The organism is Cellulophaga baltica (assembly GCF_900102165.1).
In the GTDB taxonomy this organism is placed as follows: Bacteria; Bacteroidota; Bacteroidia; order Flavobacteriales; family Flavobacteriaceae; genus Cellulophaga; species Cellulophaga baltica.
In genome coordinates, this window is the sequence record NZ_FNBD01000015.1 from 1 (window position 1) to 57,671 (window position 57,671).

The 57,671-nt window shown below is 34.5% G+C and carries 49 protein-coding genes and 2 tRNA genes (1 of these 51 running past the window's edge); 25 read left to right on the top strand and 26 right to left on the bottom strand.

Features of this window, described 5'->3' with window-relative positions; translation table 11 throughout:
* Positions 1–175: 175 nt before the first annotated feature.
* A complete protein-coding gene (locus BLQ19_RS18495; RefSeq protein WP_074539321.1) occupies positions 176–901 on the bottom strand; it encodes an NUDIX hydrolase in 726 nt (241 codons plus the stop codon).
* A gap of 210 nt (positions 902–1,111) precedes the next feature.
* Here BLQ19_RS18495 and BLQ19_RS18500 point away from each other — a divergent pair, with 210 nt between their 5' ends.
* The gene (locus BLQ19_RS18500) at positions 1,112–2,602 is read left to right on the top strand and encodes a mannitol dehydrogenase family protein (RefSeq protein WP_074539322.1); all 1,491 of its coding nucleotides are present in this window, start codon (positions 1,112–1,114) and stop codon (positions 2,600–2,602) included.
* 72 nt (positions 2,603–2,674) lie between these two features.
* Here the strand turns inward: BLQ19_RS18500 and BLQ19_RS18505 are convergent, their stop codons facing one another.
* From BLQ19_RS18505 to BLQ19_RS18530, 6 genes are all read right to left on the bottom strand, one after another.
* Entirely contained in the window at positions 2,675–3,556 is an 882-nt protein-coding gene (locus tag BLQ19_RS18505; protein ID WP_025615610.1) for a carbohydrate kinase family protein, read from the bottom strand.
* A complete protein-coding gene (locus BLQ19_RS18510; RefSeq protein WP_074539323.1) occupies positions 3,556–5,052 on the bottom strand; it encodes a mannitol dehydrogenase family protein in 1,497 nt (498 codons plus the stop codon). The genes BLQ19_RS18505 and BLQ19_RS18510 overlap by 1 nt, the downstream gene beginning before the upstream one ends.
* An 11-nt stretch (positions 5,053–5,063) precedes the next feature.
* A complete protein-coding gene (locus BLQ19_RS18515; protein WP_074539324.1) occupies positions 5,064–6,032 on the bottom strand; it encodes an ABC transporter permease in 969 nt (322 codons plus the stop codon).
* Positions 6,033–6,063: 31 nt separating this feature from the next.
* Positions 6,064–7,578, bottom strand: coding sequence for a sugar ABC transporter ATP-binding protein (locus BLQ19_RS18520; RefSeq protein WP_074539325.1), 1,515 nt, complete (start codon positions 7,576–7,578; stop codon positions 6,064–6,066).
* A gap of 18 nt (positions 7,579–7,596) precedes the next feature.
* Positions 7,597–8,661, bottom strand: a complete 1,065-nt coding sequence (locus BLQ19_RS18525; protein ID WP_074539326.1) for a substrate-binding domain-containing protein — start codon at positions 8,659–8,661, stop codon at positions 7,597–7,599.
* 159 nt (positions 8,662–8,820) lie between these two features.
* Positions 8,821–9,594 carry a hypothetical protein gene (locus BLQ19_RS18530; protein ID WP_254788433.1) on the bottom strand — a complete coding sequence of 258 codons (774 nt, stop codon included), beginning with the start codon at positions 9,592–9,594 and terminating at the stop codon, positions 8,821–8,823.
* A gap of 353 nt (positions 9,595–9,947) precedes the next feature.
* Between BLQ19_RS18530 and thrS the strand changes: the two genes are divergently transcribed.
* The 5 genes from thrS to BLQ19_RS18555 all read left to right on the top strand — a co-directional run bounded on the left by thrS (position 9,948) and on the right by BLQ19_RS18555 (position 13,773).
* Complete coding sequence (thrS, locus tag BLQ19_RS18535; protein WP_074539327.1) at positions 9,948–11,891, top strand: threonine--tRNA ligase; 1,944 nt, start codon at positions 9,948–9,950, stop codon at positions 11,889–11,891.
* 30 nt (positions 11,892–11,921) lie between these two features.
* On the top strand, positions 11,922–12,479 hold the full coding sequence (infC, locus tag BLQ19_RS18540) for a translation initiation factor IF-3 (protein WP_081688264.1): 558 nt from the start codon (positions 11,922–11,924) through the stop codon (positions 12,477–12,479).
* Between the two features lie 118 nt (positions 12,480–12,597).
* Positions 12,598–12,795 carry a 50S ribosomal protein L35 gene (rpmI, locus tag BLQ19_RS18545; protein ID WP_013551342.1) on the top strand — a complete coding sequence of 66 codons (198 nt, stop codon included), beginning with the start codon at positions 12,598–12,600 and terminating at the stop codon, positions 12,793–12,795.
* Between the two features lie 94 nt (positions 12,796–12,889).
* Complete coding sequence (gene rplT / locus BLQ19_RS18550; RefSeq protein ID WP_074539329.1) at positions 12,890–13,234, top strand: 50S ribosomal protein L20; 345 nt, start codon at positions 12,890–12,892, stop codon at positions 13,232–13,234.
* A 119-nt stretch (positions 13,235–13,353) separates the two neighbouring features.
* Positions 13,354–13,773: a DUF4870 domain-containing protein gene (locus tag BLQ19_RS18555; protein WP_024481379.1), complete on the top strand. Its 420-nt coding sequence runs from the start codon at positions 13,354–13,356 to the stop codon at positions 13,771–13,773.
* Here the strand turns inward: BLQ19_RS18555 and BLQ19_RS18560 are convergent.
* Complete coding sequence (locus tag BLQ19_RS18560; RefSeq protein ID WP_024481380.1) at positions 13,770–14,192, bottom strand: secondary thiamine-phosphate synthase enzyme YjbQ; 423 nt, start codon at positions 14,190–14,192, stop codon at positions 13,770–13,772. The two genes, BLQ19_RS18555 and BLQ19_RS18560, sit on opposite strands and share 4 nt — an antisense overlap.
* A gap of 102 nt (positions 14,193–14,294) precedes the next feature.
* On the opposite strand from BLQ19_RS18560, the gene BLQ19_RS18565 reads away from it, so the two are divergent.
* The 13 genes from BLQ19_RS18565 (at position 14,295) to BLQ19_RS18625 (ending at position 27,416) form a co-directional block, all read left to right on the top strand.
* On the top strand, positions 14,295–15,095 hold the full coding sequence (locus tag BLQ19_RS18565) for an HAD family hydrolase (RefSeq protein ID WP_074539356.1): 801 nt from the start codon (positions 14,295–14,297) through the stop codon (positions 15,093–15,095).
* An 89-nt stretch (positions 15,096–15,184) separates the two neighbouring features.
* Entirely contained in the window at positions 15,185–15,742 is a 558-nt protein-coding gene (locus BLQ19_RS18570; protein ID WP_024481382.1) for a TetR/AcrR family transcriptional regulator, read from the top strand.
* A gap of 81 nt (positions 15,743–15,823) precedes the next feature.
* Positions 15,824–16,375, top strand: a complete 552-nt coding sequence (locus BLQ19_RS18575; protein WP_074539330.1) for a carboxymuconolactone decarboxylase family protein — start codon at positions 15,824–15,826, stop codon at positions 16,373–16,375.
* 339 nt (positions 16,376–16,714) lie between these two features.
* Positions 16,715–17,383 carry a hypothetical protein gene (locus BLQ19_RS18580; RefSeq protein WP_074539331.1) on the top strand — a complete coding sequence of 223 codons (669 nt, stop codon included), beginning with the start codon at positions 16,715–16,717 and terminating at the stop codon, positions 17,381–17,383.
* Between the two features lie 12 nt (positions 17,384–17,395).
* The gene (locus BLQ19_RS18585; protein ID WP_074539332.1) at positions 17,396–18,085 is read left to right on the top strand and encodes a haloacid dehalogenase type II; all 690 of its coding nucleotides are present in this window, start codon (positions 17,396–17,398) and stop codon (positions 18,083–18,085) included.
* A gap of 82 nt (positions 18,086–18,167) precedes the next feature.
* Positions 18,168–18,902 (top strand): SDR family oxidoreductase, encoded by a 735-nt coding sequence (locus BLQ19_RS18590; protein WP_074539333.1) that lies wholly within the window; start codon positions 18,168–18,170, stop codon positions 18,900–18,902.
* Positions 18,903–18,934: 32 nt separating this feature from the next.
* On the top strand, positions 18,935–19,243 hold the full coding sequence (locus BLQ19_RS18595) for an EthD family reductase (RefSeq protein ID WP_025615622.1): 309 nt from the start codon (positions 18,935–18,937) through the stop codon (positions 19,241–19,243).
* A gap of 78 nt (positions 19,244–19,321) precedes the next feature.
* Positions 19,322–19,969 (top strand): DsbA family oxidoreductase, encoded by a 648-nt coding sequence (locus BLQ19_RS18600; protein WP_074539334.1) that lies wholly within the window; start codon positions 19,322–19,324, stop codon positions 19,967–19,969.
* A gap of 36 nt (positions 19,970–20,005) precedes the next feature.
* The gene (gene fabF, locus BLQ19_RS18605; RefSeq protein WP_074539335.1) at positions 20,006–21,247 is read left to right on the top strand and encodes a beta-ketoacyl-ACP synthase II; all 1,242 of its coding nucleotides are present in this window, start codon (positions 20,006–20,008) and stop codon (positions 21,245–21,247) included.
* A gap of 25 nt (positions 21,248–21,272) precedes the next feature.
* The gene (locus BLQ19_RS18610) at positions 21,273–22,343 is read left to right on the top strand and encodes an L-dopachrome tautomerase-related protein (RefSeq protein ID WP_074539336.1); all 1,071 of its coding nucleotides are present in this window, start codon (positions 21,273–21,275) and stop codon (positions 22,341–22,343) included.
* A 151-nt stretch (positions 22,344–22,494) separates the two neighbouring features.
* The gene (locus tag BLQ19_RS18615; protein WP_074539337.1) at positions 22,495–23,256 is read left to right on the top strand and encodes an aspartate/glutamate racemase family protein; all 762 of its coding nucleotides are present in this window, start codon (positions 22,495–22,497) and stop codon (positions 23,254–23,256) included.
* A 381-nt stretch (positions 23,257–23,637) separates the two neighbouring features.
* Entirely contained in the window at positions 23,638–26,046 is a 2,409-nt protein-coding gene (locus BLQ19_RS18620; protein WP_074539338.1) for a TonB-dependent receptor, read from the top strand.
* A gap of 20 nt (positions 26,047–26,066) precedes the next feature.
* Complete coding sequence (locus BLQ19_RS18625; RefSeq protein ID WP_074539339.1) at positions 26,067–27,416, top strand: DUF4374 domain-containing protein; 1,350 nt, start codon at positions 26,067–26,069, stop codon at positions 27,414–27,416.
* A gap of 149 nt (positions 27,417–27,565) precedes the next feature.
* On the opposite strand, the gene BLQ19_RS18630 is transcribed toward BLQ19_RS18625, so the two are convergent.
* The 8 genes from BLQ19_RS18630 to tgt form a co-directional block, all read right to left on the bottom strand.
* Positions 27,566–28,150: a CHAP domain-containing protein gene (locus BLQ19_RS18630; RefSeq protein ID WP_074539340.1), complete on the bottom strand. Its 585-nt coding sequence runs from the start codon at positions 28,148–28,150 to the stop codon at positions 27,566–27,568.
* Between the two features lie 17 nt (positions 28,151–28,167).
* Positions 28,168–29,430, bottom strand: a complete 1,263-nt coding sequence (locus BLQ19_RS18635) for an asparagine synthetase B (protein WP_074539341.1) — start codon at positions 29,428–29,430, stop codon at positions 28,168–28,170.
* Positions 29,431–29,538: 108 nt separating this feature from the next.
* Positions 29,539–31,194 (bottom strand): amidohydrolase, encoded by a 1,656-nt coding sequence (locus BLQ19_RS18640; RefSeq protein ID WP_074539342.1) that lies wholly within the window; start codon positions 31,192–31,194, stop codon positions 29,539–29,541.
* A 19-nt stretch (positions 31,195–31,213) separates the two neighbouring features.
* Positions 31,214–32,767 (bottom strand): replicative DNA helicase, encoded by a 1,554-nt coding sequence (dnaB, locus tag BLQ19_RS18645; protein WP_025615631.1) that lies wholly within the window; start codon positions 32,765–32,767, stop codon positions 31,214–31,216.
* Positions 32,768–32,934: 167 nt separating this feature from the next.
* Complete coding sequence (locus BLQ19_RS18650; protein ID WP_024481398.1) at positions 32,935–33,888, bottom strand: acetyl-CoA carboxylase carboxyltransferase subunit alpha; 954 nt, start codon at positions 33,886–33,888, stop codon at positions 32,935–32,937.
* Between the two features lie 58 nt (positions 33,889–33,946).
* On the bottom strand, positions 33,947–34,840 hold the full coding sequence (locus BLQ19_RS18655) for a DMT family transporter (protein ID WP_024481399.1): 894 nt from the start codon (positions 34,838–34,840) through the stop codon (positions 33,947–33,949).
* A 40-nt stretch (positions 34,841–34,880) separates the two neighbouring features.
* Positions 34,881–35,960 (bottom strand): LptF/LptG family permease, encoded by a 1,080-nt coding sequence (locus BLQ19_RS18660; protein ID WP_024481400.1) that lies wholly within the window; start codon positions 35,958–35,960, stop codon positions 34,881–34,883.
* Between the two features lie 2 nt (positions 35,961–35,962).
* Complete coding sequence (gene tgt, locus BLQ19_RS18665) at positions 35,963–37,093, bottom strand: tRNA guanosine(34) transglycosylase Tgt (RefSeq protein ID WP_029446835.1); 1,131 nt, start codon at positions 37,091–37,093, stop codon at positions 35,963–35,965.
* A gap of 239 nt (positions 37,094–37,332) precedes the next feature.
* Here tgt and BLQ19_RS18670 point away from each other — a divergent pair, with 239 nt between their 5' ends.
* Positions 37,333–37,917, top strand: a complete 585-nt coding sequence (locus BLQ19_RS18670; RefSeq protein WP_024481402.1) for an outer membrane beta-barrel protein — start codon at positions 37,333–37,335, stop codon at positions 37,915–37,917.
* An 82-nt stretch (positions 37,918–37,999) separates the two neighbouring features.
* Here BLQ19_RS18670 and BLQ19_RS18675 read toward each other — a convergent pair whose 3' ends face one another.
* Positions 38,000–38,941 (bottom strand): FKBP-type peptidyl-prolyl cis-trans isomerase, encoded by a 942-nt coding sequence (locus BLQ19_RS18675; RefSeq protein ID WP_024481403.1) that lies wholly within the window; start codon positions 38,939–38,941, stop codon positions 38,000–38,002.
* 78 nt (positions 38,942–39,019) lie between these two features.
* Here BLQ19_RS18675 and BLQ19_RS18680 point away from each other — a divergent pair, with 78 nt between their 5' ends.
* Positions 39,020–39,412, top strand: coding sequence for an RNA-binding S4 domain-containing protein (locus BLQ19_RS18680; RefSeq protein ID WP_024481404.1), 393 nt, complete (start codon positions 39,020–39,022; stop codon positions 39,410–39,412).
* A 40-nt stretch (positions 39,413–39,452) separates the two neighbouring features.
* The gene (locus BLQ19_RS18685; protein WP_074539343.1) at positions 39,453–39,950 is read left to right on the top strand and encodes a phosphoribosyltransferase family protein; all 498 of its coding nucleotides are present in this window, start codon (positions 39,453–39,455) and stop codon (positions 39,948–39,950) included.
* On the opposite strand, the gene BLQ19_RS18690 is transcribed toward BLQ19_RS18685, so the two are convergent.
* Entirely contained in the window at positions 39,942–40,457 is a 516-nt protein-coding gene (locus BLQ19_RS18690) for a shikimate kinase (RefSeq protein ID WP_024481406.1), read from the bottom strand. The two genes, BLQ19_RS18685 and BLQ19_RS18690, sit on opposite strands and share 9 nt — an antisense overlap.
* Positions 40,458–40,606: 149 nt before the next feature.
* On the opposite strand from BLQ19_RS18690, the gene BLQ19_RS18695 reads away from it, so the two are divergent.
* Together BLQ19_RS18695 and BLQ19_RS18700 are read left to right on the top strand one after the other, a co-directional pair.
* Positions 40,607–40,679, top strand: a tRNA-Lys gene (locus tag BLQ19_RS18695).
* 177 nt (positions 40,680–40,856) lie between these two features.
* Positions 40,857–40,929: transfer RNA gene (locus tag BLQ19_RS18700), tRNA-Lys, on the top strand.
* A gap of 170 nt (positions 40,930–41,099) precedes the next feature.
* On the opposite strand, the gene BLQ19_RS18705 is transcribed toward BLQ19_RS18700, so the two are convergent.
* The 8 genes from BLQ19_RS18705 to BLQ19_RS18740 all read right to left on the bottom strand — a co-directional run bounded on the left by BLQ19_RS18705 (position 41,100) and on the right by BLQ19_RS18740 (position 55,999).
* Complete coding sequence (locus tag BLQ19_RS18705; RefSeq protein WP_074539344.1) at positions 41,100–42,959, bottom strand: glycoside hydrolase family 13 protein; 1,860 nt, start codon at positions 42,957–42,959, stop codon at positions 41,100–41,102.
* 112 nt (positions 42,960–43,071) lie between these two features.
* Positions 43,072–44,916: a helix-turn-helix domain-containing protein gene (locus BLQ19_RS18710; protein ID WP_083332293.1), complete on the bottom strand. Its 1,845-nt coding sequence runs from the start codon at positions 44,914–44,916 to the stop codon at positions 43,072–43,074.
* Positions 44,917–45,148: 232 nt separating this feature from the next.
* The gene (locus BLQ19_RS18715; RefSeq protein ID WP_074539346.1) at positions 45,149–45,844 is read right to left on the bottom strand and encodes an Ig-like domain-containing protein; all 696 of its coding nucleotides are present in this window, start codon (positions 45,842–45,844) and stop codon (positions 45,149–45,151) included.
* Entirely contained in the window at positions 45,844–49,188 is a 3,345-nt protein-coding gene (locus BLQ19_RS18720; protein WP_074539347.1) for an alpha-amylase family glycosyl hydrolase, read from the bottom strand. Before BLQ19_RS18720 ends, BLQ19_RS18715 begins: the two co-directional genes overlap by 1 nt.
* A 51-nt stretch (positions 49,189–49,239) precedes the next feature.
* Entirely contained in the window at positions 49,240–50,604 is a 1,365-nt protein-coding gene (locus BLQ19_RS18725) for a SusE domain-containing protein (RefSeq protein WP_074539348.1), read from the bottom strand.
* A 19-nt stretch (positions 50,605–50,623) separates the two neighbouring features.
* Positions 50,624–52,162: a RagB/SusD family nutrient uptake outer membrane protein gene (locus BLQ19_RS18730; RefSeq protein ID WP_074539349.1), complete on the bottom strand. Its 1,539-nt coding sequence runs from the start codon at positions 52,160–52,162 to the stop codon at positions 50,624–50,626.
* A gap of 3 nt (positions 52,163–52,165) precedes the next feature.
* Positions 52,166–55,246 (bottom strand): SusC/RagA family TonB-linked outer membrane protein, encoded by a 3,081-nt coding sequence (locus tag BLQ19_RS18735; RefSeq protein WP_074539350.1) that lies wholly within the window; start codon positions 55,244–55,246, stop codon positions 52,166–52,168.
* A 330-nt stretch (positions 55,247–55,576) separates the two neighbouring features.
* Positions 55,577–55,999, bottom strand: a complete 423-nt coding sequence (locus tag BLQ19_RS18740; RefSeq protein WP_024481414.1) for a DUF2147 domain-containing protein — start codon at positions 55,997–55,999, stop codon at positions 55,577–55,579.
* Positions 56,000–56,472: 473 nt separating this feature from the next.
* Here BLQ19_RS18740 and BLQ19_RS18745 point away from each other — a divergent pair, with 473 nt between their 5' ends.
* Positions 56,473–57,671: the 5' portion of a SusC/RagA family TonB-linked outer membrane protein gene (locus BLQ19_RS18745; RefSeq protein WP_024481415.1), read on the top strand. Its footprint extends 1,957 nt past the window's final position; 1,199 of the gene's 3,156 nt are visible here — the first part of the coding sequence; the start codon lies at positions 56,473–56,475; its stop codon lies off the right edge, out of view.

Sequence of the window (57,671 nt, forward strand, 5' to 3'; positions counted from 1 at the left end):
GGAAAAAAAATTCAATCTTTTTTTTGACGTTTTTATAACACCCTAGAAACAAAGACTTAACAACAAATTAATTTTTGAAATTATAGCAAAGAAATTTAAAATTACCTCTAAAAGAATAACAACCTATCTACACAACGACATGTTTACTATTAAAAAGAACCAACCACAAAAGTCGCTATACACTTATTATATAATCTTTCTCTTTTACCGTATTATACACGTCTTTACTAAACACGTATAATTTAGAGGGTTTTTTAGAAACCCCTTTCCTTTTTTCATTCAAGGGTACTATATAAGGTTTGCCTAAAGACTTCTTTCTAAAATTGCGGTTATCAATCTTTATGTCTAATATAGACTCATAAGCGAATTGTAAATCATTTAATGTAAACTTCACAGGAAGGAAATTAAAGATGATAGGCTCCGTCATTATCTTTTTCTTCAAATCCTCATAAGCATCAGCCACAATTTTCTGATGATCAAAACCTAACTCTGGCAACGATTGATATTTAAACCACTTAAAGCCATCATGTTTAAGACTTACCACATCTAATGGCAACGCATAATAATACCCTATTGCCATAGACTGTGCTTGCACACCCCTACTTCGTATCCAAAGCAAATCTTTCACTGATTTAATCCTACTAGGATTCCCATACGTTCTAAACTGAATCTTGTCTGCATTTGACACCCCTGTGATTTCTTTGAAAATAAGATCTGCCGATTCTTCAAGTGTTTTACTTTTAAAAACATAGTAGCCGGTAATCACCCAATCATTAATCTCCAAAAACTCATCATCATACAAGTTTAAAGTCCTATTACGCAACAATACATGAAGTCCGTTTGCATCCAAAGCAAAAACAACACAATCTACCGTAACATTATCTCTTTTTCTAAAATCCATATTAAACCAAGCTGTGATAAACAAATATAAGAATTAAAACAGCCAATACCCGTATAAGATTAGACGAAGAAGGCTTCCTTTGATTAGCACTTTAAATTCATTGATTTGAGTTCCTTTTTTAGTAAATTTATCCTCTGATCTAAACTCTAGCAAAACAACATACCGCCATAAGAGTCTCTAGATTCACATTATAAACCATTAATAGTTTCTATGCCAAATTTGCTCTATTTAAATACTGAAAACACCAATTCCTTACCCAACAGTATTTTAAAATCTAACGTAGACCGTGATAAAATAAAAACAGGAATAGCACATATTGGTCTCTCCAATTTTCATCGTGCCCACCAAGCCTATTACATGCACGAACTTATAGAACAACATCAGGAATTAAACTTTGGAATTTGCGGTATAGACCTATTAGAATCGGATAGAAAAATATACAACATCCTTAAGGACCAAGACGGACTCTATACCTTAATTACTAAAAAGGCAAATGGCACTATAGACTACAAAATAATAAGCTCTATTATAGAATACTTTTATGGCCCTGAAAACCCACTAGCTGCCATAGAACGTTTAGCGCGACCTGATATCAAAATAATTTCTCTCACCATTGCTGAAGACGGTTACCATTTAAATGAAACAACTGGAGAATTTAATTTAACACATCCACAGGTTAAAGAAGACTCTTTAAGCAAGTTTAACCCCAAAACAGTTTTTGGGTATTTAACACAAATATTTAACCTACGTAAAGAAAGAGGCTTACCGGGCTGCACTATTTTGAGCTGTGACAACATACAAGCAAATGGAGATACGGTAAAAAAATCTTTCTTTAATTATGTAGAAAAGACTACTCCTTCTTTATTACCGTGGCTCCAAGAAAATACCAGCTTTCCGAATTCTATGGTAGACCGGATAACCACAGTTACTTCTGCAAAAGACATAGAGCTATTCAAAGACACCTATAATATTTATGATCAATGGCCGGTAGTCTCAGAACCGTTTAGCAAATGGATTATAGAGGACAACTTTATTTCCGGAAAACCGGATTGGGAAAAGGTAGATATTCAATTTGTAAAAGATATTGAACCTTTTGAAAATGCTAAACTTCGAATTCTAAATGCTGGCCACTCTATACTAGGAATTTTAGGTACTTTAAACGGATACAAATATGTACATGAAGTAGCTAACGACGAAGATTTTATTTTCTTTCTAGAGCATTACATTAAGACGGAAGTAATTCCTAGTTTGCAAAACACAGAACAGCAAAATCTAAAAGCCTATAAGAAAGAAGTCATTGATCGTTTTAAAAACCCACATATTAATGATAGCCTTTCTAGGATTTGCAAAGAGAGCTCTTCTAAAATTCCGATTTTTGTATTCCCTACATTACTAAAACAGCTCAGCAATCAAGAATCCATAGCCCACGCTACATTTGTTATGGCTGCTTGGTGTAAATATTATGATGGTGTTGATGATTACGGCAAAACTTTTGACATTACAGACAACTTAAGCAATCAACTTATTAGAACCGCTGCACTTTCACAACAAAACCCACAACTGTTTTTAGAAAACAACAGTCTATTTAAAGACTTAGTACATCACGACCGATTTAAAGAACGATTTGAATACTACCTTTCTAAACTAAGATCATTATCCATTAAAGAAGGTCTAGTCTTAATGAACACCGGAAAACTATAATAACTAAAAAAACGCACTTTAACCATGCCATGATTAAAGTGCGCCACTCAACAAAAAAACAACTCTAAAAATTTACGAGGTCATCATAACCACTACTTCTTCTTGACTTATCTCAGGATTAGCTCCTGCTTTACTTGCCACAATGGCACCTATAGCACAGGCAAAATCTACAGCATCTTGAGGATTCTTTTTCTTTAATAATTTATCTATTAACCCTGCCAAAAAAGAGTCTCCTGCCCCAACCGTATCTACTACCTCTATGTGATAGCCACTATTATGGTAAAACACCCCTTTAATATAAAGGACAGCTCCATGCTTACCCTTAGTAACACATATAGCATCTGTATTTGTGCTTTCTGCTATAAACTGAATGGTATGCTCCAAACTTACAGACTTAGAACCCAACATTTCACTTATTTCATAAATTTCGTCATCATTGAATTTTACAAAATCTGCCTGATGCATTAAATACTCAAGAATCTCTTTCGTATAATACGGCTCTCTTAAATTGACATCAAATATTTTATATGAAGCAATCTTAAGCAACTTATAGAGTGTTTCTTTAGACTTTTCATTCCTAGCCACTAAACTACCATAGATAAAAGCATCTGAATCTTTCACTGTTTTCTGAGCTGTAGAAGACAATTCTATTTGATCCCAAGCTCTAGGAAACATTATATCATAAGCTGCCGATCCTTTGGAGTTCAATACCACTTTAACGGTTCCTGTCTTTAAAGTATCATCTACTTGCAAGCCATTTCCATTAATTCCGTTTTCTTTGATATACTCATAAATTCCTCTCCCATCTGCATCCGCACCAATTCTACTGATTACAGACACGTTATTTCCTAAAGAATTTAAACGAATTCCCACATTTAATGGTGCTCCTCCAATTTTCTTATGCTCCGGAAATTCATCCCACAACACTTCACCAAAACAAGTTATATCACTCATTATATTTTATTTAAGATCTCATTATTTAAATCTGCCACACATTTCTCAACACCATGTTTCAAAATGTCATCATATGATTCGCGGTACGCATTAACAAAGACTTCTGATTTTTTCAAATCTCCAAAAACCGATTCAATACTTAGAAATTCTTTTGGCTCATTTTTAGCCTCTATTGCTTTCTGATGCAACACCTCTGCCAATGCATCTTTAATCACTAACGGATTACCGTTCTCATCGAATCCTAAGGAATAAATAGCCCAAGCCGCAATAACAAACGCTGCTAATTTAACAGATCCACTCTCCTTTAATTGCGCATTGATTGTAGGCAATATAAATATAGGAAGCTTCGCAGAAGTTTCTGAGCAAATTCTATCAATTTGATCCTTAATATATATATTCCCGAAACGCTGAATTAAAGAATGCTTATAGCTTTTTAAATCGACACCTTCTAAATTACCCAGAACTGGCGTCACTTCAATATCCATATACAATTTTAGAAACTGACTAATTGCTGGATCATGTACCGCTTCATCAATTGTAGCATATCCTTTTAATGCTCCTAATATTCCTAAAACAGAATGACCGGCATTAAGCAAACTCAACTTCATTTTTTCATAAGGAACTACATCTGCCACAAACTGAGCCCCAACATTTTCCCATGCGGGTCTTCCTGCAGCAAAATCATCCTCAATAACCCATTGCTTAAATGGTTCACAAACTACTGGCCAAGCATCATCAATACCTGAATTTTCTTTTAATGCTGATATATCTACTAAACTTGTAGCTGGTGTAATCCTATCTACCATACTATTTGGGAATGTGACATTTGCATGAATCCATTCCACCAATGAAGGCGCTGCTTTTTCGACATAACTCAATAACATGTTCTGAATCATATGCCCATTACCCTGAACATTATCACATGATTGAATAGCCACACCTTTTAAATGCTGTTCTTTACGCGCTTTTAAAGCTTGCGTCAAATAACCGAATATTGTCTTTGGCGTCGTAGGATTTTCTAAATCATGCTGAATTAAAGGATTTGCAAAATCGAATTTCTTAGTTGCTTCATTATAATTATACCCCCCTTCTGTAATGGTGAGTGTTATAATCTTAATATCCTGATGCGCCATTTTATCAATAACTGCAGCAGGATTTTCTGGTGCAAATAGATACTCTACGATAGAGCCTACGATAGTTTTTGTCAGCGTACCATCCAATTCTTTTACTATTAACGTGTAAAGACCATCTTGGTCTTTAAGCGTCTGATATATTTTTTGATCAAAATCTAATAACGCCACGCCACAGATTCCCCAATCTTTATTTCCTTCTTTGTGTAATAATTGATCTGTATAATATGCTTCGTGCGCCCTATGAAAGCCACCAATACCCACATGAACAATACCCACCTTTACATCTGACCTATCATATGCTGGAATAGCTGCGCTTCCCGAAAATTTTGATAGATTCTCACTATTTAATTTATAACTTGCCATCAATCTTATTATTATTTATTTTCAAAACGTTGCAGTAATACCGCAAATATGATAATCCCACCTTTTACTACTTGCTGCGGATAAGAAGGTACATTCAATAGATTTAATATATTCCCTATCAAACCTAGAATTAAAACTCCCATCAACGTATTTATAGCAGAACCTCTACCGCCATTTAAACTAGCACCACCAATTACAACTGCTGCAATAGCATCTAATTCCCAAGCCATACCCATATTCGGAGAACCAAGATTTGTTCTTGAAGCAACAATGATTGCCGCTATTGCCGCTAATGAGCCAGAAATTGCGTAGACTAAAAATTTGTATTTATTTACTTTAATCCCTGATAAGCGAGAAGCCTCTTCATTACTACCTATAGCAATGATTAATCTACCAAACACATTATAACGCAGCATTACAAATGCAGCAGCTACGATGATAAAAAATACGATAGCTATATTAGGCACACCGATGGTAGAATTATTTGCGAAGTTTGACATAAATTCTCCTCCTGGTGTTTTAAATGTAATAGGAGATCCTTTAGAATAAATAAAACCTAGCCCTCTTGCTACGGTCATCAAAGCCAGAGTTGCTATAAATGGTGCCATTTTTTGATAAGCCACCAAATACCCGGAGACACTACCCAGACCAAAACCAATAACCACTGTTATTAAAATTGCCACGGGCAACACCACAATATTTACTAAGATGGCAAATGTAACCGCTAACAAAGCCACTAAGGACCCTACTGACAAATCTATACCTCCTGTTAAAATAACGATAAGCATACCGATACTAATAATTCCTATACCGGAAACCTGTTTTAATAAGTTTGAAAGGTTTACCGACGTAAAGAATACATCAGATATTACCGCCGAAAAAATTAACAATACTATGAAAATGAAAATAGTATTGTACTTTATTAAAAACTTTAGCAAACCTTCTGGACTACTAAGTTGTTGTTTTAAATTTAAAGCCATTGTTTGTTTGTTTTTTGTATGTTGAGTTGAGTTACTTTAATTGTTCCCCGATGGAATAGCGAAGTATGTTTTCTTCTGAAAAATTTTCTTTTGGCAATTCTCCGTATATACTACCTTCATGCATAACCAAAATTCTATCTGAAATTCCCATAATTTCTGGCATATCAGAAGAAATGACAATGACCGCCACACCCTTTTTCGCTACTTCATTAATAAGGTTATAAATTTCTACTTTAGCACCCACATCTACCCCACGAGTAGGTTCATCTATAATAATAACCTTACTATTTACACTCAGCCATTTTGCTAAAGCAACTTTTTGCTGATTACCTCCACTCAAGTTTTTTACTTGAACTTCAGAGCTCACTGTTTTTATATTTAGTTTTTCAATAAGGTCCTGAGCATTCTTAGTTTCCTTATCTACACTAATAAAGCCTAACTTGCTAGAGATCGGTCCAAAATTGGTTACACTAATATTTCTTCTAATAGATAAAGGAAGAAAAACTCCTTCCTCTTTTCTGTTTTCTGACACAAGACCAATCTCATACCCAACAGCATCTACAGGAGATTTTGTTTTAATCTCTTCTCCATGCAAGAAAATACTGCCTGACTTCTTTTTATCTGCCCCAAAAATCAATTTAGCCGTTTCTGTTCTTCCGCTACCTCCAAGACCTGCGATACCCAAAACCTCTCCAGCTCTAACTGAAAAAGAGACGTCATGCACTAAAGTATCTTTTGCAGTAAGGTTTTTTACTTCAAATATTGGAACCTCACCTACTTTTACATCACGCACAGGATACAAATCTTTCAACTCTCTACCAATCATCAAACGTATCACCCCATCCGTATCTGTTTCTGAAACAGGCATACTTCCAGTATCTACACCATCTTTTAAAACCGTAACCGTGTCAGCTATTTTAAAAATTTCATCTAGGTGATGCGAGATATAGATAATGGATATCCCTGTTTTTTTTAATCGCAATAAATTATCAAACAATTTCTGAGCATCTGTAGGATCAAAAACCGTGGTAGGCTCATCCAATACTAAAACCTTAGTATCTTCCGAAATAGCTTTCGCTATTTCTACTACTTGTTTTTGGACTATACTCAAATCTCTAACCGTAGCTGTGGCGTCAATATTAAATCCTAAAGAATTTATGAGTTCTTGAGCATCGTGCGTAATTTTCTTCCAATTCATCCAAAACTTACTTGCACCTAATTTGTGCAAGTAAATATTTTCTGCCACAGAAAGATCGTTCACTAATGAAAGCTCTTGATACACCACATTAATACCCAAAACTTGACCGTCATGTGTATTTTTAGGATTTATCTCTTCTCCATTTAATAAAACTGTTCCCGCATCTTTTTGATGTACACCACTAAGAATCTTCATTAACGTAGATTTCCCTGCGCCATTCTCTCCAAGTAAGGCATGGATTTCTCCATGCTTCACTTTTAAATTTACATTACCTAAAACCGAAACTTGTCCGAAACTTTTAGATATCCCAGTCATTTCTAACCGGTATTCACTATCTGAGTTTTGCATATCAACTAATCTTACCGATTAAAATAAAGCTTTAGGATCGTAATATTTTGCAGCGTTTTCTTTGGTTATTAATAAAGGCGCTGTAAATGAAGTCTTCTTAAAATCTCTCTTACCGTTTATATATTGAATCGCATACTCAACCGCATTTTTACCAATTTGCACTGGACTATTCATTGCAGTACATCCGTAAAAATCTGTATCCATAATATATTTTATAGCTTCTTTCTGACCGTCTGCACCAGCAACGATTAAAATATCATCTGTTTTACCTGCTTGCGCAATTGCTTTAATAGCACCAAGAACACAAACATCAGACTCTGTAATCACTACATTAATATCTGGATGCGCGACCAAAATATCTTCCATTGCCTTTAAACCTCCTGCATATGACCAATCTGTATACATTTGAGTTTTAATATCTAAATCTATATATCCTAATGTTCTTAACTGCTCCTCTGTGATACCCTGCAACAAACCTTGCTTACGAGTTCTTCCCACAGGATTACCCGCATTACCACTTAATAAAGCAATATTCATTTTTTCTTTTCCAAACTTTTTAGCTAACCATTCTCCTGCCAATTCGCCATTTGCTAAATTGTTAGATTGAATTGTAGTTACAAAATCTGCAGAAGGATCAATAGAACTATCAATTATAAATACTGGAATACCAGCAGCCTTAGCCAACTTAGTTACCCCTACCAATGCATCAGGATCTTTCGGGTTTAATAGCAATGCATCTACACCTTTGGTAATCAAATCTTCTACTGCTGCAATTTGCTTATTAATATCATCCTGTCCATCCGCAGATAAAAACACCATTCCGTTTTTTTCTGTACTGGCTTGAATACTTTGTAATAAAGCTTGATAATATGGTGCATTTAATGAAGGAGTACAATACCCTATTTTCATACCGGTAAGATCAATAGCGCTCTCTATTTTTTCACTTGTATCTGTAGCAGCATCGGTACCTGATTTAGATTTATCTACTTGCTCCACACAACTGGCGAGATTAAAAAATAAGGTCACCACCATTAAAGGCTTTAGAAGCCACTGAATAATATTTTTTTGTTTCTTAGTTTTCATAATAAATTGTTTTAAAATTTAGTTGAGATTAATTATATTCTATTTATTAAAATAAGGTAATATCTAATTGAAGCACTGTTTTTTCTTTTTCAGGATTCCACATGGCCGTAACTTCTACAGGCATTTTATAGGTTCCGAAATTAATATTCTTTCCAAGAGTCACCCTACATTAATAACATTACCCGCTCCTTCCGTATAAAACGTTTTATCTGTAAAAAACGACCAAGCACCGCCAGCAAATAAGGATAAGCTATAATCATCTTTTTCCCACACTTTACTTTTAACTTCAAAATAATGGGTCCAAGAATTTTTCAGAGAAGCATCTTCTTGCACTTCATAATCACCAGAGCCTCCGCCTAATATCGTAGCAACGTATAACAAGGTATTATCAGAAATATTATACCCGAAGTTTAAATCTACAAAATTATATCCTTGTGTTTTATCATAACTCCAATACTCCAACTTATCTCCTCTTTCCTCAACACCTGTATAGTTATTATGCGTAACCGCTTCTATAAAGAATTTATTTGAAAAACGATATGAGGTATAAATTGAAAATTCTTTATAATTAGCACCTACATAATCTCCTGTATCTTTATTAACAACATCTACACTTGTTAAGCTGGCCCCACCCCAAACACCAAAAGTAAATTTCTGATCTCTAGTCTTATATTCCAAGCTGGTTGCAAAAACTGCACCTGGGTGTACCACAAATCCATGCCATGTATGCATATTTTTAATATGAGCATTTGCATTAAAAGCTTTATAAGTATCTATTTCCGTTTCGCCTTCTTGAGCAGAAGAAATATGCACTCCTATAAATAGTAAAATACTAAATAAAGCTATAGGTAACATTCTCAAGCTATTAGCTTTTACCAAAGAATGTTCGGAAGCCAATACCTCTTGTACGCGTGTTTTCCTTGTGTTTTTCATTATTCAGGGTGTTATTTGGGTTAAATTATTTATTAAACGTACTATTAACGTTTTTTCAAATGTAAAATAAAAATTGACATAACAATAAATTTTAACATATTAAAATAGATATATCACAATAATACCCCCGTTTAATTCGATGATTGACACAATAAAAGAGAAACGAAAATACATCTAACGTAGATAAAACGTTTTAAAATACCGAATATCTCTCACTCTTTCATTATCGAAGAATTAACTCTTATTAAGGTTGATTTTTTTAATTTTAAACCCTTAGACTAAAAAAGTCTTTGAAATATAATTGAAAGTATTTTTGATGCCCTTATCTTTGTAGCTTATAACTATGTATCAGTATGATTAAGATTACATTACCAGACGGTAGTATTAGAGAGTGCGAAAAAGGAAGCACACCAATGGATGTTGCTAAAAGTATTAGTGAAGGATTTGCGAGAAATGTTATTTCTGCAAAATTCAATGACACCGTACTTGAAGTTACCACCCCGCTTTTAGAAGATGGTTCCCTAATATTATATACTTGGAATGATGCAGCAGGAAAAAAAGCCTTTTGGCATTCTTCTTCTCACGTTGTTGCGCAAGCTATTGAAGAGTTATACCCTGGAGTTAAATTAACAATAGGGCCTGCTATTGATAACGGATTTTATTACGATGTAGATTTAGGAGAAAACAAATCTATCTCAGATAAAGACTTCCCTGCGATAGAAAAAAAGGCAATAGAAATAGCTAGAGGTAAGCATAATTTTGAGATGCATGCCGTATCTAAAGCCGATGCGTTAAAGAAATACAAAGAACAAGGCAACGAATACAAAGTTGAACTTATAGAAAATCTGGAAGATGGCACAATCACTTTCTGTGATCATGATACGTTTACAGATTTATGTAGAGGGGGTCATATCCCTAATACAGGAATAATAAAAGCGATTAAAATTTTAAGTGTCGCAGGAGCTTATTGGAGAGGTGATGAAAACAAACCACAACTTACTAGAGTTTATGGTATTTCATTCCCAAAACAAAAAGAGCTGACAGAATATTTAGAATTATTAGAGCAAGCGAAACAAAGAGACCATAGAAAATTAGGAAGAGAATTAGAGCTATTTACCTTCTCTGCTAAAGTAGGACAAGGTTTACCTTTATGGTTACCTAAAGGAGCTGCTTTGCGCGAAAGATTAGAAAACTTCCTAAAGAAGGCACAGAAAAAAGCGGGTTATGAAATGGTAGTCACACCTCATATAGGCCAAAAGGAATTATACGTTACCTCTGGTCATTATGCCAAATACGGAGAAGATAGTTTTCAGCCTATCAAAACTCCTAAAATGGATGAAGAATTCTTGTTAAAACCAATGAATTGCCCACACCACTGTGAGGTTTACAACTTTAAACCTCATTCTTATAAAGATTTACCGAAGCGTTTTGCTGAATTTGGTACTGTATATAGATATGAGCAGAGTGGAGAGCTACATGGCCTAACACGTGTTAGAGGTTTCACTCAAGATGATGCTCACATTTTCTGTACTCCAGATCAATTGGATCAAGAATTTAAAAACGTTATCGATTTATCCTTATATGTTCTAGGTTCTTTAGGCTTTGATAATTTTACGGCACAGGTTTCTGTACGTGATTTAACCAAACCAGAAAAATATATTGGTTCTGTTGAAAATTGGGAAAAAGCGGAAAATGCAATTATAAATGCTGCAAAAGAAAAAGGTCTCAAGTTTGTAATTGAAAGTGGTGAAGCTGCTTTCTATGGTCCAAAATTAGATTTTATGGTTAAAGACGCCCTTGGTAGACAATGGCAATTAGGAACTATTCAAGTAGACTACAATCTTCCTGAACGTTTTGATCTTACCTATAAAGGTAGTGACAATGAACTTCATAGACCCGTAATGATTCACCGTGCTCCTTTTGGCAGTATGGAACGTTTTATCGCCCTATTATTAGAGCATACAGGAGGTAATTTCCCACTTTGGTTAATCCCAGAACAAGCTATAATTTTACCGGTCAGCGAGAAACATGAAAAATATGCGGAAAAAGTTTTAAATTCGCTAGAAAAACACGAAATTCGCGCACTTGTTGACAAGCGTAATGAGACTGTTGGCAAGAAAATACGAGAAGCAGAGATGAATAAATTACCATTTATGCTTATCGTAGGAGAAGATGAAGAAGCTAAAGAAACCATCTCTGTGCGTAGACATGGAGGCGAAGATTTAGGATCAATTACAATTTCTGACTTTAATGAGTTGGTAACTAAAGAAATAAATAGTACCTTAAAGTCGTTTTAAAAAAATAAGTTTAATTAAAAAGATTTAGTCATAGCAATAAGAAAAAGATTTAAACCCCAACCACGGAGGGAAAACAAAAACCCTCACAAGATCAACGCACAAATACTTTCTCCTAACGTAAGGTTGGTAGGTGATAATGTAGAAGTTGGTGTTTACCCTATTAGGGAAGCACTTAACAAATCTGAGGAATTAGAATTAGATTTGGTAGAGATATCTCCAAATGCTGATCCGCCTGTTTGTAAGATAACAGATTATAAAAAATTCTTATACGAGCAAAAGAAGCGCGAAAAAGTCATGAAGGCTAAAGCGACTAAAGTTGTTGTAAAAGAAATTCGTTTTGGACCACAAACTGATGATCATGATTATGAGTTCAAAAAGAAACATGCTGAGAAATTTTTAAAAGACGGAGCTAAGTTAAAAGCATACGTGTTTTTTAAAGGACGTTCAATTGTTTATAAAGATCAAGGTGAGATACTTTTATTGAAACTAGCTTCTGAATTAGAAGATTTAGGTAAAGTAGAACAAATGCCAAGATTAGAGGGAAAGAGAATGACTATGTTCATTGCTCCTAAAACAAACAAGAAGTAGTACATAACTCTGTTCTAAAATTGTTTAGAACTTACGAGATAAGATAAAGAAATTGCCAGCTGAAAAGCCGGCATTTTCCATAATAATAAGCGAGATAAATTAATAAACTAGGAACAAGATGCCTAAACAGAAAACAAAATCCAGTGCTAAAAAGCGTTTTAAGCTTACAGGTTCTGGTAAAATCAAAAGAAAGCACGCTTTTAAGAGTCACATTTTGACGAAAAAATCTAAAAAGCGTAAGCTAGCGTTAACACATTCAGGGTTAGTTCACCAGGCTGATGTTAACAGTATTAAAGAGCAGTTACGTTTAAAGTAATTTTCTCTTTACCGGTAAATTAATTATAAACCATGGAGTTAGGCCTTAAAAGTGTCGATCATCGACCGCCTACTACAAAAAACAATTTAAAAGTATGCCAAGATCAGTAAATTCAGTTGCTTCTAGAGCCAGAAGAAAAAAGGTAATGAAGCAAGCCAAAGGTTACTTTGGAAGACGTAAAAACGTTTGGACAGTAGCTAAAAATGCGGTTGAAAAAGCAATGTTATATGCTTACAGAGACCGTAGAAACAAGAAAAGAAATTTCCGTTCATTATGGATCACTCGTATTAATGCAGGTGCTCGTTTACAAGGAATGTCTTATTCTCAGTTTATGGGGAAAGTAAAAGCTAACAACATCGAATTAAACCGTAAGGTTTTAGCCGATTTAGCAATGAATCACCCAGAAGCTTTTAAAGCTGTCGTTCAAAAAATAAAGTAACATTAACAATATATCTCGCTTATAAAAAATCCGATTCTAACGAATCGGATTTTTTTTATCCTATCGTATACCTATCTTCTATTTAAATACGTTACCTATTTTCAATAAGAATTATAAAAATGAATGAAAACAATTTAATTGAAAACCCTATAATTAAAAATACGTTAAAAGAAGACCACAGCACATTAGCACTTTTACATTATAGCCAACTCTTAAATTTCTTTGGATTCTTCGGTATCATCATACCGGTAGTCTTATGGTCTACGAAAAAGAATGAAATTAAAGGAATGGATGAACATGGCAAACACGTGATCAATTACCAATTGAGTATGTTATTATACGGGGTAATTTACGCTATGCTGTTTGTCATCTCCATACTATTAACGTTTGTATTTATAGGATTTGTTTTTATTATCATCCTTAGTATTCTTGGAATACCACTAGCACTTCTCTTAATTGTATATCCCATTATAGGAGGTATAGCAGCATCAAAAGGAGAATTTTACAACTACCCTTTAACTATAAAATTTATACGTTAGTTTCCAAAGGCTGTAATAACAATAGTTCTTCCAGAAGCACTATCTCGATGTTCACATAAATATATCCCTTGCCAGATTCCTAAATTCAACTGGCCATTGGTAATGGGGATTTGAACTGAAGCCCCCATTAAAGAAGATTTGATATGTGCAGGCATGTCATCTGAACCTTCATAATCATGTTTATAATAGGGTTGATTTTCAGGCACCATAACATTCATGTGACTTTCAAAATCTAAGCGTACGGTTGGATCTGCATTTTCATTAATTGTTAAACTGGCCGAGGTATGCTTTATAAATACCTGAAGCATACCCACTTTAATATTTTTTAGTTCTGGAAGTTCTCGCAAGACTTGTTCTGTTATTAGATGAAAGCCCCTAGAAAAACTTTTTAACCTGAATTCCGATTGATAAAACTTCATAGCCTTTAACATTTATATACTAATATTAATACAAACTTATCTATTTAAACACAAATGTTCGTTGCTTATAGAATAACTTTGCAGCTTTTAAATTTTGAAACTATGGATCTATCAAAAATAAAAATGGTTGTTACAGATATGGACGGGACTTTATTAAACTCCGATCATCAAGTAAGCGCCAAATTCTTTTCATTATTTGAATCATTAAAGAAGAAGGATATTAAATTTGTTGCCGCAAGCGGAAGACAATACCATAGCATCGTTGACAAATTAGCAGCTATTAAAAATGATATTATAGTCATTGCCGAAAATGGTGGTGTTGCCAAGCAATATGGAAAGGAACTGCTAGTCACCCCCCTACCCAATGCTACAAAAAATGAGGTTATTGCTATTTTAAATGGCGTAGAAAATGTACACCCTGTACTCTGTGGGAAAGATAACGCATACATAACGAACAAGTCTACGATGTTCGAGCAGAAATTAAAAGAATACTACACCAACTATAAGGTCTTAGATAATTTAAATGACTTTGATGGCGAAATAGTTAAGATTGCTATTTATCACTTTAAAAACTCTGAAAAATACATCTATCCAAAAGTATTTCACCTGGAAAATGAATTACAAGTAAAAATATCAGGAGCTAATTGGGTAGATATCTCCAGTAAAAATGCTAACAAAGGGTATGCATTGGAAAAAGTGATGCAGGAAAATAACATCTTACCCCATGAGTTACTGGTCTTTGGTGATTATAATAATGATTTAGAAATGCTAGCCTTAGCAGACTACAGTTTTGCGATGAAGAACGCTCACCCTAAGGTTTTAAAACTAGCCAATTACCACACCGAAAGTAACGATAACTTTGGAGTAGAAAGAATTTTAGAACAACTAATAAACTCAAAATAAGGTATTTACACATTTAAGATACAATTAAAAGTTAAAATAATTTTTTATTTCAAAGCAAGTGCTTAGTTTTGCAGTGTACTTTAGAAGTAATGGCTCGTAAAAAACAATATAACGAAGAAGAAGTAATCAATAAAGCAATGCGGCTTTTTTGGAAAAATGGTTACGAAGCTACTTCTGTACGTATGTTAGAGAAAGAAATGGGTATCAACCAATTCTCTATCTACGCAAGTTTTAAAAATAAACAAGGTGTTTTTTTAGAAAGCATTAAAAATTATAAGAAGGAAATTAATGGAATTAAGGAAATACTGAGACAGTCTAACAACGGTGTCACCGGTATTAAACAATATTTCTATAATTTTTTAGAATTTTCAAAAGAAGGAACACTAAGAAAAGGTTGTTTGGTAACCAATTCTGTGAACGAAATTAAAGACGATGCAGATCCTGAGGTTATGGTAGAGCTTAAAAAGTTCGCAAATGAAATTAGAACTTTATTTGTAAGTAATCTAAAACAAGACGACCAAAGAAAAGAAATAGAATGTAAGGCAGATTTTTTAATGAATAGTCTTTTGGGTTTATCCATAGCATCAAAAGTATTTGATAAAGATCAGCTAGAAAATATAATAGAAGTTACGTTTAAAAACCTGTAACTTTTTTTTACCATATAACTAAGCGTTTGCTTAGTTTTTATTTAAATAAAACGAATAAATAATAATATAAAAATTAAAATTATGACAACTTTAAAAGTTCACAATATTGAATCTGCACCAGAAGCTGCAAAACCATTATTAGAGAATTCTCAAAAAGCATACGGAATGATCCCTGGACTACATGGTGTTTTGGCAACTGCTCCTAACCTTTTGAAAGCATACCAAACATTACATGAATTGTTTGTAGATACCTCTTTCAATAATGAAGAGCTTACCGTAGTGTGGCAAACCATTAACGTAGAACACGCTTGTCATTACTGTGTACCAGCACATACAGGTATTGCAAAAATGATGAAAGTAGATGATGCTATTACCGAAGCATTACGTAATGAAACTCCTTTAGCAGATGCTAAATTAGAAGCACTACGTACCATGACCTTAGCCATTACTCGTAACCGCGGAAACGTTTCTCAAGAAGATTTAGATGCTTTTTATACGGCTGGTTACGGTGAGCAACAAGTATTAGAAATAATTTTAGGGTTATCTCAAAAAGTAATTAGCAATTATACAAACCATATTGCAAATACTCCAGTAGATGACGCTTTCAAGAGTTTTGCTTGGTCTAAAAAATAATAAGTTATAATGCCACATGTAGATAAATGATGCAGGAGAGTGGCATATTTAAACCTTCCGTTTTAAAATCGGGAGGTTTAATTTTTTAAATAATAGCTATAGATATAGTTCTATTTACCACAACGCATCCAGTATAGAAGATTTAGTTATTCGGATTCATAGGTAGATAGGGCATAAATTGGGTTAGAACTACTTTTCACCTAAAGGATACTCCTTAAGTTCATACCTTTAAGTGGGATAGTTTCCCTTTATCAAACAGCTGTATTTTTCAGATAAAAAGAAGAATGGAGACATATAGCTTAAAATATTAGTTTTAAATCAAAAACAACCAAAATCAGTATGGAAATACAAAGCATTAACATAAAAAAGTTAGCAAAGTATTCTGTAGAAGAAGTATTTAGAACAAATACAGATGCTCCTGGTTTCGTTTTATTAGATTTCGGTAAAAGCCTATCCTATTATAAATTAAGAGAAATTATGGTGAGTTTAAAAAAAGAATTATCTAGTTTCACTATAAGTGAATATAATAAAAAATTAAGTTACCATTGGCTTGTGCGTTTTGACCAACAGGAAGATACTCCTTTCCATATAGACAATGCAGCAGAGGAATCTTTTTTAATGCTAGGGTATGAACCCAGTGAAATAGCTAGTGAATTATATATAGCCGACTATCATAAATTTGCTACTAATAATGAATTTGCTCCTACAGATTATTTAAGAAATTTTACGCCTGTATACCAAGAAGACGAATCCTTACTACGGCCATTTAGTACTAAAATAGTATCATTCCATAATGATACTTACAAAATTGTTTTAATAAACAATAGTAAACCAAAACCTGTAGCTAACACTTTGGGCGTATTTCACAAAGCAAAAATTGTTCGTAAAGATTTAAAAAAGAGTCGAATAGTAAATTCTATGATTATTAATATGCTTCCAGCGAATAAAATTATAGATAATGAGCCCGATGAAGAAGAATTTTTAAAGACAGCCTTAATTAGTAAATAAAAACTATTTTGTATGGAAACTAAAACAAGACCTAAAGTATTATTTTTTGATGTAAATGAATCTCTATTAGACTTAAACGTTATGAAAAAAAGCGTTGGTAAGGCACTAGGAGACAGAGAAGATTTATTACCCTTGTGGTTTTCTACCATGTTACATTATTCTCTTGTAACCACCCTTAGCGAGCAATTTACAGATTTTAGTGCTATTGGAGCGGCAGCATTACAAATGGTAGCCGCTAATAATACCATTACTATTTCAGAAGAAGATGCAAAAGAAGTAATGACCGCCTTTAGCGCATTACCGCCACACCCCGAAGTAAAAGAAGCTTTAACCGTATTAAAAGATACAGGATATACACTCGTATCTTTAACTAACTCCTCTACTAAAGGGGTAGAAACTCAATTCAAAAATGCAGGATTAACACATTTTTTTGATGAACGCTTAAGTGTTGAAGCATTTGGAAAATACAAGCCTGCTAAAGATGTTTATACTTGGGCCGCAAATAAAATGGGCGTAGCACCAGAAGATTGCATAATGATTGCCGCGCATGGATGGGATATTGCAGGTGCAATTTGGGCCGGTTGGAGAGGTGCATTTATAGCCAGACCAGGCAAACAATTGTATCCTTTAGCACCACTTCCAGAAATAAATGAACCTAATTTATTATTAATTGCAGAAAAACTTATTGCGCTTAAAGCATAATTAGCACGTACTACATCGGTACTTAAATAAATAACACACATAAACTAAGCTGATGCTTAGTTTAAATTAAAACAAATAAACTATGAGTATTTCTATAGAAAATAAAATTGCTTTAGTCACAGGAGCAAACAGAGGAATAGGTAAAGCCATTGTAGAATCCTTAATAAATCATGGCGCTAAAAAAGTGTACTTGGCAGTACGTGACCTATCTTCCACTAAAGAACTGGAAGATAAATTTGGAGCAAAGGTTGTAACTATTAAAGCCGATGTTTCTAGTACGACCTCTATAAACGATTTAGCTAAACAAGCTACAGATGTTGACATTGTAGTAAATAATGCTGGCATAGGAACACCGCAAGCAACACTTGGGGAAAACGTAGAAAAAGATTTCGCGCATCAATTAGAAGTAAATGCCTTTGGATTGTTACGTATAGCAAATTCTTTTGCCGATACATTAATTAAAAATAAGGGAGCATTAGTTCAATTAAACTCCATCGCCTCTATTAAAAACTTTGCACATTTATCTACTTATTCTGCTTCCAAAGCAGCTTCCTATTCTTTAACGCAAGGTCTAAGAACAGAACTAGGAGCAAAAGGAGTTTCTGTATTAAGCGTGCATCCTGGGCCTATTGCCACAGACATGGGTAGCGCAGCTGGTTTTGATGATGGTGCAGCCACAACGGTGGTATCAGAAGGTATTATCAGCGCACTAAAAGCAGGAGACTTTCACTTATTTCCAGATGAAATGGCAAAACAAGTAGAAAGTGCCTACCAAAGCTTTTCTGATAATGTGGTATTAGCAGATTTTTCAGCATAAAACAAAAACAATAAAAAACATAAAAAAATACGATGATAAAACTAACAGTACTATATCCAAATACTCCAGAACTAAAATTTGATAAGGCATATTATATTAAGGAGCACGGACAATTATTAAAAGATTTATTAGGAGATGCTATAATTTCTTCTGATGTAAATATGGGCTTATCTGGTGCCCAACCAAATACTCCTGCACCTTATGTTGTAATTTCTAATATTATTTTTGAATCTTTGAAATCATTTCAAGAGTCTTTTGGTGCTAATGCTGAAAAGATATTAGGTGATTTACCTAATTTTTCGAACGTAAAACCAGAAGTTCAGATCAGTGAAATTGTGTAACTCTTAGGGAGTTTTATATTCAAGAGAAGAATCCTATACAAAAGGTTTCTTCTCTTTTATCTTTAAAAAAATAATAAGATGACAGAAAAAATTAAAATAGATGTAGTTTCAGATGTTGTTTGTCCCTGGTGTGCCATTGGATACAAACGTCTTGAGCAAGCCATTACAGAAATGGGCATCCAAGATAAGATTAGCCTAGAATGGCAACCTTTTGAATTAAACCCTAATATGCCTGCAGAAGGTCAAGATTTAGAAGAACATATTACAGAAAAATATGGTTCTACTCTGGAACAGCAAAAAGAATCGCAAGAGCGCATGACCGATTTTGGTGCTGAGCTCGGTTTTAAATTTGATTATTTTGAAGGTATGCGTATGGCGAATACTTTTGATGCGCATGTACTTCTAGAGTATGCTAAAGAGCACCGACTGCAAACAGAGCTAAAAATGCGATTAATGAATGACTTTTTTGGAGCACATCAAGATGTATCTAAGAGAGAGGTTTTAAAATTAGCCTTAGAAGACGTTGGTTTAAATGCTGAAGAAGCATTTGCTGCATTAGATAATCAAGAGCTGCGTAAAAATGTAAAATCTACAGAACACTACTGGCAAGAATTGGGTGTCAACTCTGTTCCTACCATAGTCTTTAATAGAAAAAGTGCGCTTACAGGTGCACAACCTGTAGCGGTATATAAACAAGTGCTAACAGAACTTCTAGAAGCTAAATAATACGTAGATAGCAAATTTTAAAACTAATAAATTATTATGAAAAGAGTCGTCATTACCGGTTTAGGAGCATTGACTCCAATAGGAAACTCCGTAGACACATTTTGGGAAAATGCTATCAACGGACAAAGTGGTGCATCAAAAATTACCAAATTTGATACCTCCTTATTTAAAACAAAATTTGCTGCTGAACTTAAAGATTTTGATCCCAAAAAATATTTAGATCGCAATCAAATAAAAAGAAGTGACCTTTTTACCCAGTACGCCCTATATAGTGTTGCGGAAGCTATGGAAGATAGTGGTCTAGATACAAGCATAATGTCTCCTTTTGATATTGGCGTAATTTGGGGTACTGGCCAAGGAGGTATGCAAACTTTCGAGGATGAAGTTAAAAATTATGTAGAAGGCAATAAAAACCCACGCTTTAGTCCGTTTTTTATTCCGAAGTTATTATCTAATATGGCTTCTGGGTTGATTGCTATGAAATACGGTTTAATGGGAATTAATTATACAGCTGTTTCTGCCTGTGCATCTTCTAGTTCTGCTATTATGGACGCTTTTAATTATATCCGTTTAAACAAAGCCAAAGTGATGGTTACCGGCGGCTCTGAATCTCCTATTACCGAAGCTTCTATTGGAGGCTTCAACGCAATGAAAGCTTTATCAACAGCTAATGACCACGCAGAAGAAGCTTCTAGACCATTTGATGTAGACCGAAGCGGTTTTGTCATGGGAGAAGGTGCTGGCGCTCTAATCTTGGAAGAATACGAGCATGCAAAAAAACGTGGAGCTACCATCTACGCAGAAATTATTGGTGCCGCAATGACGGATGATGCTTATCATATATCTGCAACCCACCCAGAAGGCTTAGGGGCTATTAAAGCCATGCAATTAGCCATGGAGGAAGCCAACATAAACCCAGAAGCTGTAAATTACTTAAATACTCATGCAACCTCCACTCCTGTTGGAGATATTAGCGAGGTTAAAGCTGTAGCGACTACCTTTAACGACCGTTTTGATCAGCTTAAAATAAGTGCTACAAAATCTATGACGGGTCATTTACTGGGTGCTGCTGGCGCAATAGAGGCCATATTAGCTATTAAAACGATACAACACAATACCATACCGCCTACTATTAATACCACCACATTAGATCCTGAAATCCCTGCAGGTATGCCAATTGTAACAAAAGAAGCTATACCCCATAATGTTACCATAGCCATGAGTAATACGTTTGGATTTGGTGGTCATAATGCGACTACAATTTTTAAGAAAATATAATTAATTACAAAATAAAATCAAGACAATGAAACCTATTCCATATCTATTTTTAGTCGCTCTACTCTTTGTTTCTTGTAAGCAAAGCACAAAGGAACCAAAGGAAATCTCCGTTACAACAAAAGCTCCTGAGGTTACAACAGTAGCGTCTTTTTCAGGGCAGCAAGTCACGGGAGTAACGGTAACCACTACCGGCCGCATTTTCGTGAATTTTCCTAGATGGAGAAAAGGGGTCACAAATTCAGTCGTAGAACTAAGTAAAGGTATTGAAACCCCGTTTCCTAATAAAGAATGGAACTCTTGGGAGGTTGGGGATAAGATAGAAGCACAAAAATTTGTTGGCGTGCAATCTGTTGTTGCCTTTGAAGATAAATTATATGTATTGGACACTAGAAGTCCGCTTTTTCAAGAAGTATTAGATGCTCCTAGAGTTTTTGTCTTTAATCTAATTACAAAGGCATTAGAACATACCTATATTTTAACTGAAAATGCATATCACGCTAATTCTTATATCAACGATTTACGCGTAGATAAAAAGAATAACAAAATCTATTTTACAGATTCCGGAAATTCTGGACTAGTTATCTTGGACTTAAAAACAGAAACCTTTCATAGAGTTTTAGACGAACATAGTTCTACAGCGGCAGAACAAGGTTATTTAACTTTTACCGATGGAAAATGGATGAATACCGTACATTCTGATGGTATTGCTTTAGATACAAAAAATGATAAATTGTATTACCATGCACTTACTGGGTATAGCTTATACAGCATACCAACAAAATTATTAGTTATTGAGGATGAACTTGATCTTGAAAAAGCGGTTACCTTAGAAGCTAAAACATCGGCTCCTGACGGGATGATTTTTGATAAAAATGGTAATCTTTATTATGCCGATTTAGAGAATAATAAAATCATGTATCGCGAACCAAATGGAAGTGTACGTATTTTGTTGGAGGGTGATAAAGTACGATGGGCTGATACCTTTAGTATTTACGACAACCATTTATACTACACGAATTCTAGAATAAATGAAGTAACAGCAGACATATCTGAAATGGAATTTACACTTCATAAAATAGCACTACCAATCAATTAAATTTAACGGACCATTTGATAGAGAATTCTATATTCACAAAAAAATCAAATGGTTCTGAATACATTAGGAAAACTGGCTAAAGAATTATCAATTCTTTAGTACTAAACCATAAAAAATTTCTAGTTCTTTACACCATTAATTCAATTGAAATATGATTCATAAAACAATAGGCATTGTTGGTGGTGTTGGAAGTTATGCTGGTATAGATTTAATTAAAAAAGTATACGACCTTACCGAGGCTAAATCAGACCAAGAACATTTACCCGTTTCCATGTTGTCTGTTCCGCATAAAATTATAGATCGCACCAAATACCTATTAGGTGAAACCGATATAAACCCAGGTATTGCCATATCAGAAATTATAGCCTCATTAATTGCTAGCGGCTCTAGTATTATTGGTATCCCTTGTAATACCGCACATGCAAGACCTATTTTAAGTTTAATTGAAAAGAGTATACCAGAATCATGCGTACTCGTTAATCTTATTGAAGAGGTAGGCTTGCATATTTCAACAAAATACCCAGAAATTACAAAAGTGGGTGTTTTAGGAACTACCGGTACTATTTTAGCAAAAGTATATCCAGACGTACTCGCAAAATATAATATTGAGGTCATTCAACCTTCGGAAGACATACAAGATTTGTTTGTACACCCTTCCATTTATGACACGAGTTACGGAATCAAGGCTTTTTCAAATCCTGTAAATGAAAAGGCTAAAGAAAACCTGAGTATGGCCGCCACCTATTTATCAAGAAAAGGAGCACAAGCTGTTATATTAGGCTGTACCGAAATACCGCTAGCCATACAATATGAAAAGATTGAAGATAGCTTAATAATTGATGCTACTACCGTCCTTGCTAGCGCCCTTATTAGGGAGTCTAAAAAAATGGAAGAAGAGAACATAAATGAATAGAACTATTTACTAGAAACCATTTTTTAATTTATCAGACCAAAAGCTATAACATTCAATTAGATGTAGTTATAATTTCCCAGTATACATACTGTAGCCACTACGCACTCAAATGCTAATTAGCAGATACTTTCCAAGTTCCGTTTTTGCTCCACTAAAAACACTATTATCATCTTCTTCCCTTTTGACAAAGAAAAATAAGAGCTAACTCTTTTCCTTTAAAAAAACACACCTACTACTTCCTTATAAACGCAAGGTTTAAAGCATTTTAAAATTTAGAAATTAATTGATCGTATATAATTCTTAAAATATGTTAAGTTTTATTTGGAATTAATCTAAATAAATAGATACTTTTGCATTCTTATTTTTAATAAGTCTAAATAAATGCGTTTACTACTTTTAGTCACTACATTCTTTATAAGTTGTTTAGGATTTTCCCAAACGGGGGAACTATCTGGAGTTATTAGATTAGAGGATAATACACCTGTAATCAATGCGCATATCAAAGTTATAGGTACAACCAACAGTGCCGTAACAGATTTTGATGGTAGCTATATCATTGAAAACCTAGAGTATGGCACGTATAACCTCCTTATATCTACTATAGAAGCACATAAAAAAACAATTTCTATTACCATAGCTCAAGAAAAAACTTCAATTACCACCACTGTCTCAAGAAAAACTAATGAACTAAGTGAAGTGGTTGTAAACGGCCAAAGCAAAGAGACAAAGTTAGAAACGGCAGGGTATGCCGTGAATATCGTCAAAACTGAAGAAGCCAGTATTCGAAACATTCAGACCAATGAATTATTAAACACAACTGTCGGGGTGAAAATTCGTCAAAATGGAGGTTTAGGCTCTGATGTAACTTACAGTCTAAATGGATTATCAGGTAGCTCTATAAGAATTTTCATAAATGGTATTCCTAGTTCCACTTACGGTTCTTCTTTTAATTTAAATAGCATCCCGCCTTCTATGATTAAAAACATTGAGGTCTATAAAGGTGTAGTGCCTGGGCATTTAGCTGATGATGCTTTAGGTGGCGCCATCAATATAGTATTGCATGATAAAATTAAAAACCACCTTAATGCATCAGTCTCCTACGGTTCTTTCAACACATTACAGACAAGCGTCAATGGAGTCTATCGTTTTGATAAAACAGGCTTTACCGTAAAAGGCTCCTTATTTCATAATTATTCTGATAATGACTATAAAGTATCTGGAAGAAGTGTTTTAGTTACAGGTCTTGGAGGTGAACAAACACCTATAACCGCTAGAAGGTTTAATGATGCCTATAGATCTACAGGTGGAATGGTACACTTTGGCTATACTAACGTATCCTGGGCCGATCAGTTTTTCATTGGATTAACAGCTTCTGATGATTATAAGGAGGTGCAACACGGTGCTTTTATGACCATCACTCCCTATAAAGATAGATTTCTAGAATCGGATGCCCTTCTGGCAAACCTAAGCTATCAAAAGAAAAACATTTTTACAAAAGGATTGGATGTAACTATAAATGGATTGTACGGAAAAAGAAACCGTGCGGTAAATGATACCGTAGCTTGGGCATATAGTTGGTACGGAGAACGAGCTATAGATTTTAGAGGGAACGAATATCAATATACTTGGGGTTCACAACAAGAGGGCGGCCCCACCCTATCGAAAATAAAAAGAAAAGTAGCGGCTATCAGAACTGGTTTATCTTATACTATTGCAGAGAACCACAAAGTTTTATTAAACCATGTGTACAATAGCATTGATAGAGAAGACAGTGATGCCTTACAATCCGTTTTAGAAAATACGTTTATAGGAACAAGAGATTTACATAAAAATATTTTCTCTTTAACCTATGAATTAAATGCCCTTGATGATCAGTTAAAAGCAAGTGTATTTGGTAAACACTACCAGCAAAAAACAATTAGTATTGATCCCGAAATTGAAGCCGATGAAGATGGTAATGACTGGGTAGTTGATGAAATTGTAACTAGCACTAACGCCTACCAAGGTTATGGTTTCGCATCGTCTTATGCTATTACTCCTAGCATAACCCTATTAGCTTCCGCAGAAAAAGCCATTCGGTTACCAGATGAAACGGAAGTATTCGGAAATGACGGTGACAATGTAGTTGCCAACCCAAATATACGACCGGAAATAAGTAACAATTATAATCTAGGTTTCCGTCTTGGAAGCTTTAAGGTAAAAAAACACGAGTTTACCATTTCAACAAATCTTTTTACAAGAAATATTAAAGATAGAATTGGTTTACCTATTGAAACTTCTCTTAATGTTGATGACGAATTAATCGTATATGTAAACCAAGGTAATGCAAAATCTAAAGGAATAGATGCTCAATTGAATTATAGCTATAATAGCAATCTAGGTTTCAATTTTAATGTTTCTAGGTTTGATTTAACTACCGAAACAGCCGCAGGAACCGAATTTGATATTCCTAACACTCCGTTTTTAAATATGAATGGGAGTTTACGCTATTCTTTCAAAAATTTTATACAAGAAAAATCAAATCTAAACCTCTTCTACACCCTATACTTTACGGATGAGTTTTCATACTTGGTATCACAAGGATCAAATACGGTGGGAGATGATTTTTTTAAAGTACCACAACAAGTGGCCCAAGACTTTGGTCTTAGCTATGCTTTTCCTAGCAGCAAATTTGTAGTGAGTTTTGATGTCAAAAATATATTTGACAAACCTGTATATGACAACTTCTCCGTTCAAAAACCAGGAAGAGCCTTTTATTTAAAAATGAATTACACAATAGATAAATTATAATCCTAAAAACAGACCCGAAAATGAAACATAATCTTTTAAATTTTAAAACTTTAGCTACAATTTTTTTAACCATTGGCTTCATGAGTTCTTGTAGTAATGATGACAACGCTATAGATCCAGAAACAGAAATAACCCCAGAGACTGGCGCTGAATCTAGATGGATTACAATTGCTGGAGCACGAATGGGTGATAATCCTGGAGACGGAAATGGAGGTACATTAATTTACTCCGTACGTAGTGAAGATGCTAAAGACCCAAATACATCCATCAATGTTTTTGATAACGGTTTTTTAGCTCCTTCCAACAGAACTGCTCGCTTACAATCATCTGAAGATGGGACCACTATATTTAACATAAGCTATGCTGGTGATACCGGTGGTAACTATACAAAATATAACGTAGAAGGTGGGCAGGTATTTACCGAAATAGGATCTCAGATAAGTATTGCTCCCTATGTTGGAACAGCGCCAAGATGGATTAAGTTATATGATGGCGATAAAACAGGAGCTGCTGTTTATGTTTCTACAGAAAATGAATTTGATGAAAATGAAAAATACACACGTACAAATGCAACTATTGGTGTAGTAACCCTAGATCTGGAAAATTCATTAATTAATGAATTTCAAGAACATAGTGTTGCTTTGAGTCCGGAAGAAGAGGCCTTAGGATACTTTATTTCAAGAATAGATATGCCTGTATTAAATGAGGCTGGAGATAAATTGTATATAGGGGCTCGCTTAAGTAAGTTAGACCCAGCTACTACTGAGAGTGATAGTGATTATGAAATTTTAGGTTCTAAAACTATTGTATTAGATTATCCTTCTTTATTAAACCCATCTGTAATTACATCTACTGTAGGATACGGAAACACCAATGGTTACCGAAGTATAAATGCCTTTCTTTATAATGGAAGTGTATACCAAGCAAACCAAAGTGATCCTCAAGGTTCTCACATTTTAAAAATTGATGCGGATAACCAATATGACGATTCTTATGTATTTAATTTAGATGATGCCTTAGGTATAGAAGGTGCTTACATTCTTGCTTGGAAACCTGCTGCCAATGGTAAAGCCGTGATTGCTTATCGTCATGATGGCTCTCAAGAAGGTGTTGCTGGTGCCCAAGGATTTTTTGCCCTAGCGGATTTAAATACCAAAACTGCCACAAAAATTGACGCTATTCCTTATGATGCTGATTTTTACTTATTTCAATACCAAGGTTTTGTAGTTGATGGTACGGATATTTATATAACACAAGCTCCAGTAGGTCAAAATGGAAACATTTACGTTGTAGATACCACAACTGGTGAAGTAACTAAAGGTGCCGAATTAGTCAATGCAGAAGGAAGTCACTTTATTGGTACTTTCTAAAGCAAGCCTAACTGCATAAAGATTAACCTTAGTTGATCTAAAACAGATACCAATAACAAGAACCCGCTATAAAAAAAGTCGTTTTTATAGCGGGTTCTTTGTGGCAAATGGTCTCAAATAGAAAAGAGTGTCTGCGGCTAAAAAGGCGTTTACTTACGCAACCAGCCCATTATACGGCTATGATCAATGAACCATTTATCTTCTTCCCAAATAAGATCATAGGTTTCTCTAGATTCTCCGAAAGGTCCAGGATTCTGCTGAATAATTTCAACCTCGCGCTCTGTAACCTTTGAAATAATAGCTACATGTCCGTATTTATTAAATAAGGTTCCGGAGTACACTACCAAATCATTTACTTTAGGTTTAGAACTACTTGGGTTTGTAAATTGATTTAGGTTACGCTTAATATTTAAGCCACCATCATCTAATGTTTTACTGAAAAAATCTTTTGCATTGCCATAACTATCAGGCATTTTATGATTCAACGCCTGGTAATAGTATCTTTTTACAAATTCTACACATTGGTATTTTAATCCTAAGTTATAGCCATCTTCGGTTACTTCACGGCCAGCTACATTTCCTACACCTCCATTATAATAAACCACTACGCCATTTAAATCGTCAATTTTTTGTCCAACTTCAAAGTTAGAGTTCAGGTTAATTTTCTTTGATACAAAAAATCCTACCGTAAATAAAATTAATATTCCCAGTATCAGTACACTTCGCTTTTTCAATGTCTTATGTGGTGTTTTTAAGTTTTTTGTTTTTTCTTCTTTGCTGCAGGAAACAATACATTATTTAATATAAGGCGATACCCTGGCGAGGACGGATGTAATTCCAATTCCGTTTTTGGGTCTCCAACTCTATGCTGATAATCTTCAGGATCATGCCCACCATAGAAGGTAAAAAAACCTTTCCCTTTGATACCATGAATGTACCGTGCTTCTCCATTTACTTTATTTTCCCCCAAAACCAACACGGTAGGTTTTATTTCTGAACGCTCAAAAGAAGTGGTTTGCCCCATAAATCCTTTTACCAAACTGGTATGGTTCTGGCAAAGCATTGTGGGTATTGGATCCCATTTGGCAGAAAAATCCATCAAAGAAAAATAATCACTCTCCTTTGTAATGGCTCTTTTAGTGGTCATATCTATAGATGAAAACTCATAGACTAACGGATTTCTTTCTAACGTAAAATTGTCAAAGGCAAATGTTTTTTCAAAATCTAATTTAGCCTGGTAGTTAGCATCTGAAGGATCACCATCAAACATAGCCTCACATATATCTACATCATCTGAAGCAGACAAAGCAATATCAAAACTATCGGTAGCAGAACACATGGCAAACATGAATCCGCCTCCAATCACATAATTTCTAATCTTTAGGGCCACAGCTCTTTTTTCTTCAGAAACTTTACGATACCCAAGTTTTGAAGCTAATGCTTCTGCATCTTTTTTGCTCTGTAGATACCAAGGTGCAGCTTTATAAGCCGCATAAAATTTCCCGTATTGCCCTGTAAAATCTTCATGGTGCAAATGCAACCAATCAAATAAAGCTAAGCCATCTTCTAGTACCTCTTCATCGTAAACCGTTTCATAGGGAATTTCAGCGTAGGTAAGTACCATAGTTACGGCATCATCCCATGGTAATGTTCCACTAGGAGTATATACCGCTATTTTTGGTGCTTTCTCTAATGTAACTGCTTCTTGATTTTTAGATGGACTGGATATATCTTCTAAAATTGCATTTGCTTCACTATCGGATATGACCTCAAAAGAAACACCACGAATTTGGCATTCTTTGCGGATAACCTCACCATCGGGTAATAAAAAAGAACCTCCTCTATAATTTAATAGCCATTGTACCTTTTGCTGCTTCGCCAGAATCCAATAGGTAATTCCGTACGCTTTCAAATGATCTTTCTGTGATTCTGCATCCATAGGAATTAGAATTGCAGAGGCAAAAATCTTGAAGGAGCATGTAAAAAAAAGAAGCGTCCAAAAGTATTTAGACATTATTTTTTGTTTTAAAATAGTGGTATAAAGATAAAGGAAAAAATTACGAAAATTGCTATTAAGCATATCGACCTAATAGCACAAAGTAGGAATAAATAATAGCATTACCTATTTTTTTATGTATGCCAATTTACCACCAACATAGGTTTGTAAAACCTCAATATTTTTAATAGTTCCTGGATTAACCTTGAGTAGATTATCACTTAACACCACAAAATCAGCTAGTTTACCCACTTCTAATGTTCCTTTCTCCTGCTCATCAAAAGAGGCAAAAGCGGCATTCTTTGTATAGGCATTCAAGGCTTGTAGTACCGTAATTTTCTCTTCAGGAATCCAACCTTCAGAATTTTCATGATCTAAAGTTCTTCTAGTGGTAGCGGCATAAATACCTAAAATAGGAGATGCAGGCGCAACAGGCCAATCACTACCAAAAGCTAAAGTTACCTTCTCCTCTAATAAAGATTTAAAAGCATAGGTTGTTTTGATACGTTCAGCACCGATTAATTCTTCTGCCCACCTACCATCATCTATAGCATGGTAAGGCTGTACGCTAACAACAATATCTAAAGATCCAAACTTAGAAATATCTTCCTTTAATAAATGCTGCGCGTGTTCTACTCTAAAACGTCTGTCTCTAGGACCATTCTCATTACTTACTGCTTCAAAAATTTCTAATAAAACATGATTGGCATCGTCTCCTATAGCATGGACCAAAACTTGTAATCCTTTTTCATCTGCTTTAGAAATCCATTTTTTCAAGTCGTTCTTATCATTTATAAAAAAGCCTCTATCACCAGCTTTGTCTGAATAATCTGCAACAAAAACTGAGGTATGAGAACCCAAAGAGCCATCCATAAAACCTTTTAATGCTCCCGTCTTTAACCACTTATCTGTATTCTTGAACGTATCATTACGTTTATCCCAATGATTTAAAGGGTTAATTGCATAGATTCTCACGGATAACTCATTAGCCTCTTTTAATTTTTTAGCAATAGGATAAGTACCAATACTATCTACATCGTGAACAGACGTTACACCATTAGACAACAAATAAGTCATCGCTGCTTTAAGTGCCTTTTCTTTTTGAGGAACCGTCATTGGGGGAATCTTAGCCAAAAGATAATTCATGGCATTATCTTTCAAAATACCGGTAGGAATTCCATGCGCATCTTTAACAATTTCGCCACCTTCTATAGCTGGAGTATGCTCATCTATGCCGGCAATTTTTAAGGCTAAAGAATTTGCCAAAACCATATGACCATCTAGTCTATATAGAACTACTGGGTTTTCTGAAGTAAATACATCAATCCATTCTTTTTTAGGCAATTCTCCTCCCCAAAGGGTATGATCCCAGTTGCCTTCTAAGACCCAAGCACCAGGCGCTAAAGTTTTGGTATAATCTGCGATACGTTTTACAAATTCTTGTTGGGTAGTTGCATCTCTAAGTTCTACACTCAATAAGGCGTTACCGCCCATCATTAAATGTACATGGGCATCAATAAAACCAGGCGTAATAAATTTACCTGCCATATCTTTTACTACTGTATGCTCTCCTTTATATTTTTGAAGGTCTGCTATAGTGCCTAAGGCTAGAATTGTGTCGGCTTTAATTGCCATTGCCTGCGCAGAAGATTGTGCACTATTACCCGTCCAAATAACAGCATTCTCTACTATTAAATCTGCTTTAGGTAGAGTACTCGTACAAGAGACACATGCCAAAAACAATCCTAATAGTGTACTAAATATCTTAAATTGTTTTGGCATATACTCCTCACTTTAAAATTTAAAATGGAACATCACTATCATCAAAATCTGGCGGTGTTTCATTCATAGAGCTACCAAAGGCTTGATCTGCATTTGGAAGGCTTTTTGTGGCAAATGGATTTTCTTCTCCATCATTCATTTTGGATTGAAACTCAAAAGGAGAATCAAAATCATCCAGGTTATCAAATTTACCTTGATTACCGATAAACTTCAAACGTATATTCTCTAAACCACCATTCCTGTGTTTAGCTACAATAAACTCCCCTTGACCTGCAGTCGGTGAACGTTCATCATCATCCCATTCATCAATCTTATAGTACTCTGGTCTATAAATAAACGATACAATATCCGCATCCTGTTCAATTGCTCCAGATTCCCTAAGGTCAGAAAGTAACGGTCGTTTAGTACCCCCTCTTGTTTCTACCGCACGCGAAAGCTGCGATAGTGCAATTACAGGTACACTTAATTCTTTTGCTAATGCTTTTAGGTTACGCGAAATAGTAGAGATCTCCTGTTCACGGTTACCACCACCCTTTTGGCTTCCCCCAGCAGTCATTAGTTGTAAGTAATCTATCATGATCATTCGGATACCATGTTGGGATGCCAAACGTCTTGCCTTTGCCCTTAAATCGAAGATAGAAAGCGACGGTGTATCATCTATAAACAAAGGTGCTTTTTCAAGCGTTTTTACTTTTACATTTAATTGCTCCCATTCATGCTTCTCTAATTTACCGGTACGTAATTTTTCTGATGACAAACCTGTCTCAGAAGAAATTAAACGAGTAATTAACTGTACAGAAGACATCTCCAGAGAGAAGAACGCTACAGGAATATTAGAATTAACAGCCATGTTTCTTGCCATAGACAAGGTCAAAGCCGTTTTACCCATACCTGGACGAGCTGCGATAATAATTAAATCACTTGGCTGCCATCCAGACGTTAACTTATCTACTTTATCAAAACCAGAAGGCACACCACTTAATCCTTCTTTATTGGCTATTTCTTCAATTCTTTTTTTCGCCTGAATAACAAGGTTCTGAGCTGTTTCTGCAGAACGTTTTAAATTCCCTTGGGTAACATCATATAATCTAGATTCTGCGGAATCTAATAAATCAAATACATCGGTACTCTCATCATATGCCTCTTTGATAATCTCATTAGAGATTTTAATAAGACTACGTTGAATATATTTTTGTAGAATAATACGGGCATGAAACTCAATATGCGCCGATGAAGCTACTTTTTGAGTTAATTTTATCAAGTAAAAATCACCACCAACAGATTCTAATTTACCATCTTTCTTCAATTGGGAAGAAACGGTTAATAAATCGACCGGTTCTGAGGTTTCAAACAACTTAAAGATAGCCTCATAAATAGATTTATGAGCTTCTTTGTAAAAAACATCTGGGTGCAGAATATCAATAACCTCATCAATACCCTTCTTATCTATCATCATTGCCCCAATCACAACTTCCTCTAAATCAACTGCTTGAGGCGGTATTTTTCCACGCTCTAAGCTAATTAAATTAGACTTATCTACTTTGTGACCTACTATCGGACTCGGTTTCTCCATAATTACGAAAGTATGTAATTAACCTTAGGTTAACTTTAAAATTGGATTTAGGATGTCAACAGTTCATTAACAATTTGCATGTTAATAAGTTACGTTTTTGTGTTGACAACAAAAAAAATCTGAAGAATTATTTCTTCAGATTTTAATATCGTAGGATAAAACAGGAATTAACCATTAAATACACCCATATTGGCGTACTTGTCCATCCTTTTATTTATTAAATCTTTTGGTGATAACTTTTTCAGATCTTCAAAATGTGTTAAAATTTTGTTTTTTACGATTTCAAAAGTTTTATCTCTATAACTGTGCGCGCCACCTACTGGTTCTCTTACGATTTCGTCGATTATTTTCAACTTCTTCATATCTGTAGCCGTTAGTTTTAACGCTTCTGCTGCAATTTCTTTGTATTCCCAGCTTCTCCATAGAATAGAGGAACAAGATTCTGGAGAGATTACAGAATACCATGTATTCTCTAACATCAATACTTTATCTCCTACACCTATACCTAAAGCACCACCTGAGGCACCTTCACCAATGATTACCACAATTATTGGCACTTTTAAACGTGTCATCTCAAGAATGTTACGCGCAATTGCTTCTCCTTGTCCACGTTCTTCTGCTTCAATACCAGGATAAGCACCTGGTGTATCTATAAAACATACTACAGGAACATTAAATTTCTCTGCAGATTTCATTAGACGTAACGCTTTACGGTAACCTTCTGGGTTAGCCATACCAAAATTACGGTATTGACGTGTTTTGGTATTATATCCTTTTTGTTGCCCAACAAACATAAAACTTTGATCGCCAATTTTACCAAGGCCACCAATCATTGCTTTATCATCTTTTACATTACGGTCTCCATGAAGTTCCAAAAAGGTCTCTCCGCAGATAGCGTTAATATAATCAAGTGTATACGGTCTGTTTGGATGTCTTGACAATTGTACACGTTGCCAAGCTGTTAGATTTTTATATATATCCTTACGGGTTTCAAGAAGTTTTTTCTCTATTTGCTTACAAGTCTCTGTAACATCTACATCACTCTCTTCACCAATAATCATGCACTTATCTAATTGTTCTTCTAGTTCTTTTATGGGAAGTTCAAAATCTAAATATTCCATGAGTATTTCCTGTTTAAATTATAATAGTTGACAAATATAAAACATTAAATAGGTATGCCTAACTCCTATTTCGTTTTTTTAATTTTCCTTTATTCTTTATTAAGCCGTTTGCTACTACTGTGCTTAAAATCAGTAATGCTCCAAAATAAAATAGCGGATTCATTTTCTCACTCTCTCCTAAAAACACAAAGGCTAGTAGAATTCCATATACAGGCTCTAAGTTTACGGTAAGCATTACGGTATAAGGCGTTAGCACTTTCATAACACGTACAGATGCTATAAATGCGTATGCGGTACATATAGAAGCTAAAATAAAAAGGTAGATCCAATCATTTTTAGAAACCTGAAAAAAGCTAGCGTCAAAATCGCCACGAACCGCTAAATAAACTGTAATAAATAGGACTCCTGCGCCAAGTTCATAAAAAGAGATAATACTGGGTCTGTGCGACTGGATGAGTTTACCATTTGCAATAGAAAAGATGGCGGCTAATAAGGCAGAGATTAAGGCTAAAATAATTCCTTCTACATATTGTGTTTCTACATTAAAAATGATATACAAGCCAATCACGACCACAATACCAAATACAATCTCATACCAGATCATCTTCCGTTTGTAAATAAAAGGCTCTATGATTGCCGTGAATAATGCCCCTGTTGATAAGGTGGCTAAGGCAATAGATACATTAGAGACTTTTATCGCCTTAAAAAATGTAAGCCAATGCAATGCTATCACTATCCCAACGACAGCCATTTTAGCCATTTGTTTTGGTGCAATTTTTAAAGAAAACTTATTTATAGCAATAAATACGGCTATAAGCACTACTGCGATTCCCATTCGATACCACACCAGCGGTAGAGCGTCTATCGTAATTAGCTTCCCGAGCACTGCGGTGAACCCCCAAATAAAAATAATAAAATGTAAATGAAGGTAATTTTTAAGCCTATCTGTCATTAGAGTACCAGCGTAATAGAAAGGTGATTATTTTACGAAACTATCTTTTGGCTTTTTGCAATAAATAGAATGCTAAAAATCCAAATAAAACATTTGGCACAATTACGGCTAACAAAGGAGAAAAGCCCGATTGTTCTGCTAAGGTACCAAATACACGATCAAAAAATATATAAACAAAGGCCACCAAAATACCAAAAGCCAAGTTTACCCCCATACCTCCTCTACGTTTCTGAGAAGATACTGCTACTGCAATAAGGGTAAGGATAAAAGCGGTTACTGGTAGTGCCCAACGTTTATATTTTACTAAAATATACGTATTAATATTAGATGCCCCTTTATTTTTTTGCACCTCTATAAATTCATTTAATTCAAATAAATTTTTAGTCTCTGCCACATATGACACGGGCGTCAGATCATTTATTTTAAATGGAAATATGGTATCCAGTCTTCTTTTAGTTTCTAATATTTCTGTATCTCCCTTTAGGGTTCTTTTTACATAAGATGTTAACCTATAGGTAGAATCTGCCGGGATCCATCTAATATTAGCTGCAGATAATTTGTATTCTAATACATTATCATCACTAAAGTGCTCCATAGAAAAATTATAGCCTATATCTCTAGCAGGATCAAACCTACTTACATAGATAAAATCATTAGCATTTAATTGATTAAAAATATTCTCTGTGACCCGGTCTTGTTTTCCTTTCTTTAAGTATTTAAACTTAAACTCATTAAAGCCTTTACTAGCATTTGGCACAATGAACATCCCCATTAACAACATGAAAATAGCCACAATTACCGCGCCTATGATATAAGGCCTCAGAAAACGTCCGTAGGATATACCAGAACTTAGCATTGCCACAATCTCTGTATTACTTGCTAATTTTGAGGTAAAGAAAATTACCGAAAGAAAGAGAAAAATAGGCAATAACATACTCCCTATATAAATAGAAAAATTACCCAAATACATTAGTATTTCGTCTACTGGCGCATCGTTATCTTGCATTTTATTAAACTGCTCAGATAAGTGCACCATTATTCCAATAGGAATAAATAAAAGTAACATTACTGAAAATGTCACTAAATAACGTTTTAATATGTATCTATCTAAAATGGTCAAGGTTACAATCTTTTATCCATTTGTTTTACCATCTTGTTTTTCCACTCTGTAAAATCTCCAGCTAAGATATGCTTTCTTGCCTCACGAGTTAACCATAAATAAAATCCTAAATTATGAATGGTTGCAATTTGCTTTCCTAAATATTCGTTGGCCGCAAATAGATGACGTAGATATGCTTTAGAATATTCTGTATCTACAAAGGTTATGGCCATATCATCAATCGGAGAAAAATCATCCTCCCATTTTTTATTTTTGATATTTATAGTTCCATGCGCTGTAAAAAGCATTCCGTTTCTTGCATTACGCGTTGGCATTACGCAATCAAACATATCAATACCTAAAGCAATGTTCTCCAATATATTAATAGGAGTACCTACTCCCATTAAATATCTTGGCTTGTCTTCTGGCAAAATTTCACAAACCACCTCTGTCATTGCATACATTTCATCTGCCGGTTCCCCTACAGACAAACCTCCAATAGCATTTCCTTCTGCCCCTACTCCTGCAATATATTCTGCAGATTGACGTCTTAAATCTTTATAGGTAGATCCTTGAACGATTGGAAAGAATGATTGGCTATAATCATACTTATAAGGAAGCGTTTCTAAATGTTTAATACAACGTTCTAACCAACGGTGCGTCATATGCATTGAACGCTGTGCATACTTATAATCACAAGGGTAAGGTGTACACTCATCAAAAGCCATGATAATATCTGCTCCAATGATACGCTGAATTTCCATTACACTCTCCGGAGTAAAGGTATGATAAGAACCGTCTATATGCGATTTAAACTTAACGCCTTCTTCCTTAATTTTTCTATTTTCAGATAGGGAATAGACTTGGTACCCACCACTATCGGTTAGAATATTTCTATCCCAACCCATAAATTTATGAAGTCCACCAGCCTTTTCTAAAATTTGAGTTTTAGGACGTAAATATAAATGATAGGTATTCCCTAATATGATATCAGGATTAATTTCTTCTTTAAGCTCTTTCTGGTGCACTCCTTTTACAGAGGCAACCGTACCTACAGGCATAAAAATTGGCGTTTCAATTTTCCCATGATCAGTGATCATTTCTCCTGCTCTAGCTTTACTATGTGGGTCTGTATGCTTTAGTGTAAATTTCAAATCGTCTATTAAATTAGCGCAAATATAGTTAACTCATCAAGTAAATTACTTAAGAAAAAAATAAAGTTGAGATTATTGAACACAAAATCAGAATCTACTGAAATTAAGTATTTAAAAATTTAACAAGGTCTTATAATTTCAAAAACAATAAAGCCCCTTGCTTCTCGTTGAAAGTGATGAGAACAAACTTGAATTGGTATTATTATTGATACTATTCTTGTTTTTAAACTATAGAAAACATGAGGAAAACAATTTTAACAGCAGTATTGGCCTTAATAGGCGGTATTGCAATGGCACAAACAGAGCCTGGTTTTGGAATTAAAGCAGGGCTAAACTATGGCGCAAATGGCGATTATTTTGATTCTGCAGAAGATGCATACAAGAGTCCAGACGGCAATGTTGGATACCATGTGGGTATTTTTGGAAAATTTGGAGAGCAAATTTACTTTAGACCAGAATTAGTCTATACCAAGACAAAGTCTGATTATGAGAATAATAGTTTGGACATGTCTAAATTAGATGCACCACTATTAATAGGTTTCAATGTTATTGGCCCCTTGACCGTATTTGCAGGACCATCATTACAGTACATACTAGATACAGATTATGACGGCATTACCTTTGGTGATGTTAAGAATGATTTCACTGTAGGTCTTAACATAGGAGCTGGAGTTAATCTTGGTAAGTTGGGTATTGATTTACGCTACGAACGAGGTTTTTCTGAAAATGAAATAACTGCTATTAACAATAATAACCTATTAAGTGTAGATAGAATAGATACGAGACCAGATCAATTAATTCTGAGTTTATCTTTAAAGATCTAAGATTCCGAACAAATTAAAAACGCATAAAAAAACCTGAAAGCTACATGTAGTTTTCAGGTTTTTTAATTTAAGCTATTTATGCTTATTTGGTATCTGGATCTAAATGATCTGGAATACCGTCATTATCTGTATCTCTGAAAACAACTTCTCCATTCACAATATCTATCTCTTCACTGGTTGGTGTATTATCACCATCATCATCTGCATCTAGATAATTAGGAACAAACGTAAACACTTTTGCTTCATCTTCCTCATCGGTGTTGTCATTATTTAATCTACCATTTCCATCTACATCTTCTAAATAAGAAGGAATACCATCATTATCGTGATCGGCTTGATTGACTGTAAATAAATCAATTTTAAATACTATTGGAGAGTATGCTGGTATATTGGTTTGAGATGCTGCATAGTACCCTAGTGCTGAAGGCATAAAAATAGCTCCAATACCATAATCTTCAATTTTCACGGTACCATCTTCATTAACGCTTCCAGGTCCTCCACCTTTAAATTGTGTGATCCCTTGAGCAAAGCCTGTTACTAAAGAAGGCAAGCTAAACCATATTGGAGCTGCTGAAGAATCAAAAATAGTACCATCCAATAATTCTCCTTGATATCGTACAAAGGTAGAATCTGCAAATGTTGTTGCTGCACCAATTCCTTCTCTCGCCACTAAATAATATAATTTATGATCAATTTCTTCATCACTATCTGTAATTCCAACATTTTCAGACGTTACTTTAACCGTTTTAAATCCGAAACCTTCACTGTTTAATAGTGAAATCTTATCACTATTAACTCCTGATATCGTATCAAATACAATTTGATAATCAAAATCTTCTGCAGGATTTTCAAAATCTTCATAGTTGTAAAAGTGTGTCGAAAAATAGGCCTGAAGCGCAGACTCATCATCTACAATTGTTTCACTAAGGTCTGTTGGAGGAACAATTACAACATCATCATCTTTCTTACAAGAAATAAAAACTAAGGTAATTGCTAAAAAATAAAATATACTTTTGATATTCATCCATCTAATATTAAGTGCCGCAAGATACAATTTTCCCCTATTTTTGTAGAAAAGATTAAGAAAGAATTATAACTGATTATGCGTATAGATAAATACCTATGGTGTATTAGATATTTTAAAACCAGAAATATTGGTACAGAAGCCTGTAAAAAGGGTCATGTAAAACTAAATGGCGCTGCCGCAAAACCTTCTAAAGAGGTGCTGCCGATGGATAAAATAATTGTGCGCAAAAATCAGATCAACTACGAATTGACGGTTTTAGATGTTCCACCAAATAGAGTGGGCGCAAAACTGGTAGATCTATACCGTAAAGATACCACCCCTGCTTCTGCTTTTGAAAACAATGAGCTTTTACAATATTCCAAGGATTATTATAGAAAGAAAGGAATGGGGAGACCAACCAAAAAAGACAGAAGAGATATTGAGGACTATATAGATGATTCTTCTGAAACTAAAAATAATGAAGAATAAAGAAGCGTTTCTTTATCTTTGATATGAAAATTTAAACCGCATGCAACACCAGATTTTATCCCATAAAGAGATACAGTACAAAATTAATAGAATTGCTTATCAAATCTATGAAGCTAATGTAGATGAAAAAGAAATCATCATTGCAGGAATAGAAGGTGGTGGATTAAATTTTGCCAAAAAGATTGTAAAAGTTCTACAAGAGATTACTACTGCAGAAATAAAGATATGCAAAGTAAGCATGGATAAAAAAAATCCTTTACAGTCGGGAGTTACTACCGCTATAAAGGAAGAAGATTATGCTAATAAGTCTGTTGTCTTAGTAGATGACGTTTTAAATTCTGGTACCACTCTTATATACGGTGTCCATCATTTCTTGCGGGTACCTTTAAAACAATTAAAAACTGCGGTGCTAGTAAACAGAAACCATAAGAAGTATCCTGTTAAGGCAGATTATAAAGGAATATCTTTATCTACCTCTTTACATGAGCAAATACAAGTAGATTTTAAAACAAATAACGACCGCGTCTACCTACTTTAGGTTTTCTAAAATTTCATTTACGATATCTTCCGGTATTTTAGTATCGCAAACAATAGTGGTATTCGCTTGTAGGTAAAAGTTATTTCTTTCAAACAAATGCTTCCCTATAAATTCTGGTAAATCGTTTTCTGCGATGTTTTGAACCAAAGGTCTGCTTTCTTTTTCATTTATTAGCCGTTTTACGAGACTAGGAATTGATAATTTCAGGTAAAAATTATGTTTTGTATGCTTTTGAATTAATGCTAAATTATTCGCGTAACAAGGAGTTCCTCCACCTGTAGATAAAATAAATGATTTTTTTTCTTCCATTAATTCTTGGACATATTTATGCTCCATTTTCCTAAAAAAGATCTCTCCTCGGTCTTTAAAAATATCAGAAACACTTAGATTTAATTTAGATTCTATATACGCATCCAAGTCTATGAAATTGATATTCAATTTTTTAGAAAGTAATTTTCCTATGGTAGTTTTTCCACTTCCCATGTAACCTATAAGGACTATTTTCATTTTCTTATTTTGTGTAAAATTGAACCAAAATAAAGTGATTTCAAAAAAAAATAATTTTTTTTCAAAATAGGCTTGGATATGTGACTAAAGGTTGTATATTTGCACCCGCAAACAGGGAATATTTCTCTATAGCAAATTACTGAAATAATGACCTGGTAGCTCAGTTGGTAGAGCATCTCCCTTTTAAGGAGAGGGTCCTGGGTTCGAGCCCCAGCCCGGTCACAGAAAAGCCTTTTGAATCATAGATTCAAAAGGCTTTTTGCATATATAGCATCTTCCATATCGTTTAATATTTTTCTAAATATATTAGGCCATTTCTTGCTAGGATATGTAACTAAAGGTTGTATATTTGCACCCGCAAACAGGGAATATTTCTCTATAGCGAATCATTGAAATAATGACCTGGTAGCTCAGTTGGTAGAGCATCTCCCTTTTAAGGAGAGGGTCCTGGGTTCGAGCCCCAGCCCGGTCACAGAAAAGCCTTTTGAATCATAGATTCAAAAGGCTTTTTGCTTTTAAGATATTGAGCACTTTGCTTCTTTTAAAAAAATAGGCAGTTTAATTAATGAGTGCGTGCCTACAAAATAAGACTTAGCTGTTTACGTATTCCAAGAAGGTTTAATAGCTGCTAGCACATTTAAACTATTCTACTTCTATAATCATCGCATTTCTTGCCTTTACAGACAGCTTAGAAACTGCATTAATTCTAACATTGTTTAGAACCTCTCTACCTGATAAGGACTCTCCAAGTATTTCTCTATACGTTGTCAAATCTAATAGTACATCTTCGGTGTTTTTATTTAAAATCACCATAATTTTTTTCTGGTTGTTATATCTAAAAAACACATACACCTCTTCCTTATTTTTTGGAGCAAAATGCTTTAAAGATCCGCTATGAATAACTGTAGTGCTTTTACGCCAATTTAGAAGCTTCTTTACAAACTCTTGAGCATCTTTCTGCTTTAACGACATACCGTGCCCTGTAAAGGCATTTACTTTATCTTTTTGCCACCCCCCTGGAAAATCAGAACGTATAATTCCGTGATCATCTGAACCTGGATTGGTCTTTAAGATTTCGGTTCCATAATAGATTTGGGGAATACCGCGCGTAGTAGCAAGATACACCAACGCTAACTTATAAAGGTCGTAGTTTTCATTGAGCTGTGTATACATCCTACTCATGTCATGATTATCTGAAAAAATCATTAAATTATTTGGATTGGCATATACGTAGTCTTGTGCCAATGTTTCGTAAAGCTCTATCCAAGATGAAGCCCATGACTTTTCATTATTTAAGGAATTTACTAAAGCATTCTGTAAAGGAAAGTCCATAACACTTTTTAAGTGTGATTTATAACCATTGTAATTTTCCTTCCCTTCTTGCCAATAGGCCACTTGGTTGGGATTTGTAGACCATTCTTCTCCTACAATAGTAAACAAAGGATATTCTTTAGAAATTGCAGCTGACCAATCATTCATAAATTCCATATCCGGATAAGGATAAGTATCCATTCTTATACCCGATATTCCTGAGTATTCTATCCACCAAATTGCATTCTGAATTAAATAAGTTGCGAGTTCTGGATTTTTTTGATTTAAATCGGGCATAGTACGAACAAACCAACCATCGAAAAATATTTTCCTATCCTCCTCTGCTGCATACGGATCTAATATAATAGATTTCCGATGATTGGTTTCTGTATATTCTGGCCATTGGTTAATCCAATCTTGTGATGGCAAATCTTTCATCCACCAATGATTTAAACCAATATGGTTGGCCACCATATCCATTATGACAGTTAAGCCTTTTTCATTGGCTTTTTTCACCATACTCCGGTAAAGGTCTTTAGAACCAAATCTAGGATCTACCTTATAAAAATCGGTAATAGCATACCCATGATAACTATTTTTTGGCATCGCATTCTCTAGCATCGGAGTAATCCATAGCGAGGTAAATCCCATATCAGATATATAATCAAGGTGATTAATTATTCCTTGTACATCTCCTCCATGCCTGCCCCCTTTATCTTTTCTATTTACTTTATCTTCAAATCCATTTACATTATCATTGGAGGTATCTCCATTTACAAATCTATCCGGCGTTATCAAAAAGACCACATCTGCCGAAGAGAAACCGACAGTATTTTTATTAGTTCCCTCTCTGGGCAATAAGGGATAGGATAAATGTTTTGGCGCTTCTTTTTTACTATTCAACGTAATTGTTAAATTTCCGGGTGCAGTTTGAGGTGCAAGTGTCAAATTTAGAAACACATAATTATTATTCTGTACCCTCTTAACTTCCTTTAAAACTACCCCCTCATATTTTTCTAATCTAACTTCATAAGCGCCAATATTTTTACCATAAAGCATAATTTCAAGATCTTCAGAAGCCATGCCTACCCACCAGTTTGGGGGCTCCATACGCTCAACGAGCTGTTGCGAAAATAATGTTGGGGAAGTAGCCAGAAGAAATGCGGCTATAAAAAATAAAAAACGACACATAATAATTTTTTAAATAAATTAATAAAAGTGCCTCCAAATTATGCTATTATCAAAGTGTTTTCGCCCCAGTTTATAAACTGACCTCTATTAATCTAAGTAAAAGAATAAGAAACTATGCATTGAAATACTCCCGTGGCGTTTTTCCTGTAATTTTTTTAAACGACCTATTAAAGGATGATTTTGAATTAAAGCCTACATCTAAAGCTATACCTAAGAATGTATGATTTTTGTATCCTTCTTTATTTACTTTTTCAATAAACGTATTTACCCTATATTGATTTACAAAATCTCTAAAATTTTTATCGAATCCATCATTAATCGTTCTTGAAAGTAAGTGCACATTGGTCTGTAATTTCTGTGCGAGATCGGGAAGGCTAAGTGCAGGGTCTAAAAATGCTTTATCTACTTCCATAATATCGATAAGCTTCTCTTTTAGCTGAAGAAATTCATTATCATTACTAGTTGTTTTGGCAGCCTCTACCTTGACTTCATGAATTTTGAAAATAGCCGGCTGTTTAATTGCATAATACCCTAATAAAAAAACAGTTAATGAAAATAAAATCCAAATACTATCTACTAGAAATAAGGTTAAAGTACTTAAACTATTGGTCATAATATAGCTATAACCACCTACTATAAAAATTATAGTCCATAACACTAAACAGCCTCCTTTTAGCAGCATAATAGTATGCAAGTAATTTACATCTTGATCATAAGAATAAGTGTCTTCTATATTTTTTAAATAGTTCTTTATGACATTTTTTATTTTGAACCAGAACCAAATATTAAATAGTAATGCAATACCACCTATGGTAATGTAGATTTCTGATGGATAAAAACGAGAAACAGCTCTATCTATAAACAGGTGCAATGGCTCAATAAAAAATAGTAGATATACTATTACTTGAATAACAAATGGCACAAAGTACCACCACTGACTAAGCTCCCTAGGTTTTGAAGGTATTTTTAATAATTTTTTGATATAAATAAAAAATATCGGTGCATACAAGAAATACACCAAATCTTGAAATAATGAGAGCCGAGGATAGCTATTGTATATATCTCTATCATACAGGGACACTCGCGTAAGAAGTATAATCGCTATTAAAAATATCAAGCCACTTAAAACGCGATTAGCTTTCCGGTTATTATTTTCGTAAGAATTGATAATGAAAATTAGAAATATTCCTTGAATACCTGCAAGGATAAGTATGAGAGTATACGGATTAAACAATCCAGAAGATTGATCCTCCCAATACATAATCTTCTCTTCTAAAGGTTTATCAAAAGTTTCATTAGTAATTAATTGAAAACGATCATTTCTTGGTCTTCCATACGTCTTTCCTTCCACCGTATACCAATTACCACGTGTAAATTTATAGGTTAATCTTGGCCAATACACTGGAACATCAATTTCGTAAGAGCCATCTTCGACTTTGATTAATTTATAGCGTTTATCTCCTGGAACCCATCCATTAAAATTACCCGCAATGTAGATAGGAGCATCTGGGGGTGTAGATTTTGGTATTTCAGTTACTTTTACAGTAATCTTTTTTGCGCTAATAGCACGCCCTTCTTTATCTGCCCAACCCGTGATCTTTAAATGCAATGTATCTATAGGTTGAGAAAATGATATCTTTCTAGTTAGCACTGGCAACCCATCACTTTCTACCTCAGCAGTTTCCCAACTTCCACGAGTTACCAAAAACATGATAGTAGCATCCTCGAAAACTAGCGGTTTCGTATAATATTTTCCGTCTGAATTTTTCTCAAATTTATACCTGACATTTCCTGGCTCCCATTCATTAAAGCTCCCCGTGAGATAAAGTGTTGCATTAGTTGGAGTACTTGAGGCTACATGGTCTAGTACAAAGGTAGTTTGAGCATTCAAAAACAAGGAACAATTAAAGAATGATACTACTAAAAATATTTTGAAAAAACTTATCCTTCTAAACATGTATAAATTCTAATTCAATGACAACTTATGCGCAATCAACTTTGCATGCTACCTAATTTACAGAATGTATCATATGATTTAGTAGGTTTAAAAATTAGAAGCTCTTCACCATAGTACATTCATTTGCGAATATAAGAAAACCCCAACCAAAATAATGTTATTTGATTAGGGTTTAGAACTAACTCAACTATTAGTATTCTTTTAAAATTTTATTTAAGAAATTTCAAATTTCTTAGTCTACTTTAAACTCAAAAATTGGAGATTTAGACGTATTACCCTGACTATCAAAAGCGATAACTTGCCAATAATAAATACTATCTGTTAGTGCTGTGGTATTCAAAGTCATAGAATTTGTCTCACCAATTAGGGTATTTGGAACATTGCTTTCATCCAACAATATGCGAAAAGAAACAATATCATCATCAATATCCTCTGCCATCCAACTTAATTGTATTGGTCCTGGAGTAATCGTTGAACCCATTTTTGGAAAAATAGCATTTGCAGGAAATGGAGGATAACTTTCTGCAGCCAATCCGGCATTGTAAAATCTCCAAGTGTCACTTTCTGAATTTTCATTGCTGCCGTTTGCTTTAGATATTACTGTCCACTCGTAGGGGGTACCTCTGAATATCGTGATTGGCAATTCATTCTGAGTTTCATTATAATTAACTATTTCTCCACTACTTAGATTCTTCAAATTAACGGTATAGCTATCCGTGTCTTCAGAATCGCTCCATTTGAAAACAACTCGACTCTCCGTTTCTGACAAGATTTCTCCTTCATTGCATTCTGCATTATTTTCAGGAAAAATAAGTGTTGCAGATGCTGGCACAGGAATTGAAGGCGCTTCCGAAGAGCTTCCTCCTCCACAGGAAGAACAAAAACTCGTCACAAACATGAGTAGTATATATTGAAAAGTATATTTCATTATTTGATAATTTTATAGTTTAAAACTTCATTATTTAAATTAACCTGCATAAAAAATATTCCTTTTGATAGCCTAGACACATTTAATTCAACAGCACTATTGATCACCGGATAGCTAGTATTTAATACTTGAATTCCATTAGATGAATACACGGTTATTGTTACCTCTTTAGCGTTTTTATTATTTAAATGGACATGCAAAACATCGTCGACTACAGGATTTGGATATATAGTTAAAGAAGTATGCAGCAGTATTGTTTCTTCATATACTCCTTGACAATCTTTATCTGTTCTCACGTGTATCACATTTTCAGAAGCCTCTAAATTAATTGTTACTTCGTTGCTATTGGTTGTGAACGTCTTCTTATTTACTGTAATATAGAAGGTATCTGCGCCTTTTAAACTCAAAGTAGCAGTAGTACCTTTAGCATTCATTTTAGACGAAACGGTCAAAGCATCTGGCTCGCCAATTACAACATCATAACATTGAGAATAATTTTCACCTTCAATACTTAAGCAAATTGTATAATTCCCTGCCGATAAATCCGTAAATAAGGTTGATGTACGAAATGCTTGACTACTTGTTGCGCCTCCTGATAGGGTCGCCGTATATTCATAATCTTCTAGCGCAGTTATAGCTATACTTCCATTGTTACTACTGCTACAGGTTTCATCACTTAATTTTATTTGAAAATTATTTGATGGCACTGTAAAAACCAGACAACCATTTACATTTACGGTTGATCCAAGTGGTGTATCAGGACAATTATCATCTGCATCTTGCACCCCATCATGATCTTGATCTGGTAAATTGTTATTGGGAAAAAGTGCCGTTGGCTTATCGCCAAATATTCTATATTCACCGGGAGCCAATGTAATTGTTGCCTGAGTATCTGTTACTACATATTTTAAATTTTCTTTCAAAAATTCATACCATATACCAGTTTCCTGAAATTCAGGAATAATAGATTGTGTCGTAACTCCGAAGTTACCTATAATGGTTACATATTTAATTTCTTCAGCCGTTGCACCTACTATTGACAGATGAAGTTTTTTTAATCCCGACGGATTATCAAAATCCAATTCAAAATCTGTCGTTTCAAAAATTGGTTCATTAATTTTTAAGTCGATTAGTTTAGTCCATGTTTCATATACTGCTTTTCTATTCTCATCAGCAAAATAGTCCCAACGAATGGGCTTATTTCCTACCCTACCGTTATCATCTATTGAAACATCGTAACCAAGCTCCCCAAATTGCCAAATCATTTTAGGTCCTGGAACTGTAAAAAAGAAAGCGCCTGCAGTTTGCATTCTGTTTAAGGCTGTTGGAATATCTTTCACATTGTAGGTACCATCAGAATTACCAAATTCTAAATTTTTGAACATCAAACGTTCCTCATCATGACTTTCCATAAAAGATACAGCTGATGGCTGCTTAAATCCTTTTTCGTTATAGGAAACTCCTGAGAAATTAGAGGTACTATTAAAGCCTAATGTAGCCTCGTTGTACGCTTCGGTCTGTTTATTCCAAAGTAGTATTCCTTTACCCTCATCCATACGGTAATCTGCCCATTGCTCTTCTTCTTCTATGGCTCCAAAATGCTCAAAAATGATATAAAAATCATCATCAGAAGCCCACTGGGTATCGGCATATTCTTGTAAAACCGTTACTCTATCTTGCTGAGTCATATTGGTGCAATTCTCGTCTGATGGTGTACAGTTTTGTGTAAAACCTTTAGTAAGGTCCCAGCGCATTCCATCAATTTTAAATTCCTCAATCCAATACGTAACAGTTCTATTTACATAATCTTTAGTAGCTTGACTTTGATGGTTAAAATCGTTAAAAACACTATAAGAATGTGTTGCTACTTGATTAAAAAATGGGTTATCCGCAGCTGCTTGTCCGCCACTACCACCATTATCTGTATTCCACATTCTATAGTACGGGTGTTGCCCTGAAGCATGGTTATACACCACATCTATAATAACTGCTATTCCTCTAGCATGGCATTCATCTATTAACGCTTTTAAGGCGTCTTTGGTGCCATAATATTTGTCTAAAGCCATATGAAAAGCTGGATTATACCCCCAACTTTCATTGCCATCATATTCATTAATAGGCATCAACTCAATAGCATTTACACCTAAATCTTGTAGATAATCTAATCTATTCTTAACGGCATCAAAATTGTGCAATTCATCAAAATCTCTAACTAATAATTCATAAATTACTAGATCGTCTTTCTTAGGCTTTACAAAGTTGGTATTCTGCCAATTATACTCTGGATCTCCAGTGCGTAAAACTGTGATTGCATCTGATTGTCCTACTGGATAATCTGGAATGTTTGGATACGTAACCTCATCAATAAACGCATCGTTTCCGTAGCCATCTAAAACTAAAGTAGAATAAGGATCTGCAATATTCAAATTAAACTCAACAAGGTATTGGTAAAGGTGATTGGCTTGAGGTGTTAAATTATTTAATTCAATCCAAAACCGATCTTTGTAGCTGTCTTTTTTTAATAAGTATTCATTTGAAATTTGCCAATCATTAAAATCTCCAATAAGGTGTACGAACTCTTTTCCGGGTGCATATAACACCAAGGTAGCCTTTGTAGGGTCGTTTGGGTTTAAATTAATCCCATCTACTAAATTGGCAGGCATTGGCAGCTCTTCTATCGTCGGGGATACTAAGGTGCTGAATGATGCCGATTTAGTCTCCGTATCACTCGTAACCTCTAAAATAAAGTTAGTATTTATAGAAACCATATAGCTATAGCTGTAATCTGTAATTTCGGCCTTTGTATCTACAGTGACTCCGTTTGCCTTTAAAACAAAGGTTGCCTTTAAAGAAGATGTAGCTTCAACCGATACATTGTCTCCAGAATTTACAATTGTTGTAGTTTCTGCTGGTGTAGAAAGCGTAAATTGGAATGTACCTACGTCAAAAATAAAGTCTTGCGTTTTTTTATCGCCATCCCCATTTTTTGCTTTTACAAGTATCCCTATTTTACCAATATTTGTTCTATTAAAAAAAGTAGTCGGTGTTAACACAAAGCTATAGGTACCATTGCCATTGTCTATAAGTTTTTGACTTTCATCAGAATTTACCCAACTGCCATTGGTAGGAGAATCTATAGTGCTGCCTCCATCAGTATCTAAAGACCATGCCCATATATACGCATCTGTTTCACCCCAAGTAGTTAGATTTAAATTGGAGACTGTTATTCTAATTTCTTCATCTTCCACAAAGGCTGTTGGAGAAATAGTATAAGTTACATTCTGTACTTGTGAAAAAATCAGTACAGAAAAAAATAAAAAAAAGAGTAGTAAAAGTTTTTTCATAGTGGGGTATTAAAAAAGGGTTACACCATGTGCAACCCTTTTAATTTTGTCTTATTCAATTACAATTGTAGGAGAAGCTTCATCTGAAAAATCTATAACAATTTTATACGTCCCTGCGGTTACATTTATATTGTTTTCATTTTCGGTATCTAATATTCCATCTAGCTCCAAATCACCGTAACTAAGATCCCATGTATCATTTGCTCTTACTTTAATTTGTCCGTCTACAAGCTCAATACTATCAATTGTCCATATACCAGGATTAGCAAAATCTGGCATAAACTTAGTATCTGGACCATCCCAACCATTTGGTGTAGCAGAACCAACTAAACCCCAAATTGTGGTTTCTTCTAAAGTATACGCTAGTGTATTAAAATTTACCGTTAATGAGTAAAAACCAGCTGTAACGGCAATATTATTATCTGCATCTGTGTCTAAAATTCCATCTAAATTACCATCACCATAACTGGTATCCCATGTATCATTCATCCTTAATTTTACCTCACCATCTATTAATTCTACGACTGCTTTAAAAGTGTCTGTTGTATAATCATACTCAAGCTTGGTATTAGGGCCGTCCCATCCGTTTGGTGCGGCACTACCAACTACACCCCAAAAATATTCTTCCATGGTGTAGGACTTATCACTTAAGTTAATAGTAACTTTAAACGTACCAGCTTCTACTATTACAATGTTATTGTTTTCATCAGCATCTAAAATTCCGTCTAAAGTAGCATCTCCTAGATCTCCACCCCAAGTATTGTTTTCTCTAAACTTAATTTCTCCAGCAATTAAATTAGCATATGAAATGATAATATTAGGATCTTCTGTAGTATAAAAAGGGATATCTGGAGTAGCTCCCCAATCATTAGCTGCAGACCCCACAATACCCCACGAAGATAACTCAACACCACTAGCAACCTCTACGTCTTCAGGCAATAGTACATTTAGCGCTGTTACCGTTGAAAAACTTTCTGGAGCATTCTCTCCGCCATCACCAATATAAGCTCTAACTCTAAAATACAAGCTGCCTGCATTTGGCACATCTGTAGTATTTGGGTCATTATCTAAACCTGCGGTAGTGGCCAATTCTAGCATTTCCGCTACTGTAATCCCCAAATTGTTTTCTGCTGTAGTTCCTAGAACAACTACCTCTGCGAAATCTTCTGTTATAGCGCCTTCTAAGTCGTAACTATTTGGGGTGGCTATCCCAAAGTCTGGAGAGTTCCAAACAAAGCGTTCTGCTATATTGTTCTTGGCATCTTCCGTTAATACATATTCAATTAAAAAAGTACTTGTGAAGGCTACATTTTCTGAAGGAACTTGTGCCGTATACACTAAATTATCGTCGTCTTCGCAAGAAGTGAATGCAAAGCTTGCTAAGATGAATAATCCTATAATTTTAATATTTTTCATAGTTATGGTTTTTGGTTATTTAATATCCAGGGTTTTGTTTTAAATTGAGATTAGCTTCAAGAGCCTGTAAGGGTATTGGAAACAATTTATAGTGCTCTGGAATTGAAGTGCCATTTAACACTCCACCCTTCCACGGCCATACGTAAGCGCTTCCTGTAAATTTCCCAAAACGAATTAAATCCGTTCTTCTATGACCTTCAAGATTTAATTCTCTAGCACGCTCATCCAGCATAAAATCTAGGGTTAAATCTGATGCTGCTATTGGTGCTGCATTAGCTCTTGTTCTTACCTGATTTACAAATCCTAAAGCTTCGCCTAAATTTTGAGAGGTTCTAACAGCACACTCCGCGTACATTAAATAAGCGTCTGCTAACCTAAATAATGGAAAATCTGTACTAGAAAATGTGGTTGGTGCTGTAGCGGCTGTTAAAGCGTTCGTATTTCTAAATTTAATTGGCGGATACCCATCTGTCCAAGTTTTATAATCGGTCATTTCATAAGAATGCCCTTCTTTAAAAAACAAACTAGCTCGCTCATCTGTAGTGGTATCTAAATCACCATACAAACCATACCAACCTTTAGATGCTCTATGACCACCCCAACCATCTGTTAATCCATAATCTTCTAAAGTCATAGTTTCTGAGCTACTACAACCATTGACTATATAGGTTGTATTACCATAACTCTGACTTGTAATTGCATCTGCAATTAAAGGAAATATTATTTCGGTTGACGTATTATTATCCCCAGAAAATACGCTAACAAAACTGTCTGCCAAGGTGTAACCTCCATTGGTAATCACACTACTAATTGCTGTAAGAGCATCTCCATATCTAGGAGTTCCTGTATATACTTCTGCATTGATATAAAGCTTAGCCAATAACATTTGCCCAACAGCTTTATTTGCTCTACCATAATCATTTGTATCTGGTAATGTTTCAACTATTTCTACCAACTCTGATTCTACATAAGCAAATAACTCCGCTCTCGTTGCCTCTGGTAACGGTGCTGAAGAACCAAAGTTTTCTTCTGTTGCCAGCACACCTTTTCCAAAGGTATCTATAAGATAATAATACGCTAGGGCTCTTAGAAAACGAACCTCTGAAATTACCTGTTCTTTATCTTCCGCATCTTCGTTATTTAAAACCGACAATAAATTATTACACTGTGGTATGGTATAATATATTCTATTGTACAAATACCTAAAAAACTTATTGTTTTCATCCCAATTAGTTGTTGTCGTGAGCTGATCTAAACCATCATCTCCCCATCTGTTCTTTATTCCATCTGCTGTAAAATCTTGAAGGTTTACAATACCTCTCAAAAATGGAGATTCGCCTGCATCATCACTAATATCTGAACTTTCTGGACCGTCTGGACCAGACAAAGCAAAAGAACCATACAACCTAGACACAATACCTTGTACTGCATTAGGGTCTCTATTTATTAGTTCTTCCAATGTCAGTTCTACTATTGGCTCTGTATCTAATTCATTTGTACACCCCATATTATTTAATAGGGTTAATCCTAGAAAAGCTATTATTATATTTTTTTTCATGTCCTAAAAATCTAAATTTAATCCTAAGGTGAATACTCTAGGTCTTGGGTAAAAATTATTATCTATTGCATTAAAATTCTCAGGGTCCTGTCCGCTATAATCACTTATAACAAAAAGATTATTTGCCGCACCGTAGATTCTTAATGAGGCATCTTTTAAGAAATTAGGGACCCTAAACCCGATTACAATATTCTCCATTCTTAAAAAAGAAGCATCTTCTAAGAAATAATCAGAGAAAGGAATATTTCCTTGAACATTAACAAATGATGTAGTTGCTGTATCAGAATTAAAATCTAATACATTACTCAAGCTATTACTGTTGTTTGGTATTGCTCTGTCTATCCAGCCAGAAGTTAACCTTCTTGCATTGTAAACTTGCCCGCCAATTTGCCCTCTAAAACTAGAACTAAGATCCCAGTTTTTATAGTTTAGATTAAGTCCAAAACCAAAAGTCCAATTTGGTCTTAAAGTCTCGTAATATCTATCATCATTATTTATAATATTGTCCCCATTAATATCTACAAACGCATTAGATATAGGATCTCCATTAAGGTCATACACTTGTTTAAACACCCATGCAGAATATGGTTGATAACCTACTGTGTGATAAGCTAAGCTAACGCCTGTTCCTGTTGGCAAACCAGATTCGCTTGCTGTTATTCTAGTAACATCTTTTAAACTAGTAACCTCAGACCTGTTATAGCCTACATTAGAATTAAATTCTAATCTAAAATTTTCTGTGGTAATAGGGTTAATATTTAAATTAACTTCAAAACCTTTGCTTTCCGTTTCACCCACGTTCTGAACAAAAGCATCAGATAATGCTTGTCCTGGTGGCACAGCAGTTTTTGCTAATAAGTCTTTCGTTTCTTTTTGGTAAAAATCTACAGAACCAGACATAATACCTTTAGCAAACAAATCAAAATCTAAACCAACATTATACGTCGTTGTTTTTTCCCAAGTTAAATCTGGATTAAAGGCTTTTGCTGAATATAAATTTACTCCCGCTAGATATTGACTCGTTGTAGAACCTATTTCAAAAAGAGGTGAAGATGGGTAGTAACCAACAGCCCCCGTAATATCTTGCTGCCCAGTTTTACCAGCACCCAATCTTAATTTTAGATCATTAATTGTATTGGAATTTGCTACAAAACCTGCTTTTCCAATTTTCCAAGCTACCGCTGCAGCCGGGAAGTACCCCCATCTGTTCTCTTTCGTAAATAATGAAGAACCATCTGCTCTAAAAGATAATGTTACTAAAAATTGATTTGCTAAATCTATGTTCGTTCTTCCAAAGAAAGATTGTAGGTTTAAAACATTAAAATACCTATTCGTAAGATTATTAGGGTCAATCAATTCTTCTCTTATCCCTGTTTCGTCATCATACCTAAATATTTTTTTAGTACCATCGTTTTCGAAGTTTTGATAAGAATAGCCACCTTGCACTTCAAATCTTTTTACAAAACTTTCAAATTCTTTGGTATAGACTAAATATGCGTCTAGTGTAGTATTGGTAATATCCTGATCTTCTGTATAATTTACACCTGGATTAAATACATAATTAGTATTTATATCTGTATCTGCATTATTAAATCTATATGTTGCTATTGAATTGTCTAAATATGTTTCCTCTATGTTAGCTTTAGACGCTTCTAACCCTAAATTAAGTACTGCTCTTAATTCCGGTAGGGCATGTAACTTATAATCTAATTCTAAACTCGCCAAAATACGAGCAACTTGTTCTGGTCGCTGTCTTTGTTTTAATAAGGCTAGAGGATTGCTTTGCCCATCTAATAATAATCTATTACCATCTACAATCGTATTTTGGTAAAAACCTCCAAAACGATTGTCTGCACTTGTATCTAGAACCGGTTTTGTGGGGTCCATGTTTATAGCACCTCCCAAAGCACCACCTTCATCTATAGCGTTTTTATCAGAAAAAAGTCCTTTTGCATTTAGACTTACTTTTAGATGATCATCTAAGAAAGCCGGAGTTAACTTAAGCGATAAAGTTACTCTTTCATAATCGTTAGTTTTCACTACTCCCCCAGTATTCGTATAACCTATAGAACCCCTAAAAGGTATCTTACCTCCTAAATTAGCTCTTGCACTAAAGTTTGTATTGGTAGAAATGGCTGTTCTGAAAATTTCATCTTGCCAATTGGTGTCCCCAATAATTCTTCCTTCTATAGCCGCCGTTAAGGGATTATCTGTTACCGTTGTGTTAGGATCATCTACTCCTAATAAATTTGTAAATGATGGATGGTATGTACTAATGAAATTTACGTATTGATCACTATCCATTACATCTATAGTACTAGCTACATTGCTTACAGATACATCTGATGTAAAATTAAATTTAACTTCTCCTGTTGTTCCTTTTTTAGTAGCTATAATAATTACACCATTCGATGCTCTAGAACCGTAAATAGCTGTTGCAGAAGCGTCTTTTAAAACACTAAAACTTTCTATATCATTTGGATTGATCAATGATAAAGGATTACCAACTCCGGCTGGATTTGTGTTATCTACAGGGATACCATCTATAACAATTAACGGACTGTTATTTGCAGATAAAGAAGAACCTCCTCTAATTCTGATATTAGGTGCTGCATCCGGCTGCCCACCGTTGGAGGTAATTCTCACCCCTGCCATTTTACCTGTCAATAACTGATCTGCAGAAACTACGGAACCTTGATTAAAGTCTTTTGAAGACAATACATCTACCGAACCTGTTAAATCTTCTTTTTTTGCACTACCGTAACCAATTAACACAACCTCTTCTAATAATTGTGTATCAGTTTCTAAAGAAACATTTAAGGTAGTACCGGCAATTTTTTCTTCAATACTCTTATAACCGATATAGGAAAATTGCAATATATCATTTTGGTTTGCTGAGATAGTATAATTACCATCAAAATCTGTAGAAACACCTTTTGTAGTTCCCTTCAAAATTATACTAACACCTGGCAACGGATCACCTGTTGTTTGATCTGTAACTAATCCAGAAATTTGTTCTTGAGATATAGCCCATAACGGTACGAATAGCATAATCAAAAAGAACTTGTAAAATCTTTTATTCATAATTTAGTTGAGTTTAATTTATACGCTAAAACTAAGCCCCCAAAAGCCTGATATCGCTTCATTCTATAAAATGACCCCACTTTTTTTGACATTTGACAAAAAAAGTGATGCTGAATTACGGTTCTGCTAACAATTAACCTTTTAATTATCAGCAACTTTATAAATCTATCTATTGGATAGTGTAAATCTGAAAGTGTAAAACACTGTTATAAAAGAAAATTTACACCATTATATCACCATAAATTTCATCCGTAGTGTCCTAAAAAATGCGCATAAAAAAAGCATCAAACTTTTCAGTTTGATGCTTTACCTAAATTGTAATGATGTTTACTATTGCACTCGTGTCCAATATTGTGTTCTTCCTAATAAAGAAAAACCGATAAAGCCACGCACTTTTAATTTATTTGTTTCTTCTAACGTGATATAACATTTATAGACTTTTCCAGATTCTGGATCCAAAATTGTTCCGTCTTCCCATTCGTCATCATCTTTCTCTAGGTCTTTAATAATTACCATACCCAAAATAGGTTTATCCTTATTGGCACCCGTACAAGCTTCACAAAGACGGTCTTGCCTTGACTTGTCTGTTATTTCTATAATTTTACCAAATACTTTTCCATTATCTGAGTAAATTTCTACCACAGATCTCACCTTGCCAGTTTCATCATCAATAGTTTGCCATTTACCAGTAACACTTTGTGCATGCAAAGTGACATTAAGCATTAAAAAAATTGAGGCTATTAAAAATTTCATATGATTGTTTTTTTATTTAAAAATACAGAAAGGATATGAAATCGCATAATAAATATCCAGATTAAAAATTTGACTTCATTAAAATTAAAAATTATGGGAATATACTTTTTTATGACCCCTTGGACTAGCTTCAACTAATCACATAATTAAGATGCTGTTTATAGCACTTTATTATTTACTATTTAATAAAACATTTTATAGTTTATGATAAAAGCCTATTAAGAAACAATAACCACATTTTTTTAACAGCATTAAACATCTTCTAACAAATATTTAATTTTAACAAATTTAATTCAACAATAAATATCAATAGATAAATTAATGATAATATTTAACTTAATATATTATTAATATTGTAATTAATTCATTGATAATTATCAAGTGCTTAAAAATCTACAAACTACCATATACTTTATTGTTTTCTTAACATTTTATTTACATTTTTAGCTTCTACTAACTCAAAATAGATAAGTATGAAGACAAAGTTTCGTGGAATTTTGACGCTACTACTAGCGTTTGTCGTGCAACAAACATTTGCACAAGAAAAGATTATCTCAGGTACTGTATCAGACAATTCTGGTATCCCCCTCCCTGCTGCCTCAGTAGTAATTAAAGGCAGTTCCTCCGGCACATCTACAGATTTTGATGGAAAGTACTCCTTACAAGTGAATATTGGAGACATTGTTCTATTCAGTTATGTGGGATGCACTTCTTCTGAAGTAGCCGTTGGAGCAGCGAACACAATAGATGTTACTTTAGCGGAAGATGCTTCTTTACTTGATGAAGTTGTAGTAACCGGATTAGGCATTAAAAGAGATAAAAAATCTATAGGTTACTCACAACAATCTGTATCAGGAGAAGAACTACAAAAAGGAAGACAAACAGACATTAACAATGCACTAGCTGGAAGAGTTTCAGGGGTACAAGTTGTTGGTAATTCATCTTCTACATTTGGTAATTCCGAAATCAAACTGAGAGGTGAAACAGGTGCTTTGTATGTAGTTGACGGTGTTCAAGTTTATTCAATTAGCGATATAAATATGGAAAGTGTTTCAGATATGTCTGTATTAAAAGGAGCTTCGGCAACAGCTATATATGGTCCAGATGGTCGAAATGGGGTTATTATTATCACTACCAAAAAAGGGAAATCCGGAAAAGCTACATTTACAATTGACCAGACGACAATGGTGAATAGAGTAACTACATTACCTGACTATCAAAATGAATATGGAGGTGGATATAGTCAAACATTCAATACTTTTTCATATGATCCAAGCGTTGATCCTGCCTCATGGGCCGGATTTGATGGAGATTTATATCCAGATTATTATGCTGATGAATCTTGGGGTCCTAAATTAGAAGGTCAATTGGTACGCCATTGGGATTCTTGGTTAGAGGGAACAGATTATTTTGGCGAATCACGAGAATGGTCACCAACTACCAGTGATGTTGATGATTTTTATAATACTGGCGTAACTTCAAATACTGCTTTTACATTTGCTAAAGGAGGAGATGATTATGATATTAGAACTTCATTATCTGTCATTGATCAAAGTGGAATTATTCCTAATTCTAGCCAAAAAACAGTTAATGCTTCCATTAATGTTGGGTACAACATTAGTGATAAACTGTCTATACAAGGTGTATTTAATTATCAAGACAGAACGACATC

Coding starts and splice junctions, on each gene's coding strand:
- BLQ19_RS18495 (WP_074539321.1), bottom strand. CDS start 901: ATGGATTTTAGAAAAAGAGATAATGTTACGGTAGATTGTGTTGTTTTT.
- BLQ19_RS18500 (WP_074539322.1), top strand. CDS start 1,112: ATGCCAAATTTGCTCTATTTAAATACTGAAAACACCAATTCCTTACCC.
- BLQ19_RS18505 (WP_025615610.1), bottom strand. CDS start 3,556: ATGAGTGATATAACTTGTTTTGGTGAAGTGTTGTGGGATGAATTTCCG.
- BLQ19_RS18510 (WP_074539323.1), bottom strand. CDS start 5,052: ATGGCAAGTTATAAATTAAATAGTGAGAATCTATCAAAATTTTCGGGA.
- BLQ19_RS18515 (WP_074539324.1), bottom strand. CDS start 6,032: ATGGCTTTAAATTTAAAACAACAACTTAGTAGTCCAGAAGGTTTGCTA.
- BLQ19_RS18520 (WP_074539325.1), bottom strand. CDS start 7,578: ATGCAAAACTCAGATAGTGAATACCGGTTAGAAATGACTGGGATATCT.
- BLQ19_RS18525 (WP_074539326.1), bottom strand. CDS start 8,661: ATGAAAACTAAGAAACAAAAAAATATTATTCAGTGGCTTCTAAAGCCT.
- BLQ19_RS18530 (WP_254788433.1), bottom strand. CDS start 9,594: ATGAAAAACACAAGGAAAACACGCGTACAAGAGGTATTGGCTTCCGAA.
- thrS (WP_074539327.1), top strand. CDS start 9,948: ATGATTAAGATTACATTACCAGACGGTAGTATTAGAGAGTGCGAAAAA.
- rpmI (WP_013551342.1), top strand. CDS start 12,598: ATGCCTAAACAGAAAACAAAATCCAGTGCTAAAAAGCGTTTTAAGCTT.
- rplT (WP_074539329.1), top strand. CDS start 12,890: ATGCCAAGATCAGTAAATTCAGTTGCTTCTAGAGCCAGAAGAAAAAAG.
- BLQ19_RS18555 (WP_024481379.1), top strand. CDS start 13,354: ATGAATGAAAACAATTTAATTGAAAACCCTATAATTAAAAATACGTTA.
- BLQ19_RS18560 (WP_024481380.1), bottom strand. CDS start 14,192: ATGAAGTTTTATCAATCGGAATTCAGGTTAAAAAGTTTTTCTAGGGGC.
- BLQ19_RS18565 (WP_074539356.1), top strand. CDS start 14,295: ATGGATCTATCAAAAATAAAAATGGTTGTTACAGATATGGACGGGACT.
- BLQ19_RS18570 (WP_024481382.1), top strand. CDS start 15,185: ATGGCTCGTAAAAAACAATATAACGAAGAAGAAGTAATCAATAAAGCA.
- BLQ19_RS18575 (WP_074539330.1), top strand. CDS start 15,824: ATGACAACTTTAAAAGTTCACAATATTGAATCTGCACCAGAAGCTGCA.
- BLQ19_RS18580 (WP_074539331.1), top strand. CDS start 16,715: ATGGAAATACAAAGCATTAACATAAAAAAGTTAGCAAAGTATTCTGTA.
- BLQ19_RS18585 (WP_074539332.1), top strand. CDS start 17,396: ATGGAAACTAAAACAAGACCTAAAGTATTATTTTTTGATGTAAATGAA.
- BLQ19_RS18590 (WP_074539333.1), top strand. CDS start 18,168: ATGAGTATTTCTATAGAAAATAAAATTGCTTTAGTCACAGGAGCAAAC.
- BLQ19_RS18595 (WP_025615622.1), top strand. CDS start 18,935: ATGATAAAACTAACAGTACTATATCCAAATACTCCAGAACTAAAATTT.
- BLQ19_RS18600 (WP_074539334.1), top strand. CDS start 19,322: ATGACAGAAAAAATTAAAATAGATGTAGTTTCAGATGTTGTTTGTCCC.
- fabF (WP_074539335.1), top strand. CDS start 20,006: ATGAAAAGAGTCGTCATTACCGGTTTAGGAGCATTGACTCCAATAGGA.
- BLQ19_RS18610 (WP_074539336.1), top strand. CDS start 21,273: ATGAAACCTATTCCATATCTATTTTTAGTCGCTCTACTCTTTGTTTCT.
- BLQ19_RS18615 (WP_074539337.1), top strand. CDS start 22,495: ATGATTCATAAAACAATAGGCATTGTTGGTGGTGTTGGAAGTTATGCT.
- BLQ19_RS18620 (WP_074539338.1), top strand. CDS start 23,638: ATGCGTTTACTACTTTTAGTCACTACATTCTTTATAAGTTGTTTAGGA.
- BLQ19_RS18625 (WP_074539339.1), top strand. CDS start 26,067: ATGAAACATAATCTTTTAAATTTTAAAACTTTAGCTACAATTTTTTTA.
- BLQ19_RS18635 (WP_074539341.1), bottom strand. CDS start 29,430: ATGTCTAAATACTTTTGGACGCTTCTTTTTTTTACATGCTCCTTCAAG.
- BLQ19_RS18640 (WP_074539342.1), bottom strand. CDS start 31,194: ATGCCAAAACAATTTAAGATATTTAGTACACTATTAGGATTGTTTTTG.
- dnaB (WP_025615631.1), bottom strand. CDS start 32,767: ATGGAGAAACCGAGTCCGATAGTAGGTCACAAAGTAGATAAGTCTAAT.
- BLQ19_RS18650 (WP_024481398.1), bottom strand. CDS start 33,888: ATGGAATATTTAGATTTTGAACTTCCCATAAAAGAACTAGAAGAACAA.
- BLQ19_RS18655 (WP_024481399.1), bottom strand. CDS start 34,840: ATGACAGATAGGCTTAAAAATTACCTTCATTTACATTTTATTATTTTT.
- BLQ19_RS18670 (WP_024481402.1), top strand. CDS start 37,333: ATGAGGAAAACAATTTTAACAGCAGTATTGGCCTTAATAGGCGGTATT.
- BLQ19_RS18675 (WP_024481403.1), bottom strand. CDS start 38,941: ATGAATATCAAAAGTATATTTTATTTTTTAGCAATTACCTTAGTTTTT.
- BLQ19_RS18680 (WP_024481404.1), top strand. CDS start 39,020: ATGCGTATAGATAAATACCTATGGTGTATTAGATATTTTAAAACCAGA.
- BLQ19_RS18685 (WP_074539343.1), top strand. CDS start 39,453: ATGCAACACCAGATTTTATCCCATAAAGAGATACAGTACAAAATTAAT.
- BLQ19_RS18690 (WP_024481406.1), bottom strand. CDS start 40,457: ATGAAAATAGTCCTTATAGGTTACATGGGAAGTGGAAAAACTACCATA.
- BLQ19_RS18705 (WP_074539344.1), bottom strand. CDS start 42,959: ATGTGTCGTTTTTTATTTTTTATAGCCGCATTTCTTCTGGCTACTTCC.
- BLQ19_RS18710 (WP_083332293.1), bottom strand. CDS start 44,916: ATGTTTAGAAGGATAAGTTTTTTCAAAATATTTTTAGTAGTATCATTC.
- BLQ19_RS18715 (WP_074539346.1), bottom strand. CDS start 45,844: ATGAAATATACTTTTCAATATATACTACTCATGTTTGTGACGAGTTTT.
- BLQ19_RS18720 (WP_074539347.1), bottom strand. CDS start 49,188: ATGAAAAAACTTTTACTACTCTTTTTTTTATTTTTTTCTGTACTGATT.
- BLQ19_RS18725 (WP_074539348.1), bottom strand. CDS start 50,604: ATGAAAAATATTAAAATTATAGGATTATTCATCTTAGCAAGCTTTGCA.
- BLQ19_RS18730 (WP_074539349.1), bottom strand. CDS start 52,162: ATGAAAAAAAATATAATAATAGCTTTTCTAGGATTAACCCTATTAAAT.
- BLQ19_RS18735 (WP_074539350.1), bottom strand. CDS start 55,246: ATGAATAAAAGATTTTACAAGTTCTTTTTGATTATGCTATTCGTACCG.
- BLQ19_RS18740 (WP_024481414.1), bottom strand. CDS start 55,999: ATGAAATTTTTAATAGCCTCAATTTTTTTAATGCTTAATGTCACTTTG.